Annotated in this window: 56 protein-coding genes and 1 pseudogene (2 of these 57 only partly in view); 43 read left to right on the top strand and 14 right to left on the bottom strand. The window is 61.1% G+C overall.

The features are described from left to right. Positions 1–1,038 carry the 5' portion of a putative porin gene (locus F8N66_RS25665; protein ID WP_150772810.1) on the bottom strand. The gene continues 279 nt to the left of window position 1, outside the view, so only the first 1,038 of its 1,317 coding nucleotides appear in the window; the start codon lies at positions 1,036–1,038; the stop codon falls past the left edge of the window. 283 nt (positions 1,039–1,321) lie between these two features. Here F8N66_RS25665 and F8N66_RS25660 point away from each other — a divergent pair, with 283 nt between their 5' ends. Continuing rightward, entirely contained in the window at positions 1,322–2,446 is a 1,125-nt protein-coding gene (locus F8N66_RS25660; RefSeq protein WP_150772809.1) for a GNAT family N-acetyltransferase, read from the top strand. Between the two features lie 129 nt (positions 2,447–2,575). On the opposite strand, the gene F8N66_RS25655 is transcribed toward F8N66_RS25660, so the two are convergent. The 4 genes and pseudogenes from F8N66_RS25655 to F8N66_RS25640 all read right to left on the bottom strand — a co-directional run bounded on the left by F8N66_RS25655 (position 2,576) and on the right by F8N66_RS25640 (position 6,806). Continuing rightward, positions 2,576–4,408 (bottom strand): ABC transporter ATP-binding protein, encoded by a 1,833-nt coding sequence (locus F8N66_RS25655; protein ID WP_150772808.1) that lies wholly within the window; start codon positions 4,406–4,408, stop codon positions 2,576–2,578. 93 nt (positions 4,409–4,501) lie between these two features. Further along, the gene (locus F8N66_RS25650) at positions 4,502–5,059 is read right to left on the bottom strand and encodes a peptidylprolyl isomerase (RefSeq protein ID WP_150772807.1); all 558 of its coding nucleotides are present in this window, start codon (positions 5,057–5,059) and stop codon (positions 4,502–4,504) included. Between the two features lie 3 nt (positions 5,060–5,062). Continuing rightward, positions 5,063–5,868, bottom strand: a pseudogene (locus F8N66_RS25645) (alpha/beta fold hydrolase). A gap of 14 nt (positions 5,869–5,882) precedes the next feature. Then, positions 5,883–6,806: a LysR family transcriptional regulator gene (locus F8N66_RS25640; RefSeq protein ID WP_150772805.1), complete on the bottom strand. Its 924-nt coding sequence runs from the start codon at positions 6,804–6,806 to the stop codon at positions 5,883–5,885. A 51-nt stretch (positions 6,807–6,857) separates the two neighbouring features. Between F8N66_RS25640 and F8N66_RS25635 the strand changes: the two genes are divergently transcribed. From F8N66_RS25635 to F8N66_RS25625, 3 genes are all read left to right on the top strand, one after another. Continuing rightward, complete coding sequence (locus tag F8N66_RS25635; RefSeq protein ID WP_150772804.1) at positions 6,858–7,187, top strand: 3-phosphoglycerate kinase; 330 nt, start codon at positions 6,858–6,860, stop codon at positions 7,185–7,187. A gap of 150 nt (positions 7,188–7,337) precedes the next feature. Next, entirely contained in the window at positions 7,338–7,937 is a 600-nt protein-coding gene (locus F8N66_RS25630; RefSeq protein WP_150772803.1) for an FMN-dependent NADH-azoreductase, read from the top strand. Positions 7,938–8,280: 343 nt separating this feature from the next. Continuing rightward, on the top strand, positions 8,281–9,147 hold the full coding sequence (locus F8N66_RS25625; protein WP_150772802.1) for a carboxylate/amino acid/amine transporter: 867 nt from the start codon (positions 8,281–8,283) through the stop codon (positions 9,145–9,147). 106 nt (positions 9,148–9,253) lie between these two features. On the opposite strand, the gene F8N66_RS25615 is transcribed toward F8N66_RS25625, so the two are convergent. Next, positions 9,254–10,141, bottom strand: a complete 888-nt coding sequence (locus tag F8N66_RS25615) for a LysR family transcriptional regulator (RefSeq protein ID WP_150772801.1) — start codon at positions 10,139–10,141, stop codon at positions 9,254–9,256. A gap of 158 nt (positions 10,142–10,299) precedes the next feature. Here F8N66_RS25615 and F8N66_RS25610 point away from each other — a divergent pair, with 158 nt between their 5' ends. Continuing rightward, positions 10,300–10,941, top strand: a complete 642-nt coding sequence (locus F8N66_RS25610) for a hydrolase (protein ID WP_150772800.1) — start codon at positions 10,300–10,302, stop codon at positions 10,939–10,941. A gap of 117 nt (positions 10,942–11,058) precedes the next feature. Here the strand turns inward: F8N66_RS25610 and F8N66_RS25605 are convergent, their stop codons facing one another. After that, a complete protein-coding gene (locus F8N66_RS25605; protein WP_224790522.1) occupies positions 11,059–12,333 on the bottom strand; it encodes an OprD family porin in 1,275 nt (424 codons plus the stop codon). Positions 12,334–12,453: 120 nt separating this feature from the next. Then, a complete protein-coding gene (locus F8N66_RS25600) occupies positions 12,454–13,752 on the bottom strand; it encodes a mechanosensitive ion channel family protein (protein WP_150772798.1) in 1,299 nt (432 codons plus the stop codon). A gap of 192 nt (positions 13,753–13,944) precedes the next feature. Between F8N66_RS25600 and F8N66_RS25595 the strand changes: the two genes are divergently transcribed. The 3 genes from F8N66_RS25595 (at position 13,945) to arfB (ending at position 16,575) form a co-directional block, all read left to right on the top strand. Beyond that, positions 13,945–15,291: a DEAD/DEAH box helicase gene (locus tag F8N66_RS25595; protein ID WP_150772797.1), complete on the top strand. Its 1,347-nt coding sequence runs from the start codon at positions 13,945–13,947 to the stop codon at positions 15,289–15,291. Between the two features lie 152 nt (positions 15,292–15,443). Next, positions 15,444–16,139: a pentapeptide repeat-containing protein gene (locus tag F8N66_RS25590; protein WP_150772796.1), complete on the top strand. Its 696-nt coding sequence runs from the start codon at positions 15,444–15,446 to the stop codon at positions 16,137–16,139. 22 nt (positions 16,140–16,161) lie between these two features. Further along, positions 16,162–16,575, top strand: coding sequence for an alternative ribosome rescue aminoacyl-tRNA hydrolase ArfB (gene arfB, locus F8N66_RS25585; protein ID WP_150772795.1), 414 nt, complete (start codon positions 16,162–16,164; stop codon positions 16,573–16,575). On the opposite strand, the gene F8N66_RS25580 is transcribed toward arfB, so the two are convergent. The 6 genes from F8N66_RS25580 to phhA form a co-directional block, all read right to left on the bottom strand. Then, complete coding sequence (locus tag F8N66_RS25580) at positions 16,572–17,771, bottom strand: MFS transporter (protein ID WP_150772794.1); 1,200 nt, start codon at positions 17,769–17,771, stop codon at positions 16,572–16,574. The genes arfB and F8N66_RS25580 overlap by 4 nt on opposite strands. 103 nt (positions 17,772–17,874) lie before the next feature. Beyond that, positions 17,875–18,057 carry a hypothetical protein gene (locus tag F8N66_RS25575; protein WP_150772793.1) on the bottom strand — a complete coding sequence of 61 codons (183 nt, stop codon included), beginning with the start codon at positions 18,055–18,057 and terminating at the stop codon, positions 17,875–17,877. A gap of 72 nt (positions 18,058–18,129) precedes the next feature. Beyond that, positions 18,130–18,261 (bottom strand): hypothetical protein, encoded by a 132-nt coding sequence (locus F8N66_RS31980; RefSeq protein ID WP_256576250.1) that lies wholly within the window; start codon positions 18,259–18,261, stop codon positions 18,130–18,132. Positions 18,262–18,508: 247 nt separating this feature from the next. Then, on the bottom strand, positions 18,509–19,702 hold the full coding sequence (locus tag F8N66_RS25570) for an amino acid aminotransferase (protein WP_150772792.1): 1,194 nt from the start codon (positions 19,700–19,702) through the stop codon (positions 18,509–18,511). Then, on the bottom strand, positions 19,702–20,058 hold the full coding sequence (locus F8N66_RS25565; protein ID WP_084320536.1) for a 4a-hydroxytetrahydrobiopterin dehydratase: 357 nt from the start codon (positions 20,056–20,058) through the stop codon (positions 19,702–19,704). The genes F8N66_RS25570 and F8N66_RS25565 overlap by 1 nt, the downstream gene beginning before the upstream one ends. A gap of 118 nt (positions 20,059–20,176) precedes the next feature. Then, a complete protein-coding gene (gene phhA, locus F8N66_RS25560; protein ID WP_150772791.1) occupies positions 20,177–20,968 on the bottom strand; it encodes a phenylalanine 4-monooxygenase in 792 nt (263 codons plus the stop codon). A 394-nt stretch (positions 20,969–21,362) separates the two neighbouring features. Between phhA and F8N66_RS25550 the strand changes: the two genes are divergently transcribed. The 35 genes from F8N66_RS25550 to flhB form a co-directional block, all read left to right on the top strand. Next, the gene (locus F8N66_RS25550; protein ID WP_150772790.1) at positions 21,363–22,922 is read left to right on the top strand and encodes a sigma-54-dependent transcriptional regulator; all 1,560 of its coding nucleotides are present in this window, start codon (positions 21,363–21,365) and stop codon (positions 22,920–22,922) included. A 311-nt stretch (positions 22,923–23,233) separates the two neighbouring features. Beyond that, a complete protein-coding gene (locus F8N66_RS25545) occupies positions 23,234–23,974 on the top strand; it encodes a flagellar basal body rod protein FlgF (RefSeq protein WP_077045755.1) in 741 nt (246 codons plus the stop codon). Between the two features lie 45 nt (positions 23,975–24,019). Then, entirely contained in the window at positions 24,020–24,805 is a 786-nt protein-coding gene (gene flgG, locus F8N66_RS25540; RefSeq protein ID WP_150772789.1) for a flagellar basal-body rod protein FlgG, read from the top strand. 52 nt (positions 24,806–24,857) lie between these two features. Beyond that, positions 24,858–25,553 (top strand): flagellar basal body L-ring protein FlgH, encoded by a 696-nt coding sequence (flgH, locus tag F8N66_RS25535; RefSeq protein WP_150772788.1) that lies wholly within the window; start codon positions 24,858–24,860, stop codon positions 25,551–25,553. A gap of 42 nt (positions 25,554–25,595) precedes the next feature. Further along, on the top strand, positions 25,596–26,669 hold the full coding sequence (locus F8N66_RS25530; protein WP_191623057.1) for a flagellar basal body P-ring protein FlgI: 1,074 nt from the start codon (positions 25,596–25,598) through the stop codon (positions 26,667–26,669). Between the two features lie 12 nt (positions 26,670–26,681). Next, positions 26,682–27,971, top strand: coding sequence for a flagellar assembly peptidoglycan hydrolase FlgJ (gene flgJ, locus F8N66_RS25525; RefSeq protein WP_150772786.1), 1,290 nt, complete (start codon positions 26,682–26,684; stop codon positions 27,969–27,971). 23 nt (positions 27,972–27,994) lie between these two features. After that, positions 27,995–30,007, top strand: a complete 2,013-nt coding sequence (gene flgK / locus F8N66_RS25520) for a flagellar hook-associated protein FlgK (protein WP_150772785.1) — start codon at positions 27,995–27,997, stop codon at positions 30,005–30,007. A gap of 13 nt (positions 30,008–30,020) precedes the next feature. After that, positions 30,021–31,613 carry a flagellar hook-associated protein 3 gene (locus tag F8N66_RS25515; RefSeq protein ID WP_150772784.1) on the top strand — a complete coding sequence of 531 codons (1,593 nt, stop codon included), beginning with the start codon at positions 30,021–30,023 and terminating at the stop codon, positions 31,611–31,613. Between the two features lie 312 nt (positions 31,614–31,925). Then, positions 31,926–32,855, top strand: a complete 930-nt coding sequence (locus F8N66_RS25510; protein WP_150772783.1) for a ketoacyl-ACP synthase III — start codon at positions 31,926–31,928, stop codon at positions 32,853–32,855. Between the two features lie 250 nt (positions 32,856–33,105). Then, positions 33,106–34,572 carry a flagellin gene (locus F8N66_RS25505; protein WP_150772782.1) on the top strand — a complete coding sequence of 489 codons (1,467 nt, stop codon included), beginning with the start codon at positions 33,106–33,108 and terminating at the stop codon, positions 34,570–34,572. Between the two features lie 74 nt (positions 34,573–34,646). After that, positions 34,647–34,997 carry a flagellar protein FlaG gene (locus F8N66_RS25500; protein WP_150772781.1) on the top strand — a complete coding sequence of 117 codons (351 nt, stop codon included), beginning with the start codon at positions 34,647–34,649 and terminating at the stop codon, positions 34,995–34,997. Positions 34,998–35,078: 81 nt separating this feature from the next. Continuing rightward, the gene (gene fliD, locus F8N66_RS25495) at positions 35,079–36,467 is read left to right on the top strand and encodes a flagellar filament capping protein FliD (protein WP_150772780.1); all 1,389 of its coding nucleotides are present in this window, start codon (positions 35,079–35,081) and stop codon (positions 36,465–36,467) included. Positions 36,468–36,620: 153 nt separating this feature from the next. Next, positions 36,621–37,010, top strand: coding sequence for a flagellar export chaperone FliS (gene fliS, locus F8N66_RS25490; RefSeq protein ID WP_150772779.1), 390 nt, complete (start codon positions 36,621–36,623; stop codon positions 37,008–37,010). A gap of 24 nt (positions 37,011–37,034) precedes the next feature. Then, a complete protein-coding gene (gene fliT / locus F8N66_RS25485; RefSeq protein WP_150772778.1) occupies positions 37,035–37,331 on the top strand; it encodes a flagellar protein FliT in 297 nt (98 codons plus the stop codon). A gap of 172 nt (positions 37,332–37,503) precedes the next feature. Then, positions 37,504–38,979, top strand: a complete 1,476-nt coding sequence (locus F8N66_RS25480; protein WP_150772777.1) for a sigma-54 dependent transcriptional regulator — start codon at positions 37,504–37,506, stop codon at positions 38,977–38,979. Between the two features lie 128 nt (positions 38,980–39,107). After that, a complete protein-coding gene (locus F8N66_RS25475) occupies positions 39,108–40,325 on the top strand; it encodes a sensor histidine kinase (protein WP_412070757.1) in 1,218 nt (405 codons plus the stop codon). Positions 40,326–40,330: 5 nt separating this feature from the next. After that, the gene (locus F8N66_RS25470; protein WP_150772775.1) at positions 40,331–41,710 is read left to right on the top strand and encodes a sigma-54-dependent transcriptional regulator; all 1,380 of its coding nucleotides are present in this window, start codon (positions 40,331–40,333) and stop codon (positions 41,708–41,710) included. A gap of 254 nt (positions 41,711–41,964) precedes the next feature. After that, positions 41,965–42,294 carry a flagellar hook-basal body complex protein FliE gene (gene fliE, locus F8N66_RS25465; RefSeq protein ID WP_150772774.1) on the top strand — a complete coding sequence of 110 codons (330 nt, stop codon included), beginning with the start codon at positions 41,965–41,967 and terminating at the stop codon, positions 42,292–42,294. Between the two features lie 15 nt (positions 42,295–42,309). Beyond that, a complete protein-coding gene (fliF, locus tag F8N66_RS25460) occupies positions 42,310–44,097 on the top strand; it encodes a flagellar basal-body MS-ring/collar protein FliF (protein ID WP_150772773.1) in 1,788 nt (595 codons plus the stop codon). Next, positions 44,090–45,109, top strand: coding sequence for a flagellar motor switch protein FliG (gene fliG / locus F8N66_RS25455; RefSeq protein WP_095195723.1), 1,020 nt, complete (start codon positions 44,090–44,092; stop codon positions 45,107–45,109). Before fliF ends, fliG begins: the two co-directional genes overlap by 8 nt. A 4-nt stretch (positions 45,110–45,113) precedes the next feature. Further along, complete coding sequence (fliH, locus tag F8N66_RS25450) at positions 45,114–45,899, top strand: flagellar assembly protein FliH (protein WP_150772772.1); 786 nt, start codon at positions 45,114–45,116, stop codon at positions 45,897–45,899. After that, positions 45,889–47,247 (top strand): flagellar protein export ATPase FliI, encoded by a 1,359-nt coding sequence (gene fliI, locus F8N66_RS25445; RefSeq protein ID WP_150772771.1) that lies wholly within the window; start codon positions 45,889–45,891, stop codon positions 47,245–47,247. The genes fliH and fliI overlap by 11 nt, the downstream gene beginning before the upstream one ends. Positions 47,248–47,253: 6 nt before the next feature. Beyond that, a complete protein-coding gene (gene fliJ, locus F8N66_RS25440; RefSeq protein ID WP_150772770.1) occupies positions 47,254–47,703 on the top strand; it encodes a flagellar export protein FliJ in 450 nt (149 codons plus the stop codon). 190 nt (positions 47,704–47,893) lie between these two features. Further along, entirely contained in the window at positions 47,894–48,193 is a 300-nt protein-coding gene (locus tag F8N66_RS25435; RefSeq protein WP_150772769.1) for an STAS domain-containing protein, read from the top strand. A 5-nt stretch (positions 48,194–48,198) separates the two neighbouring features. Beyond that, positions 48,199–49,905, top strand: a complete 1,707-nt coding sequence (locus tag F8N66_RS25430) for a fused response regulator/phosphatase (RefSeq protein WP_150772768.1) — start codon at positions 48,199–48,201, stop codon at positions 49,903–49,905. 30 nt (positions 49,906–49,935) lie between these two features. Then, positions 49,936–50,304, top strand: coding sequence for an Hpt domain-containing protein (locus tag F8N66_RS25425; RefSeq protein WP_150772767.1), 369 nt, complete (start codon positions 49,936–49,938; stop codon positions 50,302–50,304). 83 nt (positions 50,305–50,387) lie between these two features. Continuing rightward, the gene (locus F8N66_RS25420; protein WP_150772766.1) at positions 50,388–51,755 is read left to right on the top strand and encodes a flagellar hook-length control protein FliK; all 1,368 of its coding nucleotides are present in this window, start codon (positions 50,388–50,390) and stop codon (positions 51,753–51,755) included. Between the two features lie 232 nt (positions 51,756–51,987). Continuing rightward, complete coding sequence (fliL, locus tag F8N66_RS25410; RefSeq protein WP_150772765.1) at positions 51,988–52,488, top strand: flagellar basal body-associated protein FliL; 501 nt, start codon at positions 51,988–51,990, stop codon at positions 52,486–52,488. Between the two features lie 9 nt (positions 52,489–52,497). Then, positions 52,498–53,466: a flagellar motor switch protein FliM gene (gene fliM, locus F8N66_RS25405; protein ID WP_150772764.1), complete on the top strand. Its 969-nt coding sequence runs from the start codon at positions 52,498–52,500 to the stop codon at positions 53,464–53,466. 68 nt (positions 53,467–53,534) lie between these two features. Further along, complete coding sequence (gene fliN, locus F8N66_RS25400; RefSeq protein ID WP_150772763.1) at positions 53,535–53,987, top strand: flagellar motor switch protein FliN; 453 nt, start codon at positions 53,535–53,537, stop codon at positions 53,985–53,987. After that, complete coding sequence (fliO, locus tag F8N66_RS25395) at positions 53,988–54,443, top strand: flagellar biosynthetic protein FliO (protein ID WP_150772762.1); 456 nt, start codon at positions 53,988–53,990, stop codon at positions 54,441–54,443. Then, positions 54,443–55,201, top strand: a complete 759-nt coding sequence (gene fliP / locus F8N66_RS25390; protein ID WP_150772761.1) for a flagellar type III secretion system pore protein FliP — start codon at positions 54,443–54,445, stop codon at positions 55,199–55,201. Before fliO ends, fliP begins: the two co-directional genes overlap by 1 nt. Then, a complete protein-coding gene (fliQ, locus tag F8N66_RS25385) occupies positions 55,198–55,467 on the top strand; it encodes a flagellar biosynthesis protein FliQ (protein WP_077045784.1) in 270 nt (89 codons plus the stop codon). The genes fliP and fliQ overlap by 4 nt, the downstream gene beginning before the upstream one ends. A gap of 3 nt (positions 55,468–55,470) precedes the next feature. Beyond that, a complete protein-coding gene (gene fliR / locus F8N66_RS25380; RefSeq protein ID WP_150772760.1) occupies positions 55,471–56,256 on the top strand; it encodes a flagellar biosynthetic protein FliR in 786 nt (261 codons plus the stop codon). 3 nt (positions 56,257–56,259) lie between these two features. Continuing rightward, positions 56,260–56,871, top strand: the 5' portion of a protein-coding gene (gene flhB, locus F8N66_RS25375; RefSeq protein ID WP_150772759.1) for a flagellar biosynthesis protein FlhB. It continues 528 nt past the right edge of the window; 612 of the gene's 1,140 nt are visible here — the first part of the coding sequence; its start codon is at positions 56,260–56,262; its stop codon lies off the right edge, out of view.

The raw sequence follows: 56,871 nt of genomic DNA, 5'->3' as shown, positions 1-56,871 counted from the left end.
GGTGTCCTGATCGTTGCTGGCATCTTTGTTGTTCACGTACTGACCGTACAGCGACAGCGGTACTGGCAGGCCGCCGATGTCGATCTGGCCAAAGCCTTCGTACAGTTTGAACTGCTCGTTCGGGCTGTTGCCGTTGATGGCCAGCTGGCCAGGAATGACGCCGGTGACCGGGGTGATGTCGTCATCGTTGTCGTAGCCGTAGACGCTGCCACCCAGGGTCAGTTTCAGGTTGTCGGTGATGGCGAAGCGTGCGCCCAACTGGCCAGCGTACAGGCGCAGGTCGTGCTTGAACTGCACGCCGTCGCCGTCGACGTTGTCCTTGAGGGTGTAGTGACCGGCGCTACCGAACAGCTCGGTAGAAGCGCCCAGCGGGTATTTGTAAGTCAGTGCCAGGCCTTCCGGGCTGATGTCGCTATCCCAGATGACGTCGCCCATGCTCACCCATTGCTGTGGCATCTTGCCGCCGACCACGTGCAGGTTCTTGATGGCGTCGGGGTGGTAGTCGACGTAACCCTGGTCCAGCCAGATCTGCTTCTTGTCGAAATAGTTGTCCAGGCTCTGGTTGGTGGAGCGAGGGTCGTCGTTGTTGCCGGTGGCGATACGGATGCCGGTGTCGACTTGCGGGTTGATTTCGCTGTAGGCACCCAGGCGAACGCGAATGCGCTGGCGGTCCTGGTCTTTGTTGTTTGGAACGCCATCGTTCTTGACCGTTTCCTGGCGGAAACGCACGTCGCCCTTGAATTGGGTCTTGGCGGCCCACGCCAGTTTCTGGTCGAAGGTGCTCAGCTCATTGGTTTTCTTCGCGGTTGCCGCGATCTGCTCGTTGGATTCCTGCTGAGCCTGGCGGGCGATTTGCTGTTCTTTCTGATCCCTGGCCAGCTCGGCTTGCAGTTCGCTGTACTGCGCGTTGGTAATCGAGCCGTTAGCCTTGAGCATGTCGAGCAGTTTGGCGTCGACTGCGGCGCTGGCCGGAACGCTCATGGCCAGCAGCAGGCCGCCACACAAGGCCGCCGCAGTTTTCGTGGAAGCAAGACGCATATCAATCTCCGAAGATGAGAGTGGATGACTGAGCCATCCAGGGCACAACCGACCATTGACGGACGGAAAACAGTGGCCGGGCTATAACCCGACGCTCTAAAAACAGGCGCCAGTATCGCGATGGTTTATGACAGAGCGGTGGCAATGTGATGGCATGTCGATGACGTTACGACGTCGTCGCGAACCATTGAGCTAGAGCGGTGTCGTCGATTGGCGGGTGTGTAATGGATGGCGATAAGCGATACTCGCCAGGCTTTCACGCCATGAACGAGTGAGGATGGTGATGCCGTTGCAACGTCTGCACAGTCTGTCCGAAATTGCCGCGCCAACGTGGGACGCTCTGGTGCCCGAGACGCAGCCGTTTCTGTGCCATGCCTTTCTCAGCGCGCTGGAAGACAGTGGCAGTGTCGGCCCTCATTCCGGCTGGCAACCCGAACATTTGCTGCATGTGGAAGGTGAGCGCCTGATCGCCGCATTGCCCGGTTACCGCAAATGGCATTCCTATGGCGAGTACGTGTTTGACCACGCCTGGGCCGATGCTTGCGAGCGCGCCGGTATCGATTACTACCCCAAATTCCTGAGCGCCGTGCCCTTCAGTCCGGTCAGCGGTCCGCGCTTGCTGGCGGCCCGCGTCGAGGATGGCTTTGAGCTATTGAACAGCCTGCCGGGCTATCTGGAGATCGAACAACTGTCCAGTGCCCATATCAATTTCACCGACCCGCTCACCGATGCCGCAATGGCTGAGCAACCGGGCTGGTTGCAGCGCATTGGCTGCCAGTACCACTGGCAAAACCGCGGCTATCGGGATTTCCAGGATTTCCTCGATGCCCTCAGTTCGCGCAAACGCAAACAGATGCGCAAGGAACGCGAGCAGGTGGCGGGGCAGGGCATCGAGTTCGAATGGCTCGAAGGCCGGCAACTGACTCAGGCGCAGTGGGATTTTGTTTATGCCTGTTATGCCAACACCTACGCAGTTCGGCGCCAAAGGCCCTACCTGACGCGGGCGTTTTTCAGCCTGCTGGCCGAGCGTATGCCGCAGTCGATTCGCGTGGTGTTGGCCAAGCAGGGTTCACGCCCGGTGGCGATGGCGTTCAGCCTGGTAGGGGGCGACAGTTTCTACGGCCGTTATTGGGGCTGTCTGGCGGAGTTCGATCGCCTGCACTTCGAGACGTGTTTCTACCAGGGCATGGACTATGCGATCGCCAACGGCTTCCAGCGCTTCGATGCCGGGGCCCAGGGTGAGCACAAATTGATACGCGGGTTTGAACCGGTGATCACCCATTCCTGGCATTACCTGCGCCATCCGGGTTTGAAGGCCGCGGTCAAGGATTTCCTTCATCAGGAACGGGTGGGGGTGCTGGCGTATGCCGAGGAGGCGAGGACGGCGTTGCCTTACCGCCAACCCTGAATTTCGCACAACTCCAATGTGGGAGCGGGCTTGCTCGCGAAAGCGGTGTATTAGGCAACAATGATGTCGCCTGACACACCGCTTTCGCGAGCAAGCCCGCTCCCACAGGGTGTAGTGTGAATTCAGGATTCAGTCTATCCCCACAAACCCGCCCGTCTGATGCTGCCACAACCGCGCATACAAACCGCCGTGGGCCAACAGTTCGGCGTGGCTGCCGGTCTCGGCGATCTTGCCGTTCTCCAGCACCACCAACCGGTCCATCCGGGCGATGGTCGAGAGCCGGTGGGCGATGGCGATCACGGTTTTGCCTTGCATCAGGGTTTCCAGGCTTTCCTGGATCGCCGCTTCGACTTCCGAATCCAGGGCCGAGGTGGCTTCGTCCATGATCAGGATCGGCGCGTCCTTGAGCAGCACGCGGGCAATGGCGATCCGCTGGCGCTGGCCGCCGGAGAGCTTAACCCCGCGTTCACCCACGTGGGCATCGAAACCGATGCGACCCTCGGCATCCGACAGCGTGGGAATGAAACCGTCAGCCCGCGCTTTGTGTACCGCCTCCCAGAGTTCCGCGTCGCTGGCGTCGGGCCTGCCATACAGCAGGTTGTCGCGGATCGAGCGGTGCAGCAGCGAGGTGTCCTGGGTGATCATGCCAATGCGCTCGCGCAGGCTTTCCTGGCTGACGTCGGCGATGTTCTGGCCGTCGATGAGGATGCGCCCGCTTTCCACGTCGTAGAGACGCAGCAGCAGGTTCACCAGGGTCGATTTGCCGGCGCCGGACGGGCCGATCAATCCGATTTTCTCTCCGGGCTTGATGCTCAGGTTGAGGTCGCCGATGACCCCGCTGTGCTTGCCGTAATGGAAGTCCACGTGTTCAAAACGCACTTCGCCCCGGCCCACGGCCAGTGGCTTGGCCTGGTCGCGGTCGGTGACCGTGACCGGTTGGGAGATGGTCTGCAGACCGTCCTGGACCATGCCGATGTTTTCGAAAATGCCGGTGACCACCCACATGATCCAGCCGGACATGTTGACGATGCGGATCACCAGCCCGGTCGCCAGGGCAATCGCGCCAACGGTGATCAGCGACTGCGACCACAGCCACAGCGCCAGGCCGGTGGTGCAGACAATCAGCAGGCCGTTGAGGCTGGTGATGACCACGTCCATGCTGGTGACGACGCGACCGGCCATCTGGGCTTTTTCGGTCTGTTCCTTGATCGCTTCGCGGGCGTACTGCTGCTCGTAGTTCGTGTGGGCAAACAGCTTCAGGGTGGTGATGTTGGTGTAGCCGTCGACGATCCTGCCCATGAGTTTGGAGCGTGCATCGGAGGACCTCACCGAACGGTCCTTGACCCGTGGCACGAAGTAGTAGAGCGCACCGATAAACCCGGCGATCCAGGTCAGCAGCGGGATCATCAGGCGCCAGTCGGCTTCGGCGAACAGCACCAGGGCGCTGATGGCGTAGATCAGCACATGCCAGAGCGCGTCAACCGCTTGAACGGCGGAATCGCGCAGGGAGTTACCGGTTTGCATGATGCGCTGGGCGATGCGCCCGGCGAAGTCGTTCTGGAAAAAATTCAGGCTCTGCTTGAGCACGTAGCTGTGGTTTTGCCAGAGGATCATGCTGGTCATGCTGGGGCTGAGGGTCTGATGCACCAGCAGGTCATGCAGGCCGACGAACACCGGCCGCAGGATCAGCGCAACCACCACCATCCAGGTCAGTTCGAGGCCATGTTCCTTGAAGAAATCGGCATTGGGTGTGCCCTGTGCCAGGTCAATGATGCGGCTCAGGTAGCTGAACAGTGCCACTTCGATCAGTGCACCGAACAGGCCGACAATCAGCAGGGCGGCGAAGCTCGGCCAGACCTGCTTGAGGTAATAGGTATAGAAAGGCCAGACACGATTTGGCGGAGCGGCTGACGGGGCGTCGCGAAAGATGTCGATCAGTTTTTCAAAGCGGCGATAAAGCATCGGTTTTCCACCCGCGAACGGGCACTCCTTTTGACGGTTTGAGCGCTGCCGGCACAGCCGGCAACGGCTCGGACATCCTTGTCCAGCTTAGTCTCAGTCGATGCGCTTGGCCGACTTGATGAACACCGGGTCGGCCGGAACATCCTTCATGCCACCGCGTACCGTGGTTGGCGAGTTGACGATGATGTCGACCACGTCCATGCCCTTGACCACTTTGCCGAACACAGCGTAGCCATCACCCTGGTCGAGGAAATCGTTGTCCTTGACGTTGATGAAGAACTGGCTGGTGGCCGAGTCCGGCACGGAAGTACGGGCCATGGACAAGGTGCCACGCACGTTGACCAGGCCATTCTTGTGCTCGTTCTTGATCGGCGCCTTGGTGTCTTTTTGCTGCATTTGCTGGGTGAACCCGCCGCCCTGGACCATGAAGCCCGGGATCACGCGGTGGAAAATCGTGTTGTTGTAGAAACCGCTGTCCACGTACTCAAGGAAGTTCTTGGTACTGATCGGGGCCTTGACCGGGTCCAGTTCGATTTCGATCTGGCCGTTGGTGGTCTCCAGCAGGACATGCGGCGCCTTGGCAGGTGTAGCGGCCATCAGGTTGGCGGCGAACAGAACGGAGCCGGCGGCGAGGGCGATTTTTTTCAGCATGGGTCAGTGATCCTGATTGGGGTGGTATCGACTGCGGTGAGGAACTCGAGCAGTGTCTGGTTGAAGCGTTCGGGCTGATCCAGCGGGGTGGCGTGACGCGAATCGGCGATCACCACCAGCCGCGCATCGGGCAGCAGTTTTACGTAGTTTTCCTTCAGCGCAACCGGTGTGTAGTCACGGTCGGCGCTGACGATGAGGGTTGGACAGGACACTTTCGACAGTCGTTCCTGAACCCCCCAGCCAACGATGGCATCGAAGCTGGCGAGATAAGCATGTTTGTCGTTTTTTGCCCAGCGTTCAGCCATTTTTTGTCGCAATTGGGCCTGCTCGGGCTTGGGGAACAATTTGCCACCCAGGGCCTTGCCGATGGTGCGCAGGCTAAGGGTACGCATCAGGCTCCAGCGCTTGAACCACTGCCAGTAATCGTCGCGGCTGCGCAACTTGACCTCGGGCGCGCTGTTGACGATGCACAGGCTTTTGAGCAGTTGCGGCTGATCCACGCCCAGCTGAAAACCGATCATGCCGCCCATGGACAAGCCCACGTAATGGATCGGTCCGAGCTTCAGGTGCTCGATCAATGCGACCAGGTCGGCGCTGAACCCGGCGATGCTGTAGCGCTCGCGGGGTTTGTCGGAGCGACCGTGGCCGCGCACGTCGGGGACGATCACCCGGTAGCGCGCGGCCAGCGCCGGGATCTGCTTTTCCCAGTCCAGGGTGCTGGAACCCAGGCCGTGGACCAGCAGCAGCGGTGTGCCGTGGCCGTATTCCTCATAGTGCAGGTTGCAACCTTCGTGTTCGAAATAGGCCATCAGTACACTCCGTGTCAGGCTTGTTCAGGGGCGGCGAAAGGTGCGTCCAGCGGCGCGGTGTCGAAGGTGCGCAGCAGTTCGATGAGAATCTGCGTGGCCGGGCCGAGGGGTTTGTCCTTGTTCGAATACAGGTAAAAGCTCGGGTTACGGCTGCCGCCCTGATCCAAAGGTAGCAGCTTGAGCGTACCTTCCCGCAGTTCCCGTTCGATCATGTGCCTTGGCAACCAGGCGAATCCCAGGCCGCTGCCGACGAACGTGGCGGCGGTGGCCAGGCTGCCGACGGTCCAGCGTTGTTCGGCGCCGAGCCAGCCGACGTCCCGGGGTTGCTGGCGACCGGAGTCGCGAATCACCACTTGCATCTGGCTTTCCAGGTCCTGGAAATTCAGTTCGCGATTGAGGCGATGCAGCGGGTGTTCCGGGTGGGCGACCGCGACGAATTCGACATCACTCAATTCCGCCCCCAGGTAGCCGGGAATGCTGAAACCGGTGATGGCCAGATCCGCCACGCCCTCCAGTAACACTTCCTCGACGCCCGACAACACTTCCTCGCGCAGTCGCACCCGGCAGCCACGGCTTTGCGGCATGAAGGCGGTCAGGGCGCGGACGAGGCGGGCGCTGGGGTAAGCGGCGTCGACCACCAGGCGCACTTCGGCTTCCCAGCCTTGTTCCATGTGGTGAGCCAGGTCTTCCAGCTGACTGGCCTGCTTGACCAGTTGCCGGGACCGGCGCAGCAACACGCCACCGGCTTCGGTCAACACCGCCTTGCGGCCGTCGATGCGCAGCAATGGCACGCCGAGCTGGTCCTGCATGCGCGCCACGGTGTAGCTGACCGACGATTGCGAGCGGTGCAGCGCTTCGGCGGCCTGGGCGAAACCGCCGTGGTCGACCACGGCTTGAAGCGTTCGCCATTGATCAAGGGTCACGCGGGGCGCTTTCATGATGGGCTCCTGTTGTCCTAAGCTGCGCAGTTCTAATTTGGAGACTGCTGAATGAAAAAGCTGTTTTTTTCAAGTTCGGGTGTTGTCCTGCTGGCGATGTTGCCGCTGACTGCGTTTGCGTACCCGATCGACGTACAAAAAGAACTCAATGGCTTGAAGATCGACTACACCACCTACGCCTCCGACTACGACCTGGGTTCGATCACCCTGAACAACTACGGCGAGACCGCTGCCGAATGCGCGGTGGTGTTCCGCAATGGTCCTGAATCCCCCAAGACCCGCAGGATCAACCTGGATGCCGGCAAAAGCGCCGACCTTTCAGCCAAGTTCAATCGCAAGATCATCAAGCTGTACATCAGCATGACCTGCAAGCCGAAATGACCTTCAGCGGAGCAGGCCGTCTGGCCATGCTCCGCTTATAAACGAAATTCTTGATCGATTATAGCAGTTATTTGCGCTTTTTGATCGATACAACACTGTTTAACCTTCACTCCATCGACCTACAGCATTCTCAGATGGAGCCTACATCCCATGTCCCGCGTTCTGATCATCGAAAGCAGTGCCCGTCAGCAAGACTCGGTTTCCCGTCAACTGACTCAAACCTTCATCAGCCAGTGGCAAGCCGCGCATCCGCAGGATCAGATCACCGTTCGTGACCTGGCCGTCAACCCGGTGCCGCACCTGGACATCAACCTGTTGGGCGGCTGGATGAAACCCGCTGACCAGCGCAGCGACCTCGAACAGCTTTCCCTGGAACGCTCCAATCAGTTGACTGACGAGCTGCTGGCCGCCGACGTGCTGGTGATGGCCGCGCCCATGTATAACTTCGCCATCCCGAGCACCCTCAAGGCCTGGCTCGACCATGTACTGCGTGCCGGCGTGACCTTCAAGTACACCGAAACCGGTCCCCAGGGTTTGCTCAGTGGCAAGCGTGCCTACGTGCTGACCGCTCGCGGCGGAATCTACGCCGGCAGCACCGCAGACCATCAGGAACCTTACCTGCGCCAGGTCATGGGCTTCATTGGCATCCACGACGTGACCTTCATTCACGCCGAAGGCATGAACCTGGGCGGCGACTTCCAGGAGAAAGGCCTGAACCAGGCAAACGCCCGGCTTGCCCAGGTCGCCTGACCCGTTAATCGCCAGATAATCACCGGATGGTCTAGTGACCTGGCGCACCCCTTTAAGCCTGTACGCGCATCAAACCTCCCTTTGCACTTATTGCTCCTGAGTGCCATAGCCCGATTGAACGCTTTAGCGAGATCGGGCTTTTTTTTGCCTGCGATTTATTGAACGTCCACAAACCCCCTGTGGGAGCGGGCTTGCTCGCGAAGGCGGTGTATCAGTCACTATCGATTTGTCTGGTCTACCGCTTTCGCGAGCAAGCCCGCTCCCACAAGTTCTGCGCTGTTTCAGCGTTAGCGATAACCGGCAAAACCCGTTATCGTCGCCGCCATTCAAAAACGAGGCGAGCATGGGCTATCTACTTTTTGTCACGCTGATCCAGGCGTTTTCCTTCAGTTTGATCGGCGAGTACCTGGCCGGTCATGTCGACAGTTACTTCGCGGTGCTGGTACGCGTGCTGCTGGCGGGACTGGTGTTCATTCCCCTGACACGCTGGCGTTCGGTGGAACCGGCCTTCATGCGCGGCATGTTGCTGATCGGGGCGTTGCAGTTCGGCGTGACCTATGTCTGCCTCTACTTGAGTTTCCGCGTGCTGACGGTCCCGGAGGTGTTGCTGTTCACCATCCTCACGCCGTTGCACGTGACCCTGATCGAAGATGCGCTGAACCGTCGTTTCAACCCCTGGGCTTTGATCGCGGCCCTGGTGGCGGTGGCGGGCGCGGCGGTGATTCGCTATGACCGGATCAACCCGGATTTCTTCATGGGGTTCCTGCTGCTGCAACTGGCCAACTTCACCTATGCCGCCGGGCAGGTGCTCTACAAGCACCTGGTGGCACGGCACCCAAGCGACCTGCCGCATTACCGGCGCTTCGGCTATTTCTACCTGGGCGCGCTGGCGGTGGCGTTGCCGGCCTTCCTGTTGTTCGGTAAACAGAATTTCCTGCCCGAGGCGCCCTTGCAATGGGGCGTGCTGCTGTTCCTCGGGCTGGTCTCCACGGCGCTGGGGCTTTACTGGTGGAACAAAGGCGCGTGCATGGTCAACGGCGGAACGCTGGCGGTGATGAACAACCTGCACGTGCCAGTGGGGCTGTTGATCAATTTGCTGATCTGGAACCAGCATGAAGCGTTGGGGCGCTTGCTGCTGGGCGGGTCGGTGATATTGATGGCGGTGTGGATCAGCCGGTTAGGCATACGCCAGCCGGCAGTCGCGCATTGAATCCCTGTCGGAGCGGGCTTGCTCGCGAAGAGGGCGTGTCAGTCAACAGCCAGGCTCAATGACGCACCGCATTCGCGAGCAAGCCCGCTCCCACAGAGGGCTTGCGTTACCGCGCCGCCATCTTCTCCACCAGAAAGTCGATGAACGCCCGGGTCTTCTGCGGCACCCGCCGTGACGAGGAGTACACCGCATTAATGGTGATCGCCGGAGCCTGCCATTGGCAGAGCACCGGCACCAGGCGGCCGGCTGCCAGGGCGTCTTCGACAATGAAGTCCGGCAGCAGGGCAATGCCCATCCCGGCTTCGGCGGCCTGGGCAAGCAAGTCGCCGTTGTTGGCGTGCAACGGCCCGGTCACGTTGACCCGTTGCGTTTCGTGGCCATTGCACAATTGCAGGCTGACCCCGCTCTGCAGATAGCCGTAGTTCAGGCATTGATGGGCGCGCAGGTCCTGGGGCGTGCGGGGGATGCCGGCGCGTTCGAGATACGCCGGGGACGCCACCATGATGCGCGGGGCCGGCGCCAGTTGCCGGGCGATCATGGTCGAGTCCGGCATGCTGGCGATGCGGATCGTCACGTCGAAACCGCCACGCACCGGATCGACTTGTTGATCGCTGAGCACCAGCTGTAGCTCGATGTTCGGATGCTGTTCATGGAACAGCGGAATCAACCGCCCCAACCGATGCAGGCCGAACGACATCGGCGCATTGACCCGCAACACCCCGCGCAGCTCGCCAATGCCATCCCGGGCGCGCTGCTCGGCCTCGTCCAGCGCGGCCAGCACCTCGCGCGCGGCTTCGAAATACTCGGCGCCTGCCTCGGTCAGGTGCAGGCTGCGTGTGGTGCGCTGCAGCAACTGCACGCCGATCGCCTCCTCCAGCGCCTGAATCTGTTTACTCACCTTTGATCGCGGCACGTCCATCGCGCGGGCCGCAGCGGCGAAGCCGTTCTCGCCGACGGTGACGACAAACGCGCGCATGCATTCGATCCGATCCACGATTGTCCCTTTTTTTGAATCAATGATATTCGATTTTAGGTAATTGTCCCTTTTTTAGCTAGCCCTTAAAGTGACATCCACGCCGACAAGCAAGCCGCTTACGGCCAGCGACTCACCCCTTACTCATTAAAGAAAACCGACATCAAAAGGAACGTGCCATGTCTATCCGTGAATTGCTCAACCCAACCAACTCCGCCCTGATCCTGATCGACCACCAGCCGCAAATGGCGTTCGGCGTGCAATCGATCGACCGCCAGACCCTGAAGAACAACACCGTGGGCCTGGCCAAGGCCGCCAAAATCTTCAATGTGCCGACCATCTATACCTCGGTGGAAACTGAAAGCTTCAGCGGCTACATCTGGCCCGAGTTGCTGGCGGTGCACCCGGATCAAAAGCCGATCGAGCGCACCTCGATGAACTCCTGGGAAGACAAGGCACTGGTGGATGCGGTCAAGGCGACCGGTCGCAAGAAGCTGATCATCGCCGCGCTGTGGACCGAGGTCTGCCTGACCTTCCCGGCCCTGGAAGCCCTGGCGGAAGGCTACGAGGTGTACATCGTCACCGACGCTTCCGGCGGCACGACCAAAGAAGCCCACGACATGTCGGTGCAGCGGATGATTCAAGCCGGCGCGGTACCGGTGACCTGGCAACAGGTACTGCTGGAATACCAGCGTGACTGGGCGCACAAGGACACCTACGAGGCCGTCATGGGCCTGGTGCTGGAACACAGCGGCGCGTATGGCATGGGCGTGGATTACGCCTACACCATGGTGCACAAGGCACCACAGCGTCAGGCTTAACAATCCGCACAACCCCTGTAGGAGCGAGCCTGCTCGCGATAGCGCAGTGTCAGTCAACGGATCTGTCGACTGGTACGCCCTCATCGCGAGCAGGCTCGCTCCTGCAATTGTTTTTGCTCAAAAGCGCCCCAGCTTCAGGGGGTACTCGATGACGATGTAGACCCGGTCGATGTCATCCCCGGCCTGAGCGCTGTTGGCCCGATGGGTCACGTGGGACACCTGCACTGACAAATCCCTGGCCGGTCCCGATTGCACGATGTAGCGCAGGTCGATATCCCGCTCCCAATGACGCCCGCCATCCCCTTGTTGCGGGACGTATTGGCCGCTGTCCGGGTCGAACGGGTTGTACGCGCCACCTTGGGGGGCATGGGTGCCGTCAATGCCGCGACCGGTGACGTAGCGGGTCATGAATTTCAAGCCGGGGAGGCCGAAGGCGCCCAGGTCGAGGTCGTAGCGAGCCTGCCACGAGCGTTCGCCGGGGCCGTTGAAGTCGGCGTATTTGATCGAGTTGGCGAGGTAAATCGAATCGCCGCCGACAAAGTCGAACGGCGTGTCGCCCTGGATCTTCTGATAGGCCAACGTAAAGCCCTGGGCGCCGACGGTGTATTTGCCTGACAGGCTGTAGGCGGTGTTATCGATCGCTCCGGCCACGGCCTTGCCGTAATCCCGGGTGTGATAGACATTGCTGTCGAGGAAGACCCCGGATTGTTTGAGGTGCAGGTTGGCGTAGTACTGATGCCAGGTGTCGCTCAGTTCGGAGGCGTACAGGGCGCCGCCCAACGGTTTGTCTTCGAACAACCGGGTGCCGAGGAAACTGATCCCGCCAGCCTGGGTGCTCGCCCCGTAGCCCGTAAAGTCTCCCTTGCTCGTTGAGGCGTCCTGATTCTTGAAGGCGGTGAAGTGCCCGGCCTGCCAATGCAGGTCGTCAAGCCCCCGGCTGTCGAGCAGCAAACCCGTGGCATATTCCGGTTGCAAGCGCTTGTCGGCGGTGTCGAACACCGGGGTTTCGACGGTCATCTCGCCGTAGGCCAAGGTGGTGCGGGACGTGCGCAGTTTCAACGCGCCACCGGCGCTGGAATAGTTGCTGGCACTGCGGCCTTCTGAATCCAGCGGCAGCAGGCCCGTCCCGGCATGCCCCTTGCCGCCATCCAGTTTCACGCCGAGAAAGCCGTGGGCATCGACCCCGAATCCGACCGTGCCGGCGGTAAAGCCGGAGGCAAACGAGGCGATAAAGCCTTGGGCCCATTCCTGTTTGTAGTTCTTGTTTGCCGGGGAGGGGGAGCGGTAGTCGTTGTGCAGGAAGAAGTTGCGACCCAGCAGGTCGACGGTCGAGCCGTCCACAACGCCTTGTGCCAAAGGCTCGGCAGCCAGGGTGGTGCCCCAGGTACCCATCAGCCACAGGGACAACCCCAGTCGAGCCACCTGATTTTCTGTACGCATGCCAGGCCTCGCGAATTCGGATCGAGGTAGCGTCGCGCATTTTGCGCAGGCGGGATTGGACGGCTGTGCTGTTTACATCACTTGTTTTTCAGACGCCGGGATGTGGCTCGCGCCCAGCACGGCCGGCAACAGCCCGGCGCGCAGATCCGTACCGCTCGGCTGCTGGTACAGGCTCAGGCCAAACTCCGGCAGCACCGCCAGCAAGTAATCGAAAATGTCCCCCTGAATCCGCTCGTAATCCGCCCACGCCGTGGTGCGGGTAAAGCAGTAGATCTCCAGCGGAATGCCCTGGGCCGTGGTCTGCATCTGCCGGACCATGCAGGTCATGTTCGGCTGGATCTCCGGATGGCTCTTGAGATACGCCAGCGCATAGGCGCGGAACGTCCCGATGTTGGTCATCCGTCGACGGTTGGCCGACATCGCCGCGACGTTGCCCTGGGCTTCATTCCAGGCCTTGAGTTCAGCCTGCTTGCGGCTGATGTAGTCCGTCAGCAGATGCACCTGGGACAGTTTCTGCTCTTCGTCATCGCGGATGAAGCGCACGCCGCTGGCGTCGATGAACAGGCTGCGCTTGATCCGTCGGCCACCGGACTGCTGCATGCCGCGCCAGTTCTTGAATGATTCGGACATCAGGCGCCAGGTCGGAATGGAGACGATGGTCTTGTCGAAGTTCTGCACTTTGACCGTGTGCAGGGTGATGTCCACCACATCGCCATCGGCGCCGACCTGGGGCATCTCGATCCAGTCGCCAACCCGCAGCATGTCGTTGCTGGTCAGCTGCACGCTGGCGACGAAGGACAGCAGCGTGTCTTTGTAGACCAACAGAATCACCGCCGACATGGCGCCCAGGCCCGAGAGCAGCAACAGTGGCGAACGATCGATCAGCGTCGCGACGATGATGATCGCGCCAAACACGTACAGGACCATTTTCGCCAGCTGCACATAGCCCTTGATCGAGCGGGTGCGGGCGTGTTCGGTGCGGGCGTAGATGTCCAGCAAGGCGTTGAGCAGGGCGCTGACGGACAACACCAGGAACAGGATGGTGAACGCCAGCGCCACGTTGCCAAGGAAAACCATCGCGGTTTTGCTCAGCTCGGGCACCAGGTGCAGGCCGAACTGGATCACCAGCGACGGCGTCATCTGTGCCAGGCGTTGAAACACCTTGTTGTGGCGAAAATCGTTGATCCAGTGCAGGGCCGGCTGGCGGCCGAGCATGCGGCTGGCATGCAGGATCAGGTAACGCGCCACTCGTCCGAGTGCCAGGGCGATCACCACCAGCAGCACCAGCGCCAGGCTGGCATGCACAATCGGGTGCTGATCAAGGGCGCCCCAAAGGTCTTGGGCATTGAGCCAGAGCTGTTTGATATCCATGGGCAAAAACGATTCTTCTGTAAGACGCGACGGGCGATTAGAGCATTTAAGACGCTTTGTATTACGTTCGGGGACAAATCAGGCAACAAAAAAGCCACTGTTTACTGCCGATTGCATAAAGAAACTCGGCCTTCGCGCTCGAAACCGTTACCCTATGCAGCTGATTTTTTGTATTTCTTCGAGGTAGCACCCGTGTTTTCCGAATTCGCCCTGCACGAACGCCTGCTCAAAGCCGTGGCCGAGCTGAAATTTGTCGAGCCAACGCCTGTGCAAGCAGCGGCTATTCCGCTGGCGCTCCAGGGACGTGACCTGCGGGTGACAGCGCAAACCGGCAGCGGCAAAACCGCCGCCTTCGTCTTGCCGATCCTCAACCGCCTGATCGGCCCGGCCAAGATCCGCGTCAGCATCAAGACCCTGATCCTGCTGCCGACCCGCGAACTGGCCCAGCAGACGTTGAAAGAAGTTGAACGCTTCTCGCAGTTCACCTTCATCAAGTCCGGCCTGATCACCGGCGGTGAAGACTTCAAGGTCCAGGCCGCCATGCTGCGCAAGGTGCCGGACATCCTGATCGGTACGCCAGGGCGGATGATCGAGCAACTGAACGCCGGCAATCTCGACCTCAAGGAAGTCGAAGTGCTGGTGCTCGACGAAGCCGACCGCATGCTCGACATGGGTTTCGCCGAAGACGTACAGCGCCTGGTGGACGAGTGCACCAACCGTCAGCAGACCATGCTGTTCTCCGCCACCACCGGTGGTTCGGGCCTGCGCGAGATGGTCGCCAAGGTGCTCAACAACCCTGAGCACTTGCAGCTCAACGCGGTCAGCCAGCTGAACGAGACCACTCGTCAGCAGATCATCACCGCCGACCACAACCAGCACAAAGAACAGATCGTCAACTGGCTGCTGGCCAACGAGACCTACCAGAAGGCCATCGTCTTCACCAACACCCGGGCCATGGCCGACCGTATCTACGGCCGCCTGGTGGCGCAGGAATACAAGGCGTTCGTGCTGCACGGCGACAAGGACCAGAAGGATCGCAAGCTGGCGATCGACCGCCTGAAGCAGGGCGGGGTGAAAATCCTCGTGGCGACCGACGTGGCCGCACGCGGCCTGGACGTCGACGGCCTGGACCTGGTGATCAACTTCGACATGCCGCGCAGCGGCGACGAATACGTCCACCGCATCGGTCGTACCGGTCGCGCCGGCAACGACGGCCTGGCCATCTCGCTGATCTGCCACGGCGACTGGAACCTGATGTCGAGCATCGAGCGCTACCTCAAGCAGAGCTTCGAGCGCCGCACCATCAAGGAAGTCAAAGGCACCTACGGCGGACCGAAAAAGGTCAAGGCCTCTGGCAAGGCTGTCGGCGTGAAGAAGAAAAAGACCGACGCCAAGGGCGACAAGAAAAAAGTCGCCGCCAAGACCCCGACCAAGCGCAAGAGCGCCAATCGTCCGAAGGCCGAAGCGCCGTCGCTGGTCAGCAAGGACGGCATGGCCCCGCTCAAGCGCCGCAAGCCGGAGGCGCCGGCGGCTGAATAAGCGCTGGAGCTGGAGAAAAAATGCCCGTATCGCAAGATACGGGCATTTTTCTTATGCGGGGTATCCAGGTTAAGCCGCGGTTTCAGGCGGCGATCCGGCGTAGCGTCGCGATAAACTGCGTTCCGTTATTTCAAATCAGTCAGGAGACAGGCATGGGCGAAGGGCAGGCACACTATGAGATCGAGGCCGAAACGCTCGGACGTGAAGACGTTCAGGCGCTGATCGAGCAACACGACGGGCCATTGCGCTTCATCGGCGTGGACTTCACCGATGTTGATCTGTCGAGGCTGGTGCTCGATGGCTGCGAGTTCCAGCGTTGCACCCTGCTGCGCAGCCAGTTTCTTGGCGCACGCCTGGAAGGCACGCAATGGAAGGGCTGCCGAGGCGCGCACGCGGTTTTCGAGGCGGCGCACCTGCTGGAGGCATCGTTCAATAATTGTGATCTGAACAACACACGCTGGCAGCGAGCCAAATTGGCGCAGGTCGCGTTCACCGGGTGCAAGCTGACCGGTGCCAACTTCAGCCATTGTTCGAGCCTGGGTCTGTCCTTCAATGAAACGCGGCTCAACAGTGCCTTTCTGTCGGGAATGTCCTTCGCCAGGAGCACACTGAACAACCTGGATTTTTCCGAAGCGGACTTGAGCGATGCAGACTTTCGCAAGGCCGAGTTTGTCGATTGCAGCCTGGCCCATGCGCGTATCAATGGCGCCACCTTCGCCGGTGCGGATTTGCGCGGTGCCGATTTGAGCGGTTTCCGGCTCAGTGATGCCAAACTGTTCAAGGGGGCCGTGATTTCCCGGGCACAGGCCTCGATGCTGTTGTCAGAGTTGGGTTTATCGGTCGCCTAGCGACCAGAGGTGGTGACTGTCCATGCTGGTGATTTCCAACAACGTGCATCTGCCGGATGCCGAGATCGAGTTGACCGCCATTCGCGCCCAGGGCGCGGGTGGGCAGAACGTCAACAAGGTCTCCAGCGCCGTGCACCTGCGCTTCGACATACCGGCCTCGTCCTTGCCCGAGTTCTACAAGGAACGGTTGCTGGCGCTGCGCGACAGTCGTATCACCAGCGACGGCGTGTTGATCATCAAGGCCCAGCAATACCGCACCCAGGAGCAGAACCGCGCCGATGCGCTGGCGCGCCTGACCGACCTGATCCTCAGTGCCACCAAGGTCGAAAAGAAACGCCGCCCGACCAAGCCGACCCTCGGTTCAAAGACCCGCCGGCTTGAATCCAAGAGCAAGCGCGGCAACATCAAGGCCGGGCGCGGCAAGGTGGATTTCTAGCGGGTTTGCCGCGCCTCGCGGTGTTTCGGCGCCTGCCGGTACAGGTAAATGCAGAGCAGCAGGCTGCTGATGGCGGCCAGTGCGGCGAACAGGAAGATCGACGCAAAACCGAACCCTGCGGCCACCGCACCGGCCAATGGCCCGGTGATCCCCAGCGACAAATCGATGAACAGCGAATAAGCGCCGACGGCCGCGCCGCGACTGGAAGCCGGCACCAGGTTGACGGCTTCAACCCCCAGCGCCGGGAACACCAGCGAGAAGCCGAAACCGCTCAGCGCCGCACCCGCCAGTGCCCAATGCGCATCGGGTGCCAGCCACAGCAGCAACAGGCCCAGGGTTTCCACCGACAGGCAGGCAATCGCCACGCGAAAGCCGCCCAGGCGATTGATCAGGTTGCCGAACAACAGGCGTGCACCGATGAAGCTGGCGCCGAACAGGCTCAGGCACAGTACGGCGTTATCCCAATGCTGGGTGGCGTAGTACAGGGTGATGAAGGTGGCGATGGTGCCGAAACCGATGGAGCCCAATGCCAGGCCGCAACCGTGGGGCAGCACCCGCCCGAGTACGTGCATGAATGGCAAGCGCTCACCGACCACGATCGGCGCGGCGATTTTCGGCCAGGCCAGCAGCAGGCCGAGCATCGCCAGCAGCACAATGCTCACGCCCATGCTCCACAGACCCAGCTGCCCGACCAGCCATACGCCCAGCGGTGCTCCGACCGCCAATGCGCCGTAGCTGGCGATACCGTTCCAGGAGATCACCTTGGCGGTATTCGCCGCACCGACCCGGCCGATGCCCCAACCAATAGAGCCTGAGCCCACCAGGCTTTCCGCGCTGCCAAGGACCAGGCGACCAATCAGCAGGCTGATCAAACTCAGCATCGGCAGGTGCTGGGTCCACGCCGAAATCAGCATGAACACGCCGCTCAGGCCGCAGCCGGCCAGGCCGTACATCACCGCCAGCTTGCTGCCCTTGTTGTCGATGATTTTTCCGGCGTAGGGACGGCTGAGCAGGGTGGCGAGGTATTGCACGCTGATCACCAGCCCCGCGATCACCGCGCCGAAGCCCAGGTCGCTGTGGACGTAACCGGGCAATACCGCCAGGGGAATGCCGATATTCAGGTAGCCGATAAAGGTAAACAGGACGATGGAAACAACTTGCAGCGTGACCGCCAGGGGGCGCTGGTTTTCAGACATGGGTAAAGGTCCACGGGGAAGCAGGATTAGATAGGCTGCTTATGATAACGGTGCACGCGTTCGTGGATGGTGAAAAAGTAAAACTATTTGCCCGTTGGGCACGTCAAGGCTTGGCGGGCGCCACCAGTTGCGTGGTGACCAGGGCGGCCAAGGCATTTTCCTCGCTGCCGAAGCGGGCGAGCAACGCGGCTTGTTTTTCGGGCGGCAGGCGATTCCAGATCTCGATCATTTTCTCGGCGGTGCCGATCAGAACGCTGGCTTGCGCTTCGCTGAAGTCGTCGGTCATGGGCGGGGCTCGGTTCAGGCAGTGTGGAAAGCGCATGTTAGCGCTTTCCACACGGTCTGTACGGCGGGTGTTTCAGTCTTCGCTGTCAGCCTGGCGGCTGTCAGATGCTTCTTTGGGCTCGGGCTGTTGGGCGCCGGCTTGTTGCGTGGTCGTCTGCTCAGGTTCGTGCAGGCTTGGGAAGGGGAGATTAGGAATCTCGTGCATAGTCGCGCTCCTCGCTAAGTCTGTTGATAGATCTGGTAGATCCGCGCTTTTAAAAAGCAGGGGCAGGATACAGCACGGGAAATGACAAACAGACTTTTATATCCATTTGTTTCGACGAATGGGATTGTATAGACAGGTTTGTGAGGGCGGTGCGGTAGGAGCTGCCGCAGGCTGCGATCTTTTGATCTTGCTTGAAAATCAAAAGATCTCAGCCTCGTTACACTCGACAGCTCCTACAGGGGAGGTGTTACTGGCAGACCTTGGCGATCGCCTCGGCCAGCAGATCCAGGCGCGTCGCATCGATGCCCGCCACGTTCGCCCGGCCGGTGCCGACCATGTACACACTGTGATGATCGCGCAGCTGCCTGACCTGCTCCGGCGTCAATCCGGTGTAGGAAAACATCCCGCGCTGCACGCCGATGTGCGCAAAACGCTCGCTCAAACCGTAGGGCTCCAGTGCTTCCAGCAGGCCGTTGCGCAGTTGGGCAATGCGCAACCGCATGGCTTCCACCTCGTCGCTCCAGAGGTTTTTCAGTTCTGGATCGCCAAGGATGGTCGCCACCACCGCGGCACCGTGGTCGGGCGGCGTCGACCACAGGTTGCGGGCGATGTTGGCCAGTTGGCTGCGAATATCCAGCAGCTTGTCAGCGGTTTTCGCGCAGACGATCAGCGCGCCGGTGCGGTCGCGGTACAGACCGAAATTCTTCGAGCAAGAGCTGGTGATCAACACTTCCGGCAATTCGGCGGCGAACAGCCGGGTCGACCAGGCATCCTGTTCCAGGCCATCGCCAAAGCCCTGGTAGGCGAAGTCGATCAGCGGCAGCAACTCACGTCGACGCACCACCTCCAGCACCCGGTGCCAGTCGTCATGGGTCAGATCGAAGCCGGTCGGGTTGTGGCAGCAGGCGTGCAGCAGCACCACATCGCCCTTGGGGACCTCATTGAGCACCGCGAGCATAGCCTCGACGTCGAGACGATTGTCGCTGCCCACGTACGGGTAGTGACTGACCTTGACCCCGGCCGTGGCGAAAATGGTTTCGTGGATCGGCCAGGTCGGGTTGCTCAACCACACGCCACGGCCCGGCAGGCATTGGGCGATGAAGTCCGCGCTCAAGCGCAACGCACCGGTGCCCCCCGGGGTCTGGGTGGCGCCGGCACGGTGGTCGCGGATCAGTTTCGAGTCGGCACCGAGCACCAGCTCATTGATGACTTTGCCGAACGCCGGTTCGCCGTGGCCGCCAATGTAGGTCTTGGTGGCTTGACGATCCACCAGGCGCGCTTCGGCCAGTTTCACCGACTGCAATATCGGTGTCAGGCCAAGGGCATCCTTGTAGACACCCACGCCCAGGTCGAATTTGCGCGGGTTCGGATCCTGCGCAAAGGCCTCCATCAGGCCGAGGATCGGGTCGCCGGGCACCCGGCCGATGGCGTCGAAATGCATTATTTGCGGCCCTCGGCGTCCTTGGCCACTTCGTCCGTGCGCGCGGCCATGATGAAGTCGTTGCGGTGCAGGCCCTTGATCGAGTGGCTCCACCAGGTCACGGTGACTTTGCCCCACTCGGTCAGCAGGCCCGGGTGGTGACCTTCGGCCTCGGAGATTTCGCCGACGGCGTTGGTGAACGCCAGGGCATGCTTGAAGTTTTTGAACAGGAAGACTTTTTCCAGTTGCATGATGCCGTCGCGGACTTCGATGTTCCAGTCAGGGATCTGCTTGATCAGGATCGGCAGTTCTTCGTCGCTGACTTGTGGGGCGTCGGCGCGGCAGGCTTCGCAATGGGCTTGGTTCAATGTGGACATGATGAATTCCTGGAATCGAAAAAATGGAAATCGGTCGTCATGCATCTGGATGAAGAGCGCTCACGTTAAAGCAAAGCGCGGTTTTCACACAGACACACTTGATCGTAAAAGCAGCGGTTCAGGCGGCTTTTGGTTTTGGCGGAAATTTCGGCGCGTGCAAACCCATCTGCATCGCTTGCTTGACCATGCCCATGATGTCTTCGTGGGCCAGGTCGAACAGGCGCTTGAGGTCCGGCAAGACAAAATACAGGGGCTGCAAAATGTCGATGCGGTACGGGGTGCGCATGCATTCCAGAGGATCGAACGCCTGATGCTCCGGCTCGTCCGACAGGCAGTACACGGTTTCCTTCGGTGAGGAGAGGATGCCGCCACCGTAGATGCGCTGGCCTTGCGGCGTATCGAGCAGGCCGAACTCAATGGTCATCCAGTACAGGCGCGCCAGGTACACGCGCTCTTCCTTGGACGCCTGCAGGCCAAGTTTGCCGTAGGTGTGGGTGAATTCGGCGAACCAGGGGTTGGTCAGCAACGGACAGTGGCCGAAGATCTCGTGGAAAATGTCCGGCTCTTGCAGGTAATCCAGCTCTTCGCGGGTGCGAATAAAGGTCGCTACTGGAAACTGCTTGCTGGCGAGCAATTCGAAAAAGGTCTGGAAGGGGATCAGCGCCGGAACGCGGGCGACTTGCCAGCCGGTGGTTTCACCGAGGACCTTGTTGATCTCGCCCAGTTGCGGAATGCGGTCGTGGGGCAGGCCGAGTTTTTCGATACCGTCCAGGTATTCCTGGCACGCACGCCCTTCGATCACTTTCAGTTGGCGAGTGATCAGCGTGTTCCACACCGCGTGTTCTTCAGCGGTGTAGTCGATAAAACCTTGCGCATCGGGCTCGCGAGCCACGTATTGCGTCTGCTTCATGCTGCTCTCCTGCTAAGGGATTCGTTCTTGTTATGTCCTGCTATGGAGCTAGGAATACCTCAAGGATTGCGCCGTTGCAGCAGGGGGTTGCGCTGCTGCGCAAGTAAAAACGCCGAATATCGTAAAATTTTCGTTACGGATTAACCTTTGATGCGCAGGTATTGAGCTTTGCGGGTTTGAAAAGCGTCGTGCCTGTCACATAATCTTGACGACTATATCGGCGCCACAGCAGAAATTTTCCCTGTAGGCCCTGTTATTCCCTTGTGGGAGCGGGCTTGCTCGCGAAGACGGCTTGTCAGTCGACATCTGTGTTGCATGGCACACCGCATTCGCGAGCAAGCCCGCTCCCACAGGGGCAGCATCAACCTCACTCAGCGTTTTATCGGGCCTTTCTATGCGTATCAAAGTCCACTGCCAGAACCGCATCGGCATCCTGCGCGACATTCTCAACCTGTTGGTGGAGTACGGCATCAACGTCGCTCGTGGTGAGGTGGGCGGTGAGCATGGCAACGCGATCTACCTGCACTGCCCGAACCTGATCAACATTCAATTCCAGGCGCTGCGTCCGAAATTCGAGGCGATAGCCGGGGTCTTCGGCGTCAAGCGCGTAGGGCTGATGCCCAGCGAGCGTCGGCACATGGAACTCAATGCCTTGCTCGGCGCCCTGGAGTTTCCGGTGCTGTCGATCGACATGGGCGGGTCCATCGTCGCGGCCAACCGCGCGGCGGCGCAGTTGCTGGGGGTGCGGGTCGATGAAGTGCCGGGGATTCCGCTGTCGCGCTACGCCGAAGATTTCGACTTGCCGGAGCTGGTCCGCGCCAACAAATCGCGGATCAACGGCATGCGCGTCAAGGTCAAGGGTGATGTCTTCCTGGCGGACATCGCGCCGCTGCAATCGGAGCATGACGACAGCGAAGCCATGGCCGGTGCCGTGCTGACGCTGCACCGCGCCGACCGGGTCGGGGAGCGCATCTACAACGTGCGCAAACAGGAGCTGCGTGGTTTTGACAGCATCTTCCAAAGTTCCAAAGTGATGGCTGCCGTGGTGCGCGAAGCGCGGCGCATGGCGCCACTCGATGCGCCACTGTTAATAGAAGGTGAAACCGGCACCGGCAAGGAGTTGTTGGCCCGCGCCTGCCATTTGGCCAGCCCGCGCGGGCAATCGCCGTTGATGGCGCTCAATTGCGCCGGCCTGCCGGAATCCATGGCCGAGACCGAACTGTTCGGCTACGGCCCCGGTGCCTTTGAAGGGGCCCGGGCCGAGGGCAAGCTCGGGCTGCTGGAGCTGACGGCGGGCGGTACGCTGTTTCTCGATGGTGTCGGCGAAATGAGCCCGCGCTTGCAGGTGAAATTGCTGCGCTTCCTGCAGGATGGCTGCTTCCGCCGTGTCGGCAGCGATGAGGAGGTCTACCTCGATGTGCGGGTGATCTGCGCGACCCAGGTCGACTTGTCCGAGTTGTGCGCGCGCGGCGAGTTTCGCCAGGACCTGTATCACCGCTTGAACGTGCTGTCGCTGCACATCCCGCCGCTGCGCGAATGCCTCGACGGGTTGCCGCCGCTGGTTGAGCATTTCCTCGACCAGGCCAGCCGGCAAATCGGTTGCCCGCTGCCCAGGCTGGCGCCGGCGGCCATGGACCGGCTCAGCCATTACCATTGGCCGGGCAATGTCCGGCAACTGGAAAACGTATTGTTCCAGGCGGTTTCCCTGTGCGACGGCGGGACGGTCAAGGCCGAGCACATTCGCCTGCCGGACTACGGCGTGCGTCAGCCGCTGGGGGACTTTTCGCTGGAGGGCGGGCTGGACGAGATCGTCGGGCGCTTCGAGAAAGCGGTGTTGGAGCGGTTGTATTCCGAGCATCCGAGCAGCCGGCAACTGGGCAAGCGGCTGGGGGTTTCGCATACCACCATTGCCAATAAATTGCGTGAGTATGAAGTGGGCAAGACTGAGTCTTAGCTGGCTCTTGTTGTGATGGTGGTGGCCTCTTCGCGAGCAAGCCCGCTCCCACAGTTGAACGCGCGCCTCCTGTGGGAACGGGCTTGCTCGCGAAGGCGCCAGTACCGTCAACACAAGACCAGGGGTTGCCGCGAAGCGGCATGACACCGCCGGTTTTTCGTCTCCGATCCATTCCCCCCAATCCGCTCAAAAACCCTCAAGTCCTTTGTTTGCCGGGCTTCGCGCCGCCGAAATCAAGTTGGTCTGCAAATTGCTTATCGCTCATCAGTACAGCAGTGGGCGGCAAACGTCCGGCAGGCAGAGGAAAGAGTGTGGACAAGTACCTTTATGTGGCAATGACCGGCGCCAGCCAGAATGCACTGGCGCAGAAGGCTCATGCCAACAACCTGGCGAACATCTCTACCAACGGCTTCCAGAAAGACCTGGAGCAGGCGCGTTCGATGCCGGTGTTCGGTGACAGCTTTCCGGCGCGTGCGTTTGCCATGTCCGAACGCCCGGCCACCGACTTCTCCCCGGGCTCGCTGGTCGAAACCGGCCGCGACCTCGATGTCGCCGTGCAAGGCAACGGCTGGCTGGCGGTGCAGAACCCCGATGGCGGTGAAAGCTACGTGCGCACCGGCAGCCTGGTGGTCGATGCCCTGGGCGTGCTGCGCGCCGGCAACGGCATGCCGGTGATCGGCAATGGCGGACCGATCGCCGTGCCGCCCGAGCAGCAGATCGAAGTCGGCGAGGACGGCACCATCAGCATCCGTGCGATGGGCGAAGGTCCTCGCGTGATGGCGGAAGTGGACCGCATCAAACTGGTCAACCCGGACATCAAGAACATGACCAAGGGCCTGGACGGTTCGATCCACACCAAGGACGGCCAGCCGGCGCAAGCCGATGCCAACGTCAAGCTGGTGTCCGGTTTCCTTGAGTCGAGCAACGTCAATGCCGTGGACGAAATGACCTCGGTGCTGGCCTTGTCCAAGCAGTTCGAGCTGCACATCAAGATGATGAACACCGCCAAAGAAGACGACCAGGCCATGGCTCGGGTCTTGCAGATCAGCTAATTACCAGAACGTCGCGCCGTAAAACAGGCGCACGAGGAGAATCGAATGCTTCCGGCTCTATGGGTTGCCAAAACCGGTCTGTCCGCCCAGGACACCAACCTGACCACCATTTCCAACAACCTGGCCAACGTGTCGACCACGGGTTTCAAACGTGACCGCGCCGAGTTCCAGGACCTGCTCTACCAGATCAAGCGTCAGCCAGGCGCCCAGTCGACCCAGGACAGCGAACTGCCGTCGGGCCTGCAACTGGGTACTGGTGTGCGCATCGTCGGCACCCAGAAAAACTTCAACGCCGGCAGCCTGCAAACCACCGAACAGCCGCTGGACATGGCCATCGACGGTCGCGGTTTCTTCCAGATCCTGCAACCGGACGGCACCACCTCCTATACCCGTGACGGCACGTTCCACCTCGATTCCAATGGCCAGATCGTCAACGCCAGCGGTTTCGCCCTGGAGCCGGCCATCGTCATCCCGAACGAAGCCCAGACGTTTACCGTCGGCCGTGACGGCACCGTGTCCATCACTGTGAACGGCAACCCGGCTCCCCAGGTGATCGGCAACCTGCAAACCGCCGACTTCATCAACCCGGCCGGCTTGCAGGCCGTGGGCAACAACCTGTTCCTGGAAACCGCCGCCAGCGGTGCGCCGCAAGTCGGCACCCCGGGCCTGGCCGGTTTTGGCACCACGCTGCAGAACACCCTGGAAACCTCCAACGTCAGCACCGTTGAAGAGATGGTCAACATGATCACCACTCAGCGTGCCTACGAGATGAACTCCAAGGTGATCTCCACCGCCGACCAGATGCTCTCGTTCGTAACGCAGAATCTGTAATCAAGTCCAAGAGGCGGCCATGAGGTCGCCTGCAACACCGTGAGGTAGGGTCATGAAACGCTTCGTCTCTGTTCTGGCACTGAGTGGGATCACCGCGCTCGCAGGCTGCGTGCCTGTGACGCCCAAGCCCAATGACCCTTACTACGCCCCGGTGTTGCCGCGCACGCCGTTGCCGGCTGCCGCGAACAACGGCTCGATCTACCAGGCCGGGTTCGAACAAAATCTGTACTCGGACCGCAAGGCGTTCCGGGTGGGCGACATCATCACCATCACCCTGAACGAAAAGACCCAGGCCAGCAAAAACGCCAACTCGCAAGTGGCGAAGAACAGCAAGACCGGCATCGGCCTGAGTTCGTTGTTCGGTAGCAGCGCCACCACCAACAATCCGTTCGGCAGTGGCGACCTGAGCCTGAGCGCCAGCTACGAAGGCGACCGCGCGACCAAGGGCGACAGCAAGGCCGGGCAGGGCAACAGCCTGACCGGCTCGATCACCGTGACGGTCGCCGACGTCCTGCCCAACGGCATCATCTCCGTGCGCGGCGAGAAGTGGCTGACCCTCAACACCGGTGACGAACTGGTGCGGATTGCCGGCCTGGTGCGCGCCGATGACATCGCCACCGACAACACCGTGTCGTCGACCCGTGTCGCCGATGCGCGCATCACCTACTCGGGTACCGGCTCGTTTGCCGATGCGAGTCAGCCAGGCTGGTTCGACCGTTTCTTCCTCAGCCCGCTGTTCCCTTTCTAGGTGGCTACGTTGAATTTCAGAAGTCTCATCGTTGCTGCCCTGATGCTGTCGGCAGCCTTCAACGTTCAAGCCGAGCGGCTGAAGGACATCGCCAGCATTTCCGGCGTGCGTTCCAACCAATTGATCGGCTACGGCCTGGTGGTCGGGCTTAACGGTACTGGCGACCAGACGACCCAGACCCCGTTCACCCTGCAAACTTTCAACAACATGCTCTCGCAGTTCGGCATCAAGGTGCCGCCGGGATCGGGCAACGTGCAGTTGAAGAACGTCGCGGCGGTGTCGATCAGTGCCGATCTGCCAGCGTTCGCCAAGCCGGGGCAGCAGGTCGACATCACCGTCTCGTCCATCGGTAACTCCAAGAGCCTGCGCGGCGGCACGTTGCTGCTGACGCCGCTCAAGGGTATCGACGGCAACGTCTACGCGGTGGCCCAGGGCAACCTGGTGGTCGGCGGTTTCGATGCCGAAGGGCGTGACGGTTCCAAGATCACGGTCAACGTTCCGTCGGCCGGCCGCATCCCCGGCGGTGCGTCGGTCGAGCGCTCGGTGCCGAGCGGTTTCAACCAGGGCAACAGCCTGACCCTGAACCTCAACCGTTCCGATTTCACCACGGCCAAGCGTGTGGTCGACAAGATCAACGACATGCTCGGCCCTGGCGTGGCCCAGGCCATCGATGGCGGTTCGATTCGCGTCACTGCGCCGCTGGACCCAAGCCAGCGTGTCGACTACCTGTCGATCCTCGAAAACCTCGAAATCGATCCGGGCCAGGCGGTGGCGAAAGTCATCATCAACTCCCGCACCGGCACCATCGTGATCGGGCAGAACGTCAAGGTGTCCCCGGCCGCCGTCACCCACGGCAGCCTGACCGTGACCATCACCGAAGACCCGATCGTCAGTCAGCCCGGCCCTCTGTCCAATGGCCAGACGGCGGTCGTGCCGCGCTCGCGGGTCAATGCCCAGCAGGAAGCCAAGCCGATGTTCAAGTTCGGCCCGGGCACCACCCTCGACGAAATCGTGCGTGCGGTGAACCAGGTCGGCGCGGCGCCGGGTGACTTGATGGCCATCCTCGAAGCGCTGAAACAGGCCGGCGCCTTGCAAGCCGACCTGATCGTGATCTAAAGGACGGCGACCATGGATATGTACAAGAGCGGTCGGGTGAGCAGCAGCGATTCGGGTGCGTTTTCCGACCTGAACCGGCTCAATCAGCTGAAGGTCGGCGACAAGAACAGCGACGCGAACATGCGCAAGGTTGCGCAGGAGTTCGAGTCGTTGTTCCTTGGCGAGATGCTCAAGTCCATGCGCTCGGCCACCGAAGCGCTGGGCAAGGACAATCCGATGAACACCGCGGAGGCCAAGCAATACCAGGAAATGTACGACCAGCAGCTGGCCGTTTCCATGTCCCGCGAGGGCGGCGGTATTGGCCTGGCGGATGTGCTGATGCGGCAGATGTCGAAGAACAAACCGCTGGCGCCGGGTGAGGCGGCGACCTTGTCGGCCGCCAAGCAGGAAGCCGCGAAAGCCGCCGCGCAAACGCCGGTCGCCGCGGGTACTGCGGCAACCAACGGGCCGCTGTCGCGGGTCAATGGCGAGCGTCCGTTGTGGGCTTCGCGCTCGCTCAGCGCGCCGGCAGGCGAGGGCGCGCATCGCAATGACATGGCGCTGATCAATCAGCGTCGGCTGGCCTTGCCGCCGAAACTTGCCGATCGCTTGCTGGCCGGCCTGGTGCCCTCCGCGACGACGTCCGCGGCGGCCACCGTGGCAACCCAACAGACTCAACTGCCGGAGCGCGTCACCACGACCGGCTCGGGCCCGCTGTTCAACGGCGACTGGCTGGCCAATGCGCAAAATGCCGCCAGCGGTGGCCTGCAGATCCACGGTCGCGCCATCGCCCAGATTCCCCTGGCGCCGGCGAAGAAAGCCTTCGGTTCCGCCGACGAATTCGTCAACACCATGCTGCCGATGGCCAAGGAGGCCGCCGACCGCATCGGTGTCGATCCGCGTTACCTGGTGGCCCAGGCCGCGCTGGAAACCGGATGGGGCAAATCGGTCATGCGTGCCCAGGATGGCAGCAGCAGCCACAACCTGTTCGGCATCAAGACCGGCAGCAGCTGGAAGGGCGATTCGGCGCGGGCGATCACCAGCGAATTCAGGAATGGCGAGATGGTCAAGGAGACGGCGGAGTTCCGTTCCTACGATTCCTACAAGGACAGTTTTCATGATCTGGTCACGCTGCTGCAATCCAACAATCGCTATCAAGATGTCGTGAAGTCGGCCGATAACCCAGAACAGTTTGTACGCGAGTTGCAAAAGGCCGGTTACGCCACCGACCCGAACTACGCAAGCAAGATTTCGCAGATAGCCCGGCAGATGACGAGTTATCAGAACTACGCCGCGGCGGGCGCCTCCACGACGCCTTTATAGACACAAGGTATAAGGTCTGAACCATGAGTTTGCTCAACATCGGAATGTCGGGTCTGTCCGCTAGCCACGCCTCGTTGGTGACTACCGGTAATAACATTTCCAACGTCGATACCGTCGGGTACTCGCGCCAACAAACTGTGCAGAACAGTAAAAGTTCTATTCAGTACGGCAATGTGTTCATCGGCACCGGCACCACGCTGGCCGATGTGCGTCGGGTGTACAACAGCTACCTCGATGCACAGTTGCAGACCACCACGTCGCTCAACAGCGATGCGCAGGCGTATCTGGGGCAGGCCACCCAGGTCGACAAGCTGCTGTCCGACAGCGGCACCGGCGTGACCAAATCATTGCAGGCGTTCTTCACGTCCTTGCAGACCCTGGCCGGCAACTCCAACGATTCCGCCGCGCGTCAGGCGTTGCTGACCAATGCCCAGGGCCTGAGCAGTCGCTTCAATTCGATTTCCCAGCAATTGAACCAGCAGAACAACTACATCAACGACCAGCTGGGCTCGATGGCCGACCAGGTCAACAAACTCGCCTCGACCGTGGCGGCGTACAACAAGAAAATCGCCGAAGTCGGCAGTTCCGGTGGCACGCCCAACGAACTGCTGGACCAGCGTAACGAAACCGTCCGCCAGCTCAACGAGCTGATCGGCACCCAGGTCACCGAAACCGAAGGCCGGCTCGATATCTACCTGGGCAGTGGCCAGCCGCTGGTGGTTGGCAATGTCGTCAACACATTGCGCGTGGCCCCGGACCCGGTCGATCCGACCCGCTCCTCGATCATCCTGGATCGCAATGGCTCGTCGATCGACATCACCAACGTGATGAGCGGTGGCGAGATGGGCGGACTGGTGCGTTATCGCAACGACGTGCTGACGCCTGCGGTCAACGGCCTGGGGCGCATCGCCATGGTCGTGGCTGATCAGGTCAACAAACAATTGGGCCAGGGCCTGGACCAGAACGGCAATTTCGGCGCGGCACTGTTCAACAACATCAACAGCCTGGCAGCCATCAGCCAGCGCAGCATTGCCAATGGCAACAACGACCCGGCGTCCGGCAACCTGAACGTCACCATCAACGACACCAGCAAGTTGATGGCCAGCGATTATGAAGTGACCGTCACGGCGACCGGCTACAACGTGCGTCGCCTGTCGGACAACACCGACATGGGCAACTTCGCGTTCGCCACGCCGCCCGCTGCACAACCGGTCATTGACGGTTTCAGCCTGAGCATCAACGCCGGTACGGTCGCTGCCGGCGATACGTTCAAGATTACCCCGACCCGCAGCGCTGCCGCGGACATGGCCACGGTGATGACCGACGCCAAGACCCTGGCCACGTCGGCGCCGCTGACCTCCACCAAGGCCTCGGGCAATGACGGCACCGGCGCGGTCAGCCAGCCGAGCCTGAGCACCGTGCTGGACATCTACGATCCGGTCCAGCGCCTGGAAGTGCAAACCGCGGTCAAGGCGTCGATGCCGGTGCGCATGCTGATGACCAGCGCGACCGCCTATGAAGTGTTCGATGCCAAGGGCAACAGCATCGGCACTGGCAGCATCGTGCCTGGCCAGAACAATGACCTGAGCATCAACGTGCCTTACACCGATGCCGGTGGCGCCGCCAAATCCTTCAAAGTGGCGATGACCGTCAGCGGCAGCCCGGCGTCGGGTGACAGCTTCAACATCGGCATGACCGACGCCAGCAGTACCGACAACCGCAATGCCCAGGCGTTGCTCGCCTTGCAATCGAAGGCCACGGTCGGCGCCACGTCCACCAATCCGGGTGTGAGCTTTACCGATGCCTACGGCGGTCTGGTCACGACTGTCGGCTCCCTGACCAGGCAGGGCCAGCTGGATGCCACGGCCACCGACACCATCGTGACCGGTGCCCGCAACGCCCGTGACTCGCTGTCGGGCGTCGACCTCGATGAAGAGGCAGGTAACCTGACCAAGTATCAGCAGTACTACACGGCCTCTTCGCAGATCATCAAGACTGCGCAGGAAATTTTCAGCACCCTGATCAATGCCCTTTAAGGAGCCGTAGAACATGCGCATTTCTACCGCACAGTATTACGCGACGACGGCTGCCAACTATTCTCGCAACCTCAACAATGTGATGAAGACGGCCGAGCAGGCCAGCAGCAACCTTAAGGTCACGACGGCCGCTGATGATCCGGTCGGTGCCGCCCGCTTGCTGCAACTGGATCAGCAAAAAGCCATGTTGGGTCAGTACACCACCAACATCAACGCGTTGAACACTGCCCAGGCGCAGGAAGAAAGCGTGCTGGACAGCATCAACAACACGTTGCAGAAAGTCAGTGAGCTGGCCGTGCGCGCCGGTGGCGGTTCGTTGAACGACGATGACCGTAAATCCATTGCGTCCGAGCTCAAGCAAGCGGAAGAACAATTGCTGAGCCTGATGAACAGCAAGGACGCCAACGGCAAATACATTTTCTCCGGCGCCAGCAACAACACTCAGCCTTTTGTAAAAAACAGCGACGGCACCTACAGCTATCAGGGTGATCAAACTCAGCTGCAACTGAAGATCGGTGACTCGATGTCGCTGGGTCTGAACGACACCGGTTGGGATGTTTTCCAGCAGGCGATCAACGCGGCCCGCAGTTCGACCACAATGACATTGCCGGTCGTCGATGACGGGCGCGTGGCCTTGTCGCCAGGTCTGGTGAGCTCAGGCCCGGCATTCGATGCGAATTTTCGTGGCGGCGAGCCTTACACGTTGGCATTCACCAGCAGCACTCAGTTCAAGATCACGGATGCCGCCGGCAACGACAGGACGGCCGAGGCGACCGGGGGTGGCGTGTTTGACCCGAATGCCAAGGGTGGCTCCGATATCAACTTCCGCGGCGTGACCTTCAAGCTGGATATTACATTCAAGTCCACAGATACGCCTGCGGACTCGGCCAGTGCTGACGCCGTGATCGCCGGTCACAGTTTTCAGCTGTCGGCCAAACCGGACAGCTTCGTCAGCAACCGTGCGCCGGGCAACCTATCGACGGCTATCATCAGCCAGACGACAGTGACCAACGCCGCCGATTACCAGAGCTTTTTCCCGGAAGGCGGTGCGGTCCTGAAGTTCACGGGGCCAGGAGCCTTCGAGCTGTATGCGCGTCCGTTGACCAGCACCAGTACACCGGTGACCACCGGGACCGTGGTGGCTGGCGTGGCGACGGCAGCCGGTGTCAGCTTTACCCTGGGCGGCACACCGCCGACGCCAGTGGCAGGTGATCAGTTCGATATCGCGGTCAATACCCACCAGACCCAGAACGTGCTCGATACCATCAGCCAGCTGCGTTCGGCACTTGATGCGCCGACCGATGGCAATCCGGCTGCACAGCGTTTTCTATCAGACTCGATTGCTTCCTCCATCGCCAACCTGAACAACTCCAAGAACCAGGTCGACCTGGCGCGTGGCGCGATCGGCGCCCGGGGTAACGTGATGGATATGCAGCGTGACCAGAATACGAGCACCGGACTGATCAACGAGTCGACCACCAGCGGTATCAGAGATATCGACCCTGCAGAAGTGCTGACGCGCCTGACCCTGCAACAGACCATGCTGCAGGCCGCGCAACTGGCGTTCGCCAAGGTGTCCCAGCTGAGCCTGTTCAACAAGCTTTGAGTCGGTCCTGACCGCTCGCGGCCAGTCCCTGTCACAGGGGACTGGCTTTTTTTTTACATTTTTTTGGCTGGGAATCCCGCAGGACGGGGCGGAATCCGGACCACAAAATCAAATAAACCCTCGATCTCTGAGTGACCCGTCAGTCAAAACGCGCATCTTCACTGTATCCTGTCTGCGGGCGGTGAAGGTGGCGGGCTGTTCAAGGCGTTTCTTGAAGCCCGACGTTGCCTCCTTTGGGGGCCGGGCCCCGACTGTAGACGCCCTCGATTCAGCGAGCGGCGATGTTCAGCTGTTTATTATTGGGAAGCCATAATGATTGGCATAAAAAATATAGCGAGTTACGTGCCGACCGCCGGGGTTGATAACTACGCCCAGGGTGCAAAGTTCGACAAGGACGAAACCTTCATCCTTGGCAAGATCGGTTCGGCGTTTTTGCCGCGCATGGATGCCGCTCAGGAAACTTCCGATCTGTGTGTCGAAGCCGCCAATGCGCTGTTCGCCGCCAGTCCCGAACTCAAGCGTGAATCCATCGACTGCCTGATCGTCGTCACCCAGAACGGTGATGAAGAAGGCTTGCCGCACACCTCTGCCATCGTGCAGGACAAGCTGGGCCTGCCGACCCATGTGGCCGCTTTCGATATTTCCCTGGGCTGTTCCGGTTACGTCTACGGCCTGTACGCGATCAAGGGCTTCATGGAAGCAGCAGGGCTGAAAAACGGCCTGCTGATCACCGCCGATCCCTACTCGAAGATCGTCGATCCGGAAGACCGCAACACCACCATGCTGTTCGGCGATGCCGCCACCGCGACCTGGATGGGTGAAAACGCGGTCTGGCAACTGGGCAAGTCGAAGTTCGGCACCGACGGTTCCGGCGCCCCGCACCTGAAAGTCACCGACGGCGTGTTCTTCATGAACGGTCGCCAGGTCTTCAACTTTGCCTTGCTCAAAGTCCCGGCGCATTTGCATGAGCTGCTGGACGAATCGAATCTGCAGGCCAGCGACATCAATGCCTTCTGCATTCACCAAGGCAGTGCGGCGATCGTCGATGCCGTGGCGCGCCGTTTCGAAGAGGGCGAGCCGGAGAAATTCGTCAAGGACATGCTCGAAACCGGCAACACAGTGTCGTCGAGCATTCCGCTGTTGTTGCAGAACCACGTGTTCGATTCGAAGTGGACGCGTGTGGCCATCAGCGGCTTCGGCGTAGGTCTGTCCTGGGGCTCGGCGATTCTCTATCGCGGCTGATCCAGCCGAACGCAGCCGTAAATAAAACGCCCGGAAACGAAAGTTTCCGGGCGTTTTTCGTTTTCCTGGCGCCGACTTTCTGGCTCTAAAGCCTTGAATATAAAGGGCTGGCACCCTGCCACTAAAAAATTCAAAAAAACCCCTCAAGCAAACGGGTCCCACGACGATAACTATTACGTAGGTTCTCTAGGCCAAACCCGACGGATGTCAGGGCCGGAAGCCGAAGTATCCATCCAACGAGGATTTCGTCATGGCTTTAACAGTAAACACCAACCTTGCTTCCTTGACCGTTCAGAACAACCTGAACAAAGCTTCCGGCAACCTGCAGACTTCGATGCAGCGCCTGTCCTCCGGCCTGCGCATCAACAGCGCTAAAGACGACGCCGCTGGCCTGCAGATTTCCAACCGTCTGACCAGCCAGATCAACGGCCTGGGTGCAGCGATCAAGAACGCCGGTGACGGTATCTCCATCGCGCAAACTGCTGAAGGCGCAATGCAGGAATCCACCAACATCCTGCAGAAAATGCGTACCCTGGCCCTGGCTTCCGCCAACGGCTCGCCAAGCGATGACGACCGTAAGTCGAACAACGCTGAATACGCTGCTCTGACTGCCGAACTGACCCGTATCTCCACCACCACTACTTTCGGTGGTCGTAACCTGCTGGACGGTTCCTTCGGTACTACCCAGTTCCAGGTCGGCGCCAACTCCAACCAGACCATCAACATGACTCTGGGTGACGTTTCGGCTAACAACATCGGTTCCCAGCAGCTGAAAAGCCTGGCAATCGCACCAAGCGCAACCGGCCTGACGCCTGGCGGCGCGGTAACTCTGGTTGGTGGCGGTCAATCCGGCGGTTTCACCGTTGCAGCAGGTTCTTCGGCCAAGACCATCGCTTCGCAGATCAACACTGCAGCCATCGGTGGCGTGACCGCGACTGCCAGCACTGAAGCCAAGTTCTTTGTAGACAACGCTGCCATCCTGGCAACCGCAGCTCCATCGAACGCCAACTTCGAAATCAACGTAGGTGGCGTGGCTGGTGTTGGCGGTACTACCGTGAAGATGGTTGGTGTGACCACCACCGCTGAACTGGCAGACCAACTGAAATCCAACGCCGCCAAACTGGGCATCAGCGTTAACTACGATGCCAAGGCCGGTACCCTGTCGGTTAAATCCGACACTGGCGAGAACATCGCGCTGAACAATGGTGACGCTGGCGCAATCGCTGGTATCAAAATTGCCGCCAAAGACGGTGCCGGTAACTTCGGCGCTGGCGTAGCTGCCGCTGCAACCGTTATTCAAGCGACGGGTGCTGTTTCCCTGAACTCCGCCAACAGCTACTCCATGAGCGGTCCAGGTGTAACGGGTCTGTTCGGTGCCGGTGCTACTGCCAGCTCGGCTAAAACCACTGTTGCCAACACTGACGTGACCACTGCAGCCAACGCTCAGAACGCCATCGACGTGATCAGCCAGGCAATCTCGGCTATCGACTCCCAGCGTGCTGACCTCGGTGCGGTACAAAACCGTTTCGACAGCACCGTGGCCAACCTGCGCTCCATCTCGGACAACTCCACTTCTGCTCGTGGTGTGATCCAGGACGTTGACTTCGCCGCTGAAACCGCTCAGCTGACCAAGCAGCAAACCCTGCAACAGGCTTCCACCGCGATCCTGTCCCAGGCTAACCAGCTGCCATCGGCTGTACTGAAGCTGCTGGGTTGATTCCGGCGCTCGGTAACTGACGGAAGGGCGCGTTTACGCGCCCTTTTGTTATTTTCATGATCAGGAGATTAGGCATGGACATGAGCGTCAAGTTGAACCAGTCCTATCCCGCCGTTGCCCCTCAGGGCGTAACGCCAAATGTCAGCACAAAACCGGAGCAGCCCAAGGTTGAATCGGTGAAGGCTTCGGACGCCGAGCCAAAACGTGACGAGCTGCAAAAGGCGGTCACCGATATTCAGGAATTCGTCCAGGCGGCACAACGCAATCTGGATTTTTCCATTGATGATTCCACTGGCCGTGTCGTGGTCAAGGTCATCGCCACCGAAACGGGCCTGGTGATTCGTCAGATCCCGTCGGAAGCTGCACTAAAACTGGCCCAGAGCCTGTCGGACGCCAGTAGTTTGTTGTTTGACGACAAAGTCTGAACTGGCATGAATTTTGTTGCTGTCGCTGATTAAGATGATTGTGGTCAAGAAAACGACAGCCACCGGATAAGGAGAGAGATGATGGCGGGTACAACGGTCAGCGGTATTGGTTCAAACATCGATACCCAGGCGATTGTGAAGTCTTTGGTGGACTCCGAGAGAGCGCCAAAACAGACGCAAATCAACAATCAGACGCTGAAAGCAACCACCTCGCTGTCGTCTATCGGCAAAATCCAGGCAGCGCTGGATGCCTTCCGTGGCGCGTTGGACAATATGAAGACTAACTCCAGCTTCAGTGGGCTGAGCGGGACGTCTTCCGATGAAAAGGTTGCCACCGTGACCACCGGTAACGGTGCGGCGGCGGGCAATTTCTCGTTGTTGGTCACTCAGTTGGCAACGGCATCGAAAATTGCCACCAAGGTCTTTACCGATGGCGCTTCTTCGGTAGTCAATGCCAGTGCGGCACCGACCACGCTGAGCATCAAGCAGGGAAGCGACACTTACGATGTCAGCATTCCTGCCGGCGCGACACTGCAGCAGGTCCGCGACTCGATCAACTCCCAATACGCGAACCAGGGCCTGAGCGCTAACATCCTGACCGACGCCAACGGCTCCCGGATGGTGCTGACGTCCAGTAAAACCGGTGTCGGTTCGGAACTGACGCTCGCGGGCAACTCCGGTCTGGAAACGGGCACATCGGTTCTCACAACGCCGCAGAACGCCAAGTACAAGATCGATGGCGTGGTGGAGATGGAGTCCAAGAGCAACACCATCAACGACGCGGTGAGCGGGATCACCCTCAAGCTGACAGGCGTTTCTCCGGTTCCTTCCGGGGGCGGTGCGGCGACTCCAGCCACGATCACCGTATCGGCCAACTCAGCGACGCTCAAGTCATCGGTCAAGGGCTTTGTCGACACTTACAACGCACTGATCAAGGCTGCCAACGCCGAGACTCAGGTCACTACCAACGCCGATGGTACGATGACGGCGGGTGCGCTTACGGGCGACGCTTCCCTGCGTTCGCTGCTCTCTTCGGTACGTACCGAGTTGAACGCCTTGGGCGGCACCGGTCAGATGAAGTCCCTCGCCCAGTTCGGTGTCCAGACTGACCAGAAGACCGGGTTGCTGTCGATCAACGACAAAGTATTTGATGCTGCGGCACTGACCAATGCGGCCGACATTAACGGGATTTTTTCGGGTGACACCGGTCTGCTTGCGCGCATGAAGTCCGCCACCGACACCTTCGCGCAAAAAACTACCGGGGTTTTCGCAGCGCGTTCGGCGAGCTTGAGCGACAGCCTGACGGACCTGAAAAAACAGCAGGACACTCTGGATGCACGGATGGTCAGCCTGCAAACCAGCCTGACCGCCAAATACACCGCGATGGACTCCCTGGTCGCCAGGCTGCGCGCGCAGAGCGACAGCATCATGACCACGCTCAACGCGCTGAACAATCCGAAGTCGGACTGATCCGCATCAGGCATAAAAAACCCAGGCAGTCTGTCATGACGTGCCTGGGTTTTTTCATTGGTGGAGTGCCTGCGTTAAAGTTATGTGTCGATCAGTCGACATAAAGATCAGAGCCCACCTAATTCAAGCTGTTGTCTGTCACGAGGTAGAAACATGAACCCCATGAGAGCCCTTCGCCAATACCAGAAGGTCAATTCCCATGCTCAGATCTCTGAAGCCAACCCCCATCGCCTGGTGCAGATGCTGATGGAAGGCGGGCTGGATCGCATGGCCCAGGCCAAGGGTGCACTGGAGCGGGGTGACACCGCACTCAAAGGGTTGATGTTGGGCAAGGCGGTGGACATCATCATCGGTCTTCGCGACGGCTTGAATCCGGAAAAGACCGAAGATCCGGCGTCGCTGCAGCAGCTCGACAATCTCTACGCCTACATGATGACGCGCCTGATGGAAGCCAATCGCGATAACAACGCAGCCATCATCGACGAAATTTCAGGTTTGCTCGAAACCCTGAAAAGCGGTTGGGATGCAATTGCCAATCAATAGGCCCCAGAGCCTGAGGATGACGTCATGAGTCAAGCACTGCGGCGAATTGAAGAGACCCGCGAGGCGTTGGTCGATGCCCTGGCGGCGCGCAACTGGGATGCGATTGGCGAACTGGATACGACCTGTCGCGAGTGCGTCGACGAGGTGCTCAGTGAGGCGCCGATCGACGAGGAGGCGGTCCGGGCTAATCTTGAAGGGCTGCTGGCCGTCTATAAGGAGCTGCTGACCGCGACGATGGGGGAACGCCAGGCGATCGTCGACGAGATGTCGCAGATCAACCAAGCACAAAAGGCGTCAAAGGTTTACCATCTGTTTGGTTAATTGACGCCAGTTAATCCAAACATAGTGCGCCATAAATTTGACTGTGCACGGTTTTTTGACTTAACTAGTGGCTGGTTCCAGATTTCAGTCGTCTTCAGGCATAACCTGCCTGCAAGCGTTTAGCTTGCCCCAGCATTTTGGGCATTGTGTTGACTAGGGAAGTTGCGATTGCATGTGGCGTGAAACCAAAATTCTGCTGATCGATGACGATAGCGTCCGCCGCCGCGACCTGGCGGTGATTTTAAATTTTCTCGGCGAAGAAAATTTACCCTGCGGTAGCCACGACTGGCAGCAGGCTGTCGGCTCTTTGTCGTCTAGTCGCGAAGTGATCTGTGTCCTCATCGGGACGGTCAATGCTCCTGGCGCGCTTCTGGGCTTGCTAAAGACACTCTCAACCTGGGATGAGTTCCTTCCGGTTTTGCTAATGGGCGATAATTCTTCCATTGACCTGCCGGAAGACCAGCGTCGCCGGGTGCTTTCGACCCTCGAAATGCCGCCCAGCTACAGCAAGCTGCTCGACTCCCTGCACCGTGCCCAGGTCTACCGCGAAATGTACGACCAGGCCCGTGAGCGCGGCCGGCATCGCGAACCCAATCTTTTCCGCAGCCTTGTCGGCACCAGCCGTGCGATCCAGCATGTGCGCCAGATGATGCAGCAAGTCGCCGACACCGACGCCAGCGTGCTGATCCTCGGCGAGTCCGGCACCGGCAAGGAAGTGGTCGCGCGTAACCTGCACTACCATTCCAAGCGCCGTGAAGCGCCGTTCGTGCCCGTCAACTGCGGGGCGATTCCGGCGGAACTGCTGGAAAGCGAATTGTTCGGTCACGAGAAGGGCGCCTTCACCGGGGCGATCACCAGTCGCGCCGGGCGTTTCGAACTGGCCAACGGCGGCACCCTGTTCCTCGATGAAATCGGCGACATGCCGCTGCCGATGCAGGTCAAGCTGCTGCGGGTCCTGCAGGAACGCACCTTCGAACGCGTGGGCAGCAACAAGACCCAGAGCGTCGATGTGCGGATCATTGCGGCCACCCACAAGAATCTCGAAAGCATGATCGAGATCGGCACGTTCCGCGAAGACCTGTACTACCGCCTCAACGTGTTCCCGATCGAGATGGCGCCACTGCGCGAGCGTGTCGAGGACATTCCGCTGCTGATGAACGAGCTGATCTCGCGCATGGAGCACGAGAAGCGCGGTTCGATCCGTTTCAACTCCGCGGCCATCATGTCGCTGTGCCGCCACGGCTGGCCCGGCAACGTCCGCGAGCTGGCGAACCTGGTGGAGCGCATGGCGATCATGCATCCGTACGGGGTGATCGGCGTGGTCGAGTTGCCGAAGAAATTCCGCTACGTCGATGACGAAGACGAGCAAATGGTCGACAGCCTGCGCAGCGATCTTGAAGAGCGGGTGGCCATCAACGGCCATACCCCGGACTTCAGCGCCTCCGCCATGCTGCCACCCGAAGGCCTGGACCTGAAGGACTACCTCGGCGGTCTGGAGCAGGGCTTGATTCAGCAAGCGCTGGACGATGCCAATGGCATCGTGGCGCGCGCTGCCGAACGGCTGCGCATCCGTCGTACCACGCTGGTGGAAAAGATGCGCAAGTACGGCATGAGCCGCCGTGACGGCGATGAACAGGCGGATGATTGACGCCTGTTTTTCAAGCGCCTCATTTATAAGCGGTTTTTTTTAGGCACGGGTATTGCTACATCCCTCGCAACGTTCCGTTTCACTGACGGTCAGCCAAGCGAGAGAGCACGATGCCCCAAGCCGCCCAGATGTCTCCTGCTCCAGATGCCTTGGGGGATGCCCCGGGGCAACCATCGTCCGTAGAGCAGGCAAGCCGGCTTGGCCTTGAGCAGGCATTCGCGCTGTTCAACCAGATGTCGAGCCAACTCACCAGTTCCTACAGCATGCTCGAAGCCCGGGTCACCGAGCTCAAGGGTGAGCTGGCCGTGGTCAGCGCCCAGCGCATGCAGGAACTGGCGGAAAAAGAACGCCTGGCCAACCGTCTGCAAAACCTGCTCGACCTGTTGCCTGGCGGCGTGATCGTCATCGACGCCCAGGGCATTGTGCGTGAAGCCAACCCGGCGGCCTGTGAGCTGCTCGGCCTGCCGCTCGAAGGCGAGCTGTGGCGTCATGTCATCGCCCGCTGTTTTGCGCCGCGCGAAGACGACGGCCATGAAATTTCCCTCAAGGATGGTCGGCGCCTGTCGATTGCCACGCGTTCGCTGGATGCCGAACCGGGCCAGTTGGTGCTGCTCAATGACCTGACTGAAACCCGTCACCTGCAAGATCAGCTGGCCCGTCACGAACGCCTGTCGTCCCTGGGGCGCATGGTGGCGTCGCTGGCGCATCAGATCCGCACGCCGTTGTCCGCCGCCTTGCTCTACGCCAGTCATTTGACTGAGCAGGAACTGCCGGTCGAGACCCAGCAGCGCTTCGCCGGGCGCCTCAAGGAGCGTTTGCACGAGCTGGAGCACCAGGTGCGCGACATGCTGGTGTTCGCCCGGGGCGAATTGCCGTTGACCGACCGCATCACGCCCGGACAGTTGCTGCAATCGCTGCAAGCGGCGGCCCTGACCCATGTGCAGGACCTGCCCATCCGCTGGCAGTGCGACAGCCATGCCGGCGAATTGCTGTGCAACCGCGACACCCTGGTCGGGGCGCTCCTCAATCTGATCGAAAATGCCATCCAGGCCAGTGCCGGCGACGTGCGCCTGAAGGTTCATCTGTATGCCCGCGATAACCACCTGCGTGTGTGCGTCAGCGACAGCGGCAGCGGGATCGACAGTGTCGTGCAGGCGCGCCTGGGCGAACCCTTTTTTACCACCAAGGCCACCGGCACGGGTCTGGGCCTGACCGTGGTCAAGGCGGTGGCCCGCGCTCATCAGGGAGAATTGCGGCTGCGCTCGCGGCTGGGTCGCGGCACGTGCGCGCAAGTGATCCTGCCGCTGTTTTCCGATGAAAGATGCACCATCCAGGGAGCGGAGTGAACGTCATGAGCATCAAGGTTCTACTGGTCGAGGATGACCGCGCGTTACGCGAAGCATTGGCGGACACGCTGCTGCTCGCCGGCCACGATTACACCGCCGTCGGTTCGGCGGAGGAGGCCCTGGCGGCGGTCGAGGCCGAGGCGTTCAACCTGGTGGTCAGTGACGTCAACATGCCGGGCATGGATGGCCATCAGCTGCTGGGCTTGCTGCGCGCCCGTCAACCGCAACTGCCGGTGTTGCTGATGACCGCGCACGGTGCCGTGGAGCGGGCGGTCGACGCGATGCGCCAGGGCGCGGCGGATTATCTGGTCAAGCCGTTCGAGCCCAAGGCGCTGCTCGACCTGGTCGGGCGCCATGCGCTCGGTAACCTCGGCGTCGCTGACGGTGAAGGGCCGATTGCCTTCGAACCGGCCAGCGCGCAATTGCTCGAATTGGCCGCACGGGTGGCCCGCAGTGATTCCACGGTGCTGATCTCTGGCGAATCCGGGACCGGCAAGGAAGTGCTGGCGCGCTACATTCACCAGCACTCCCATCGCGCCCATCAGCCGTTCATTGCAATCAACTGCGCGGCGATCCCGGACAACATGCTCGAAGCCACCCTGTTCGGCCACGAAAAGGGCTCGTTCACCGGCGCCATCGCGGCGCAGGCCGGCAAGTTCGAGCAGGCCGATGGCGGGACTATCCTGCTCGACGAAATTTCCGAGATGCCCCTCGGCCTGCAAGCCAAGTTGCTGCGCGTGCTGCAGGAGCGCGAAGTCGAGCGGGTAGGGGCGCGCAAGCCGATCAGCCTGGACATTCGCGTGGTCGCGACCACCAACCGTGACCTGGCCGGAGAAGTGGCGGCGGGGCGTTTCCGGGAAGACCTTTACTATCGCCTGTCAGTGTTTCCGCTGGCCTGGCGTCCGTTGCGCGAGCGTACCGCCGATATTCTGCCGCTGGCCGAGCGCCTGCTGGCCAGGCACGTCAATAAAATGAAGCATGCCGCGGCGCGACTGTCGCCCGAGGCCCAGGCGTGCCTGATCGGTTACCCGTGGCCGGGCAATGTGCGCGAGCTGGATAACGCAATCCAGCGTGCGTTGATCCTGCAGCAGGGTGGTTTGATCCAGCCACAGGATTTCTGCCTGGCCGGGCCGGTCGCCTGCGCCCCGTTGCCGGCGCTGGCGCCGACGCGAACCGTGGAGGTCGAGGCCGAATCCGCCGGGGCACTGGGCGACGATCTGCGTCGGCGTGAATTCCAGATGATCATCGACACCTTGCGCACCGAGCGCGGCCGCCGCAAAGAGGCCGCCGAGCGTTTGGGCATCAGCCCGCGCACGCTGCGCTACAAGCTGGCGCAGATGCGCGACGCCGGCATGGACGTGGAAGCCTATCTGTTCGCTACCTGACTCGCTTCCTGTAGGAGCGAGCCCTGCTCGCGATGGTCGTTAACGATGACGCGGGCTTGCAGGGTGAGCGCGGTGCTCTTGAGACCATCGCGAGCAGGCTCGCTCCTACAGCGATAGGAAAAAGCCCGGGATGGGCTTTTGTATGACGTGGCCACGGAGCTGGCACCCTTGTTGCTAACACCTCACTACCCGCCGAGTGAGTGTCAAAAAAATTGCGGGTCGCCCACGACGTAGCTTCGTCCAAGAGAGAAACCATGAGCCAAGGTATTGAATTCAATCGGTTGATGCTGGACATGCGTGCCATGCAAATGGATGCCATGTCTGCGCCGAAATCGACTGCCGCCGTCCCTGAACTGAATGGCAGCAGCTTTTCCGACATGCTCGGCCAGGCCGTCAATAAAGTGAACGACACCCAGCAGGCAGCCGGGAACCTGGCGAATGCCTTTGAAATCGGCAAAAGTGGCGTCGACCTGACGGACGTGATGATTTCCTCGCAGAAGGCTAGCGTGTCTTTCCAGGCGCTGACCCAGGTGCGTAACAAGCTGGTTCAGGCTTACCAAGACATCATGCAGATGCCGGTTTAAGGACGAGATTGAGTCATGGCAGAAGCAGTCGCCGATAATGTTCCGGCCAAGGCCACACCCGTAGACGGCAAACCGCCGCTGTTCGGGTTGTCCTTCCTGGAAAACCTCTCCGAGATGACCATGTTGCGTCAGGTGGGCCTGTTGGTCGGCCTGGCCGCGAGCGTGGCGATTGGTTTTGCCGTGGTGTTGTGGTCCCAGCAGCCGGACTACCGTCCGCTGTACGGCAGCCTTGCCGGCATGGACGCCAAACAGGTCATGGATACCCTGGCTGCCGCCGATATTCCGTACACCGTCGAACCCAATTCCGGTGCCTTGCTGGTCAAGGCCGAAGACCTGTCCCGTGCGCGGCTCAAACTCGCGGGCGCTGGTGTCACTCCCAGCGATGGCAACATCGGTTTTGAAATTCTCGACAAGGACCAGGGCCTGGGCACCAGTCAGTTCATGGAGGCCACCCGTTATCGTCGCGGCCTCGAAGGCGAACTGGCCCGCACCATCTCCAGCCTGAACAACGTCAAGGGCGCCCGCGTGCACCTGGCGATTCCGAAGAGTTCGGTGTTCGTGCGCGACGAGCGCAAACCGAGCGCTTCGGTTCTGGTTGAGCTGTATTCCGGTCGCTCCCTGGAGCCGGGCCAGGTCGTGGCCATCATCAACCTGGTGGCGACCAGCGTTCCCGAGCTCAGCAAATCGCAGATCACCGTTGTCGACCAGAAGGGCAACCTGCTCTCCGATCAGGCGGAAAACTCCGAACTGACCATGGCCGGCAAGCAATTCGACTACAGCCGCCGCATGGAAAGCATGCTCACCCAGCGTGTGCACAACATCCTGCAACCGGTGCTGGGCAACGACCGCTACAAGGCTGAAGTCTCGGCCGATGTGGATTTCAGTGCCGTCGAATCGACCTCCGAGCAGTTCAACCCGGACCAGCCGGCGTTGCGCAGCGAGCAGTCGGTCAACGAGCAACGTACCGCCAGCAATGGCCCGCAGGGTGTGCCGGGTGCCTTGAGCAACCAGCCTCCGTCGCCGGCCTCCGCGCCGCAAACCACGGGCGGCGCCACCGCATCGGCGGGCATGGTGCAGCCAGGCCAGCCACTGATTGATGCCAACGGCCAGCAAATCATGGACCCGGCCACCGGGCAGCCGATGCTGGCGCCGTACCCGGCGGACAAGCGTCAACAATCGACCAAGAACTTCGAACTCGACCGTTCCATCAGCCACACCAAGCAGCAACAGGGCCGTTTGAATCGCCTGTCGGTGTCGGTGGTGGTGGATGACCAGGTCAAGGTCAACGCGGCCAACGGTGAAACCACCCGTGCGCCATGGAGCGCCGATGAATTGGCGCGCTTCACCCGTCTGGTCCAGGACGCGGTCGGCTTCGACGCCAGCCGTGGTGACAGCGTCAGCGTGATCAACATGCCGTTCTCCGCCGATCGCGGCGAAGTCATCGCCGACATTCCGTTCTATTCCCAGCCGTGGTTCTGGGACATCGTCAAGCAAGTGCTGGGTGTCTTGTTCATCCTGGTGCTGGTGTTTGGTGTGCTGCGTCCGGTGCTCAACAACATCACCGGTGGCGGCAAAAGCAAAGAGCTGGCCGGCATTGGCAGCGACGTCGAATTGGGTGGCATGGGCGGCCTGGACGGCGAACTGGGCAACGACCGCGTCAGCCTCGGCGGTCCGACCAGCATCCTGCTGCCGAGCCCGAGCGAAGGCTATGATGCACAGTTGAACGCCATCAAGAGTCTGGTGGCAGAAGACCCGGGTCGCGTGGCCCAAGTCGTGAAAGAGTGGATTAACGCAGATGAGTGATAACCGAGCCGTTGCCGCCAAACTGACCAAGGTCGACAAAGCCGCGATCCTGCTGCTGTCCCTTGGTTCTACCGACGCCGCCCAGGTGTTGCGCCACATGGGGCCCAAAGAGGTCCAGCGTGTGGGCGTGGCCATGGCACAGATGGGCAATGTGCACCGCGAGCAGGTCGAGCAGGTGATGAGCGAGTTCGTCGACATCGTCGGCGACCAGACCAGCCTGGGCGTCGGTTCCGACGACTACGTGCGCAAAATGCTCACCCAGGCCCTGGGCGAGGACAAGGCCAACGGCCTGATCGACCGCATCCTGCTGGGTGGCAACACCAGCGGCCTCGACAGCCTGAAATGGATGGAACCGCGCGCCGTCGCCGACGTGATCCGCTACGAGCACCCGCAGATCCAGGCGATCGTGGTGGCGTATCTCGATCCGGACCAGGCCGGTGAAGTGCTGGGCAACTTCGACCATAAGGTGCGACTGGACATCATTCTGCGGGTGTCCTCGCTGAACACGGTGCAGCCGGCGGCCCTGAAAGAACTCAACCAGATTCTCGAGAAGCAGTTCTCCGGCAACTCCAATGCCTCGCGCACCACCCTGGGTGGTATCAAGCGCGCGGCCGACATCATGAACTTCCTCGACAGCTCGATCGAAGGCCAGCTCATGGACTCGATCCGCGAAGTCGACGAAGACCTTTCCGGTCAGATCGAAGACCTCATGTTCGTGTTCAACAACCTGGCCGATGTCGACGACCGCGGTATCCAGGCGCTGCTGCGCGAAGTGTCCTCCGACGTGCTGGTACTGGCCCTCAAGGGCTCGGACGAGAACGTCAAGGAGAAGATCTTCAAGAACATGTCCAAGCGTGCGGCCGAACTGCTGCGCGACGACCTCGAAGCCAAGGGCCCGGTGCGCGTCAGCGACGTGGAAACCGCGCAGAAGGAAATCCTCACCATCGCTCGCCGTATGGCCGAGGCCGGGGAAATCGTTCTCGGCGGCAAGGGCGGCGAGGAAATGATCTAACGCCATGGCCAAGCATGATGATTCACCCACTGACCTGATCCGGGCCGGGGCTGTCAGTGGTTTCGATACCTGGGCGCTGCCCAGTTTCGACCCGCCGGAACCCGAGCCTGAACCGGAGCCGGAACCCGAGCCGCCGGAAATGGAGGAAGTGCCGCTGGAGGAAGTCCAGCCACTGACCCTCGAAGAACTCGAAAGCATTCGCCAGGAAGCCTACAACGAAGGCTTCGCGGTGGGCGAGAAAGAAGGATTCCACAGCACCACGCTCAAGGTTCGCCAGGAGGCCGAAGTGGCGCTGGCCGCCAAGATCGCGGGGCTGGAGCAGCTCATGGCGCACCTGTTCGAGCCTATCGCCGAGCAGGACACCCTGATCGAAAAGTCCCTGGTCGACCTCGTCCAGCACATCACCAAGCAAGTCATCCGGCGCGAACTGGCCATCGATTCGACGCAGATCGAGCACGTCATGCGCGAGGCCCTCAAGCTCCTGCCCTTGGGCGTGGACAATGTGCGGCTGTACATCAATCCCCAGGATTTCGAACAGGTCAAAGCCCTGCGCGAGCGCCATGAAGAAACCTGGCGCATCGTCGAGGACGAGGCCTTGTTGCCGGGTGGCTGCCGGGTCGAGACGCAACACAGCCGTATCGATGCCACGGTGGAAACCCGCGTGGCGCGAGTGATGGACAAGCTGCTCGATCAGTTGCACGAGCAGGCCCTGCACCCGGCCGCGCCGGACGTGAGCCTGGAACTGCCGATCGACAGCAAGCCCGTGCCGGACAGTCCCGATGCGCCTTGAACGCACCAGTTTTGCCAAGCGCCTGGGCAGTTATGCCGAGGCCACACAACTGGAAGGCGCGCCGATCCTCGAAGGCCGTTTGCTGCGCATGGTCGGCCTGACCCTCGAAGCCGAAGGCTTGCGCGCGGCCATGGGCACTCGCTGCATGGTCATCAACGACGACAGCTATCACCCGGTGCAAGTTGAAGCCGAAGTCATGGGCTTCTCGGGCAGCAAAGTCTTCCTGATGCCGGTCGGCAGCGTCGCCGGCATCGCCCCCGGTGCCCGGGTCGTTCCGCTGTCGGACACCGGCCGCCTGCCGATGGGCATGAGCATGCTCGGCCGGGTGCTCGATGGCGCCGGGCGAGCACTGGACGGCAAGGGCGGAATGAAGGCCGAGGACTGGGTGCCGATGGACGGCCCGACCATCAACCCGCTCAAGCGCGAACCGATCAGCGAGCCCCTGGACGTGGGCATCCGTTGCATCAACGGCATGTTGACGGTCGGTCGCGGCCAGCGGCTCGGGCTGTTTGCCGGTACCGGCGTGGGTAAATCCGTGCTGCTGGGCATGATGACCCGCTTCACCGAGGCCGACATCATCGTCGTCGGGCTGATCGGTGAGCGGGGTCGTGAAGTCAAGGAATTCATCGAGCACATCCTCGGTGAAGAAGGGCTCAAGCGTTCGGTGGTGGTGGCTTCGCCAGCGGATGATGCGCCGCTGATGCGCCTGCGCGCGGCCATGTACTGCACGCGCATCGCCGAGTATTTCCGCGACAAGGGCAAGAACGTCCTGTTGCTGATGGATTCGCTGACCCGTTTCGCCCAGGCCCAGCGGGAAATCGCCCTGGCCATCGGCGAGCCGCCAGCGACCAAGGGCTATCCGCCGTCGGTGTTTGCCAAGTTGCCGAAGCTGGTGGAGCGGGCCGGTAATGCCGAGAAGGGCGGGGGTTCGATCACCGCGTTCTACACCGTGCTGTCCGAAGGCGATGACCAGCAGGACCCGATCGCCGACTCGGCGCGGGGCGTGCTCGACGGGCACATCGTGCTGTCGCGGCGCCTGGCCGAGGAAGGTCATTACCCGGCCATCGATATCGAAGCGTCCATCAGCCGGGTCATGCCCGCGGTGGTGTCGCCGGAGCACATGACCCGCGCGCAGTATTTCAAGCAATTGTGGTCGCGCTATCAGCAGAGTCGGGACCTGATCAGCGTCGGTGCCTACGTCGCCGGCGGCGACCGCGAGACCGACCTGGCGATTTCCCTGCAACCGCAACTGGTCAAATACCTGCGCCAGGGCCTCAACGACAGCATCAGCCTGGGTGAAAGCGAAGCGTATCTCGCCTCGATCTTTGCGCCCGCGGCGGGCGGTTAAGCGGTCATGGCCCAGAGTCGGGCAGGGCGCCTGGCCCCCGTGGTGGAAATGGCCGAAAAGGCCGAGAAAACCGCGGTCCAGCGCCTGGGGCATTTCCAGGGGCAGGTCCGGCTGGCGGAAAGCAAGCTCGCCGACCTCGAGGCTTTTCGTCTGGACTATCAGGAACAGTGGATCGTGCGCGGCAGCAGCGGCGTGACCGGCCAATGGCTGCTGGGCTACCAGGGGTTCCTGGCGCAATTGGGCACGGCCATCGATCAGCAGCGCCAAAGCCTGGCCTGGCACCAGAACAACCTGAACAAGGCACGGGAAACCTGGCAACAGGCGTTCGCCCGGGTCGAAGGCTTGCGCAAACTGGTCCAGCGTTACATCGATGAATCGCGGGCGCTGGAAGACAAGCGCGAGCAAAAGCTGCTGGACGAGTTGTCCCAGCGGTTGCCGCGCCAGGATCAATATTGATCGCTGCCTTCGAAAGATCGCAGCCTGCGGCAGCTCCTACACTGTCCGCGTGTAAACCGTTCCTGTAGGAGCTGCCGCAGGCTGCGATCTTTTGATCCTGGCTCCACGATCAACTCGCTGCCTTGCCCCAACCTCTACCAAATGCTAAACCTTGTACAAGCAGGTTTACCCACGACAAGGAAGCCATCACATGTCAGTCGTTACGGAAATCTCCCCGGATGGGCAAAAGCTGACGATATCGGTCAAGGGCCGATTCGATTTCGCCAAGCATCAGGAATTTCGTGAGTCCTACGAGTCCAGGGACCTCGGCGAGGTCGTGATCGACTTGAAAGAGGCGACCTACCTCGACAGTTCCGCCTTGGGCATGCTGCTCCTGTTGCGTGATCACGCCGGGGGCGACGACTCCGATATTCGCGTCGTCAACAGCAGTTCCGACGTCAGAAAAATCCTCGCCATTTCCAATTTCGACAAGCTGTTCGACATCACTTGAGCGCCGTGCAGCCCGTACTCGAATCGCTGACGATCCTGATCGCCGAGGACAGTGCGGCCGATCGCCTGCTGTTGTCGAGTATCGTCCGGCGCCAGGGGCATCAGGTACTGACGGCGGCCAATGGCGCCGAAGCGGTCGAGGCGTTTCGCCTGCAACGGCCGCAATTGGTCCTGATGGACGCGATGATGCCGGTGATGGACGGCTTCGAGGCGGCCCGGCAGATCAAGGCGCTGGCCGGGGAAAACCTGGTGCCGATTATCTTCCTGACCTCATTGTCGGAAAGCGAGGCCCTGGCCCGCTGCCTGGAAGTCGGCGGTGACGATTTTCTGGCGAAACCCTACAACCAGGTGATTCTCGCCGCCAAGATCAAGGCGATGGATCGCTTGCGGCGTTTGCAGGCGACCGTGTTGCAGCAGCGGGATCAGATCGCCCGGCACCACGACTACCTGCTCAACGAGCAACGGGTCGCCAAGGCCGTGTTCGACAAGGTGGCCCATTCCGGCTGCCTGAATGCCCCCAACATCCGCTACCTGCAATCGCCCTACGCGCTGTTCAACGGCGATTTGCTGCTGGCCGCCTTTACTCCTGCCGGCGACATGCACGTGCTGCTCGGTGATTTCACCGGCCACGGGCTGCCGGCCGCGGTGGGCGCGATGCCACTGGCCGAAGTGTTCTACGGCATGACCGCCAAGGGTTATGGCCTGGCGGAAACCCTGCGCGAGATGAACGCCAAGCTCAAACGCATCCTGCCCGTGGACATGTTCTGTTGCGCAACGCTGCTGTGCCTGAGCTTTCAGCGCCGAAGCGTGGAGGTCTGGAACGGCGGCATGCCGGATGGCTACCTGCACAGCATGGCCACAGGGGAGCGCACGCCGCTCAAGGCCCGGCATTTGCCGCTGGGCGTGCTGAGCCCGCCCACCTTCGATGACCGCACCGAAGTGTTTCCGATGGCGCTGGGGGATCGGGTGTTTCTGCTGTCCGACGGCGTGATCGATACCTGCGACGCCAGCGATCAGTTGTTTGGCGTGCAGCGCCTGCAGCAGGTGTTTGCCGCCAATCGTCAACCCGATGCGTTGTTCGAGGAGATCGACCGGGCGCTGCGGGATTTTGGCGGCGAAGCCCGCGATGATGTCAGCATGGTCGAGGTCAGCCTGCTGGACCCGACGCAGCTGAGCCCGCCGGCCCTGGTCTATTCCGACAGCGGCCAGTCCTGCCCGCTGGACTGGTCGGTGAGTTTCGAGTTTCGCGCCGCCACCCTCAAGCGCTTCAATCCGCTGCCATACCTGTTGCAGTTGCTGCTGGAGGTCCACGGCCTGCGGGCGCAAAGCGGGGCGCTCTACAGTGTGCTGGCCGAGCTTTACTCCAATGCCCTGGAGCATGGCGTGCTGGGCCTTGATTCGGCCCTCAAGCGCGACGTTGCCGGTTTTGCCCGTTATTACCAGCAACGCAACAGGCGCCTGGATGAGCTGCAGGAGGGTTACGTGCGGGTGCATTTGCAGGTCGCGCCGCGCGGCGAGGGTGGGTGCCTGGTGATTCGCGTCGAGGACAGCGGCAAGGGATTTGATGTCGAGCGCGTGATGGAGCGCCCCGTCGATCCTGTCCGTTTGTCGGGACGTGGTGTCAGTCTGATCCGTCAATTGGGGCGTAACGCCTGTTGGTCCGACGATGGTCGCAGTGCCCGCGTGGAGTTTTTCTGGGAGCCTCTGGCATAATCCGCGCATTCTTGATCAAGGAGTGAACAAGTGGCTGACATACATGTGGACCCGGATGCGCTGAGCGCATTGCGTGAAGTCATGGAAGAGGAGTTTTCGACATTGGTCGATACCTTCCTCCTGGACTGCGAAGAACGGTTGCAGCAATTGACCGGGGCTGATGACGCCACGCAGATTCTTGAAACCGCGCACAGTTTCAAGGGCAGCTGCAGCAACATGGGCGCGATTCGCCTGGCCGCGCTCTGTCATGACCTGGAGCAGCGAGCCAAGACGCACAACCTTGGCGGCCTTGAAGCGCTGGTGGCCGACATTGCCCGCGAATTTGCGCTGGTGCGGCCACTCTATGAGCAGGAACGCGAGCGTTCTGTCTCGACCATCGCGACCATTCGGCCGTATTAATCACGACCTGGCAAAACTGGCGCGACCTTTGCAGCCAACTCTCCCAACTGTACCTACGATCCCAGTGCAGCGGAGACCGTTAAATGCCCGTTACCCCCAATATTCTTCTTCAGGCCACCGCTCAGGCCAAGACGCCAGCCGCGCCCGCCAATTCCACGGCGCCGGCCGCCGAGCCCGGGGACAAGGCTTCCAGCTTCGCTCAGGTGTACGCCAAACAGGCCCAGAACAAAGCGGGCGCGGCGTCCGATGGTTCGACCTCACCGGTACGTGACAAGGGCGCGGACAGCGCCGGCAAACAGGAGGTCGCCGAAGACACCCCTGCCGCCCAGGAACCCGCCGTTGCCGATAGCGGCAATTCCTTGCCCGCCGATAAACCGGCGCAGGCCGATGACAAGACTGCCAGCGATGAGGCGGCAGAGGCCGCGCCGACGCCGGTCGTCGATGCTGCGCCGGTCGACCCGGCCCTCGACCCTGCCTTGCTGCAGGCGGTACAACCCGCCGTTACCGCGCCCGTCCCGGCAGCGCAGCCGGTGGTAGAGGCCGTCCAGGCACCGACCACCGCACCGGTGGCCACCGCCGTCACGGCTGCAACGACAGCCGCCGCTGTCGCCCCCGCCGATCCCGATTTCGACCCGGAAGCCGATCCGCTCGACGCACTGCCCGCCGTGCGCATGGCCATGGAGCAGAGCGGCCACGTGTCGGCCTCCAGTCAGGCACAGCCCAAGGCCGCACCGACGCCCGCCCAGGCCCAGGCTGATGGCGAACAGACCTCGACGCAGAATTTTGCCGCCGGCATGGCCAACATGCTCGACGTGCAGGCTGACAAGGACAGCACCAGCGAGGGGGGCGAGAAGGCGTTCAGCGGCCTGATCGATGACGGCCTCAAGGATCTGAAATCGGCCAGCAGCGATACCCGGGTCGACGATTTCGCCAACCGTCTGGCGGCACTGACACAGGCGGCGACGCCGAAAACCGCCAATGCGCTGCCGGTGAACCAGCCGATTGCCATGCACCAGAGCGGCTGGACCGAAGAAGTGGTCAACCGGGTCATGTACCTGTCCAGCGCCAACCTCAAGGCGGCGGACATCCAGCTGCAACCGGCGGAGCTGGGGCGCCTCGACATTCGGGTGAACATGGTGCCGGACCAGCAGACGCAGGTGACGTTCATGAGCGCACACCCGAGTGTTCGCGAAGCACTGGACGGGCAGATGCATCGGCTGCGCGACATGTTCGCGCAGCAGGGCATGGGCCAGGTGGACGTCAACGTGTCCGACCAGTCCCGGGGTTCGCAGCAAGGCCAGGATCAGGCTCAACAGGGCCGGACCGGGCGAGCCAGTGCCAACGGTGGTCGCCTCGACGCCATGGATGACGACATCGCCCCGGGCATCACGGAAGTCGCCGCAACGGCGACCAGCGTGATCGGCTCCAGCGCCGTCGACTACTACGCCTGATCAAACCAAAATCCCCTGTGGGAGCGGGCTTGCTCGCGAAAGCGCTGTGTCATTGAGCATCTGTGTCGACTGACACGGCCCTTTCGCGAGCAAGCCCGCTCCCACATTGGAATATCAGTGTTCTCAAAATCGCGGCAGCTCCCACCCATCACCCTCCCAACCGTTCTGGCATAACACTTGCTCTTGCCTATCCGTGCGACTGTGAAAACCCGAATAGTGACGGATTATTGGCATGGCGAAGAGCGACGCAGCAGTAAAAGACCCCGCAACCAAAGGCAAACTCAAGCTGATCATCGTGATCGTGGTGGCCCTGCTGCTGGCGATCGGCGTGTCCGTGGGGGCGACCTGGTACTTCATGCACAGCACCCAGAGCAAACCTGCCGCCGTGGCTGAAACCGCCCCGGTTGGCAAGCAGCCGGCGATTTTCGAGTCGATGGCGCCAGCATTTGTCGCCAACTACACCCAGAACGGCCGCCAGCGCTACATGCAGGTGAGCATCACCATGCTGGGCCGCAACCAGGCGGACCTGGATGCGCTCAAGGTCCACATGCCGGTGATCCGCAATAACCTGGTCATGCTGTTCTCCGGGCAGGATTTCCCGACGCTCGCGTCGCCGGTCGGCCAGGAGATGCTGCGCCAGAAAGCCACGGCCAGTGTCCAGGAAGTCGCGCAGAAAGAACTCGGCAAAGTGGTCGTCGAACAGTTGCTTTTCACTAATTTCGTACTGCAGTAGGAACACGACATGGCCGTGCAGGACCTGCTGTCCCAGGATGAGATCGACGCGCTGTTGCATGGCGTGGACGATGGTCTGGTACAGACCGATATCGCTGCCGAACCCGGCACCGTCAAAAGCTACGACCTGACCAGCCAGGATCGCATCGTCCGTGGACGCATGCCGACCCTGGAAATGATCAACGAACGTTTTGCCCGCTACACGCGCATCAGCATGTTCAACATGCTGCGTCGCTCGGCAGACGTGGCGGTTGGCGGCGTGCAGGTGATGAAGTTCGGCGAATACGTGCACTCGCTGTACGTGCCGACCAGTCTCAACCTAGTCAAGATCAAGCCGCTGCGCGGCACCGCGCTGTTCATCCTCGACGCCAAGCTGGTGTTCAAGCTGGTGGACAACTTCTTCGGCGGCGACGGCCGTCACGCCAAGATCGAAGGGCGTGAATTCACCCCGACCGAACTGCGTGTGGTGCGCATGGTGCTGGAGCAGGCCTTCATCGACTTGAAGGAAGCCTGGCAGGCGATCATGGAAGTGAATTTCGAGTACATCAACTCGGAAGTGAACCCGGCCATGGCCAACATCGTCGGCCCGAGCGAAGCGATCGTGGTGTCGACCTTCCACATCGAACTCGACGGCGGTGGCGGTGACCTGCACGTGACCATGCCGTACTCGATGATCGAGCCGGTCCGGGAAATGCTCGACGCCGGCTTCCAGTCGGACCTCGACGACCAGGACGAGCGCTGGGTCAATGCCCTGCGCCAGGACGTGATGGACGTCGACGTGCCGATCGGCGCCACCGTTGCTCGTCGCCAGTTGAAGCTGCGCGACATCCTGCACATGCAGCCGGGCGACATTATCCCGGTGGAGATGCCGGAAGACATGATCATGCGCGCCAATGGCGTGCCCGCGTTCAAGGTCAAGATGGGCTCGCACAAAGGCAATCTCGCGTTGCAAGTGATCGAGCCGATCGAGCGCCGTTGACCGGCGCTTTACACATTCGCTTTTAACAGACGGCTTCCCGTTGAAAGGTGGCCCGCCGAGGACAAATGATGGCTGACGATATGAATACCCAGGACGATCAGGCACTGGCTGACGAGTGGGCTGCGGCCCTGGAAGAAACCGGCGATGCCGGGCAGGCGGACATCGATGCCTTGCTGGCAGCCGATACTTCGGGTTCCAACCGCCTGCCGATGGAAGAATTCGGCAGCGTGCCGCGTAATAACGACCCGGTAAGCCTGGAAGGGCCGAACCTGGACGTGATCCTCGACATCCCGGTGTCGATCTCCATGGAAGTGGGCAGCACCGACATCAACATCCGCAACCTGCTGCAACTCAACCAGGGTTCGGTGATCGAGCTCGATCGCCTGGCCGGTGAGCCGCTGGACGTGCTGGTCAACGGCACGCTCATCGCCCACGGCGAAGTGGTGGTGGTCAACGAGAAGTTCGGCATCCGCCTGACCGACGTGATCAGCCCAAGCGAACGCATCAAGAAGCTGCGCTGAGTGAAAAAGGTGCTCTGGGTCCTGCTGGCGTTGCCGTTCAACATTCTGGCGGCCGAGCCGGTAGCGACTGCCGCCACCGCCGTCACCGCCGCTGCGCCGGTGGCCGGCGGCGGGGTGGCCGGGCAATTGACGCAGCTGGTGTTCGGTTTGCTGCTGGTGCTGGGGCTGATCTTCTTCCTCGCCTGGCTGTTGCGCCGGGTCCAGCAGGCCGGCCCTGCGGGCAAGGGCCAGGTGATTGAACTGATCGGTTCCCGCGCCCTTGGCCCCCGTGACCGTCTGATGCTGGTGCAAGTGGGTAACGAGCAGATTCTGCTCGGCCTCAGCCCCGGCACGATCACCGCGTTGCATGTGCTCAAGGAGCCGGTGCAGGTGCCGGGCGGTACTGAAAAAACGACCCCGGAGTTTGCCCAGCAGCTGCTGAAGATACTCGGCAAGGATCAGAAGGATAAGAAGTAATGGGTGCGTTACGCATCGTCTTGACGCTGGCCCTGATGCTGGCTGCGCCGCTGGCGCTCGCCGCCGATCCGTTGTCGATCCCGGCGATCACCCTGGGCACCAACGCACAGGGTGCCCAGGAATATTCGGTCAGCCTGCAAATCCTGCTGATCATGACCGCGCTGAGTTTCATCCCGGCGTTCGTCATGCTGATGACCAGCTTCACCCGGATCATCATCGTCTTCTCGATCTTGCGCCAGGCCCTGGGCCTGCAACAGACGCCGTCGAACCAGATCCTCACCGGCATGGCGCTGTTCCTGACACTGTTCATCATGGCGCCCGTGTTCGATCGGGTGAACCAGGACGCCCTGCAACCGTACCTGGCGGAAAAAATGACCGCCCAGGACGCCGTGGCCAAGGCCCAGGTGCCGATCAAGGATTTCATGCTCGCCCAGACCCGCACCAGTGACCTGGAGCTGTTCATGCGCCTGTCCAAGCGCACGGACATTGCATCCCCGGATCAGGCGCCGCTGACCATCCTGGTGCCGGCATTCGTGACGTCGGAGCTGAAAACCGCGTTCCAGATCGGTTTCATGATCTTCATTCCGTTCCTGATCATCGACCTGGTCGTGGCCAGTATCCTGATGGCCATGGGTATGATGATGCTCTCGCCGCTGATCATTTCCCTGCCGTTCAAAATCATGCTGTTCGTGCTGGTCGATGGCTGGGCGCTGATCATCGGTACCCTGGCCAGCAGCTTTGGCGGTGTATCACCATGACGCCAGAAGTCGCCGTCGATATCTTCCGCGATGCCTTGTGGCTGACCACGCTGATGGTCGCGGTGCTGGTGATTCCGAGCCTGCTGGTGGGCCTGGTCGTGGCGATGTTCCAGGCCGCCACCCAGATCAACGAACAGACCTTGAGCTTCCTGCCGCGCCTGCTGGTGATGCTGGTAACGCTGATTGTCGCCGGCCCGTGGCTGGTGCAGACGTTCATGGAATACATCCTGCAGCTGTATGGCAGTATTCCGCAGGTCATCGGCTAAGCCATGTCCTCGCTACTGCAACTGACGGATGCCCAGATCAGCACCTGGGTCGCGACCTTCATGTTGCCACTCTTCCGCGTCGGCGCCTTGCTGATGGTCATGCCGGTATTCGGCACGTCGCTGGTGCCCAAGCGCATCCGTTTGTACTTCGCCGTGGCCATCACCGTGGTCATCGCCCCCGGCCTGCCGCCCATGCCGCCGGTCAATGCGCTGGACCTGAGCGGGCTGCTGCTGATTGCCGAGCAGATTCTGGTAGGCGCGGTGCTGGGGTTTTCCCTGCAATTGTTTTTCCAGGCTTTTGTTGTCGCCGGGCAAATCGTGTCCATACAAATGGGCATGGGTTTCGCGTCGATGGTTGACCCCACCAACGGCGTATCGGTCGCTGTCATCGGTCAGTTCTTCACCATGTTGGTGACGTTGATTTTCCTGTCGATGAATGGCCATCTGGTGGTGTTCGAAGTCCTCACCGAAAGCTTCACCACACTGCCTGTCGGCAGCGGCCTGACGGTCAACCATTACTGGGAACTGGCCGGCAAGCTTGGCTGGGTCCTGGGCGCGGCGCTGTTGCTGGTGCTGCCGGCGATCACCGCGCTGCTGGTGGTCAACATCGCGTTTGGCGTGATGACCCGCGCGGCGCCGCAGCTGAACATTTTCTCCATCGGCTTCCCGCTGACCCTGGTGCTCGGCATGTTCATCGTCTGGGTCGGGCTGGCAGACATCATCAACCAGTATCAACCGCTGGCCACCGAGGCCCTGCAGTTTTTACGCGAACTGGCACAGGCGCGCTGAGTCATGTCTGAGAGCGAAAGCGGTCAGGACAAAACAGAAGACCCCACGGAGAAAAAGAAAAAGGACGCCCGGGAAAAGGGCGAGATTGCGCGCTCCAAGGAACTCAACACCCTGGCGATCATGCTCGCCGGCGCCAGCGCGTTGTTGATTTTCGGTGGGGCGCTGGCCCAGGAAATGATGGACCTGATGCGCCTGAATTTTTCCCTGTCCCGGGACGTGGTGCTGGACCAGCGCTCAATGGGGACTTTTCTGTTGCATTCCGGGCTGATTGCCTTGCTGGCGATTCAACCGGTGATGATCACCTTGCTGCTGGCCGCGCTGATCGGCCCGATTTCCCTCGGTGGCTGGCTGTTCTCCGCCGGCACCATGGCTCCAAAATTCAGCCGCATGAACCCCGGCGCGGGCCTCAAGCGCATGTTCTCGGCCAAGGCCATCGCCGAACTGCTCAAGGCCCTGGCCAAGTTCTTCATCGTCCTGTTCGTCGCGCTGCTGGTGTTGTCGGCGGACATCGACGACCTGCTGCGCATCGCCCATGAACCTCTGGACCGCGCCATCACCCACAGCCTGCAAGTGGTCGGCTGGAGCACCCTGTGGATGGCTTGCGGGCTGATCATC

The organism is Pseudomonas fluorescens (genome assembly GCF_902498195.1).
Lineage (GTDB): Bacteria > Pseudomonadota > Gammaproteobacteria > Pseudomonadales > Pseudomonadaceae > Aquipseudomonas > Aquipseudomonas fluorescens_BU.
This window is presented reverse-complemented; position numbering and strand designations above follow the sequence as displayed.

Excerpts from the sequence above, each read along its gene's own strand:
- F8N66_RS25640 (WP_150772805.1), bottom strand. The coding sequence starts at position 6,806 with ATGAAAGCGCCCCGCGTGACCCTTGATCAATGGCGAACGCTTCAAGCC.
- F8N66_RS25510 (WP_150772783.1), top strand. The coding sequence starts at position 31,926 with ATGATTGGCATAAAAAATATAGCGAGTTACGTGCCGACCGCCGGGGTT.
- fliS (WP_150772779.1), top strand. The coding sequence starts at position 36,621 with ATGAACCCCATGAGAGCCCTTCGCCAATACCAGAAGGTCAATTCCCAT.
- F8N66_RS25630 (WP_150772803.1), top strand. The coding sequence starts at position 7,338 with ATGTCCCGCGTTCTGATCATCGAAAGCAGTGCCCGTCAGCAAGACTCG.
- fliH (WP_150772772.1), top strand. The coding sequence starts at position 45,114 with ATGGCCAAGCATGATGATTCACCCACTGACCTGATCCGGGCCGGGGCT.
- F8N66_RS31980 (WP_256576250.1), bottom strand. The coding sequence starts at position 18,261 with ATGCACGAGATTCCTAATCTCCCCTTCCCAAGCCTGCACGAACCTGAG.
- F8N66_RS25655 (WP_150772808.1), bottom strand. The coding sequence starts at position 4,408 with ATGCTTTATCGCCGCTTTGAAAAACTGATCGACATCTTTCGCGACGCC.
- F8N66_RS25660 (WP_150772809.1), top strand. The coding sequence starts at position 1,322 with ATGCCGTTGCAACGTCTGCACAGTCTGTCCGAAATTGCCGCGCCAACG.
- F8N66_RS25580 (WP_150772794.1), bottom strand. The coding sequence starts at position 17,771 with ATGTCTGAAAACCAGCGCCCCCTGGCGGTCACGCTGCAAGTTGTTTCC.
- fliR (WP_150772760.1), top strand. The coding sequence starts at position 55,471 with ATGTCCTCGCTACTGCAACTGACGGATGCCCAGATCAGCACCTGGGTC.
- flgJ (WP_150772786.1), top strand. The coding sequence starts at position 26,682 with ATGGATATGTACAAGAGCGGTCGGGTGAGCAGCAGCGATTCGGGTGCG.
- F8N66_RS25480 (WP_150772777.1), top strand. The coding sequence starts at position 37,504 with ATGTGGCGTGAAACCAAAATTCTGCTGATCGATGACGATAGCGTCCGC.
- fliE (WP_150772774.1), top strand. The coding sequence starts at position 41,965 with ATGAGCCAAGGTATTGAATTCAATCGGTTGATGCTGGACATGCGTGCC.
- F8N66_RS25605 (WP_224790522.1), bottom strand. The coding sequence starts at position 12,333 with ATGGGTACCTGGGGCACCACCCTGGCTGCCGAGCCTTTGGCACAAGGC.
- fliP (WP_150772761.1), top strand. The coding sequence starts at position 54,443 with ATGGGTGCGTTACGCATCGTCTTGACGCTGGCCCTGATGCTGGCTGCG.
- F8N66_RS25420 (WP_150772766.1), top strand. The coding sequence starts at position 50,388 with ATGCCCGTTACCCCCAATATTCTTCTTCAGGCCACCGCTCAGGCCAAG.
- fliJ (WP_150772770.1), top strand. The coding sequence starts at position 47,254 with ATGGCCCAGAGTCGGGCAGGGCGCCTGGCCCCCGTGGTGGAAATGGCC.
- fliG (WP_095195723.1), top strand. The coding sequence starts at position 44,090 with ATGAGTGATAACCGAGCCGTTGCCGCCAAACTGACCAAGGTCGACAAA.
- F8N66_RS25505 (WP_150772782.1), top strand. The coding sequence starts at position 33,106 with ATGGCTTTAACAGTAAACACCAACCTTGCTTCCTTGACCGTTCAGAAC.
- fliL (WP_150772765.1), top strand. The coding sequence starts at position 51,988 with ATGGCGAAGAGCGACGCAGCAGTAAAAGACCCCGCAACCAAAGGCAAA.
- arfB (WP_150772795.1), top strand. The coding sequence starts at position 16,162 with ATGCTGGTGATTTCCAACAACGTGCATCTGCCGGATGCCGAGATCGAG.
- F8N66_RS25590 (WP_150772796.1), top strand. The coding sequence starts at position 15,444 with ATGGGCGAAGGGCAGGCACACTATGAGATCGAGGCCGAAACGCTCGGA.
- F8N66_RS25600 (WP_150772798.1), bottom strand. The coding sequence starts at position 13,752 with ATGGATATCAAACAGCTCTGGCTCAATGCCCAAGACCTTTGGGGCGCC.
- F8N66_RS25565 (WP_084320536.1), bottom strand. The coding sequence starts at position 20,058 with ATGTCCACATTGAACCAAGCCCATTGCGAAGCCTGCCGCGCCGACGCC.
- F8N66_RS25475 (WP_412070757.1), top strand. The coding sequence starts at position 39,108 with ATGTCTCCTGCTCCAGATGCCTTGGGGGATGCCCCGGGGCAACCATCG.
- fliN (WP_150772763.1), top strand. The coding sequence starts at position 53,535 with ATGGCTGACGATATGAATACCCAGGACGATCAGGCACTGGCTGACGAG.
- fliF (WP_150772773.1), top strand. The coding sequence starts at position 42,310 with ATGGCAGAAGCAGTCGCCGATAATGTTCCGGCCAAGGCCACACCCGTA.
- F8N66_RS25435 (WP_150772769.1), top strand. The coding sequence starts at position 47,894 with ATGTCAGTCGTTACGGAAATCTCCCCGGATGGGCAAAAGCTGACGATA.
- F8N66_RS25500 (WP_150772781.1), top strand. The coding sequence starts at position 34,647 with ATGGACATGAGCGTCAAGTTGAACCAGTCCTATCCCGCCGTTGCCCCT.
- F8N66_RS25625 (WP_150772802.1), top strand. The coding sequence starts at position 8,281 with ATGGGCTATCTACTTTTTGTCACGCTGATCCAGGCGTTTTCCTTCAGT.
- fliI (WP_150772771.1), top strand. The coding sequence starts at position 45,889 with ATGCGCCTTGAACGCACCAGTTTTGCCAAGCGCCTGGGCAGTTATGCC.
- fliT (WP_150772778.1), top strand. The coding sequence starts at position 37,035 with ATGAGTCAAGCACTGCGGCGAATTGAAGAGACCCGCGAGGCGTTGGTC.
- F8N66_RS25570 (WP_150772792.1), bottom strand. The coding sequence starts at position 19,702 with ATGCATTTCGACGCCATCGGCCGGGTGCCCGGCGACCCGATCCTCGGC.
- flgK (WP_150772785.1), top strand. The coding sequence starts at position 27,995 with ATGAGTTTGCTCAACATCGGAATGTCGGGTCTGTCCGCTAGCCACGCC.
- phhA (WP_150772791.1), bottom strand. The coding sequence starts at position 20,968 with ATGAAGCAGACGCAATACGTGGCTCGCGAGCCCGATGCGCAAGGTTTT.
- F8N66_RS25650 (WP_150772807.1), bottom strand. The coding sequence starts at position 5,059 with ATGCTGAAAAAAATCGCCCTCGCCGCCGGCTCCGTTCTGTTCGCCGCC.
- F8N66_RS25470 (WP_150772775.1), top strand. The coding sequence starts at position 40,331 with ATGAGCATCAAGGTTCTACTGGTCGAGGATGACCGCGCGTTACGCGAA.
- F8N66_RS25550 (WP_150772790.1), top strand. The coding sequence starts at position 21,363 with ATGCGTATCAAAGTCCACTGCCAGAACCGCATCGGCATCCTGCGCGAC.
- fliM (WP_150772764.1), top strand. The coding sequence starts at position 52,498 with ATGGCCGTGCAGGACCTGCTGTCCCAGGATGAGATCGACGCGCTGTTG.
- F8N66_RS25610 (WP_150772800.1), top strand. The coding sequence starts at position 10,300 with ATGTCTATCCGTGAATTGCTCAACCCAACCAACTCCGCCCTGATCCTG.
- flgG (WP_150772789.1), top strand. The coding sequence starts at position 24,020 with ATGCTTCCGGCTCTATGGGTTGCCAAAACCGGTCTGTCCGCCCAGGAC.
- F8N66_RS25515 (WP_150772784.1), top strand. The coding sequence starts at position 30,021 with ATGCGCATTTCTACCGCACAGTATTACGCGACGACGGCTGCCAACTAT.
- F8N66_RS25530 (WP_191623057.1), top strand. The coding sequence starts at position 25,596 with ATGCTGTCGGCAGCCTTCAACGTTCAAGCCGAGCGGCTGAAGGACATC.
- F8N66_RS25575 (WP_150772793.1), bottom strand. The coding sequence starts at position 18,057 with ATGACCGACGACTTCAGCGAAGCGCAAGCCAGCGTTCTGATCGGCACC.
- fliQ (WP_077045784.1), top strand. The coding sequence starts at position 55,198 with ATGACGCCAGAAGTCGCCGTCGATATCTTCCGCGATGCCTTGTGGCTG.
- F8N66_RS25635 (WP_150772804.1), top strand. The coding sequence starts at position 6,858 with ATGAAAAAGCTGTTTTTTTCAAGTTCGGGTGTTGTCCTGCTGGCGATG.
- fliD (WP_150772780.1), top strand. The coding sequence starts at position 35,079 with ATGGCGGGTACAACGGTCAGCGGTATTGGTTCAAACATCGATACCCAG.
- flgH (WP_150772788.1), top strand. The coding sequence starts at position 24,858 with ATGAAACGCTTCGTCTCTGTTCTGGCACTGAGTGGGATCACCGCGCTC.